This window comes from Mycobacterium montefiorense, from assembly GCF_025823255.1.
In the GTDB taxonomy this organism is placed as follows: Bacteria; Actinomycetota; Actinomycetes; order Mycobacteriales; family Mycobacteriaceae; genus Mycobacterium; species Mycobacterium montefiorense.
This window is the reverse complement of the sequence record NZ_JACKVL010000017.1, coordinates 1147997-1205667: the sequence shown is the minus strand read 5'-3', so window position 1 is coordinate 1205667 and position 57671 is coordinate 1147997. Positions and strand designations below refer to the sequence as shown.

Sequence of the window (57671 nt, the reverse complement as noted above, 5' to 3'; positions counted from 1 at the left end):
GCAAGTGCCAGATCAAGATTCCACCGCCATTCATCCCCGGCAACGAGATTGCCGGAGAGGTGATCTCCGTCGGTATTGACGCGGCGTTTCGCCCGGGCCAGCGGGTAGCCGGAACCACCTTCGGGGCATTCGCCGAACAGGCGCTACTCGACACGACTCAGGCCTCGCTGATCCCCGACGACGCCGACTTCGCGTCGGCTGCGGCCTTCGGCGTGACCTACCGCACCGCATACCACGCGTTGCGGTCGACCGCCGCTGTCACAGAAGGGGATTGGGTCGTGGTGCTGGGCGCGGCAGGCGGAGTGGGTCTGGCCGCCGTTGAACTGGCCGTAGCGATGGGAGCTCGCGTGCTGGCCGCGGCGTCGAGCCCGGACAAGCTTGAGCTGTGTCGGCAACGCGGTGCCGAGGCCGTTGTGGATTACGACCGCGAGAACCTCAAGCTGCGGATCCGTGAACTCACCGGAGATGCCGCCCGAGTGGTGCTGGATCCGGTCGGCGGCTCGTATTCGGAGCCGGCGCTGCGCGGTCTGGCGCGCGGCGGTATCTTCGTCACCCTGGGCTATGCGGCGGGCACGATCCCCGCGATTCCGCTCAATCTCGTAATGCTCAAAGACATCTGCGTGCGCGGTATGGAGATCCGCACTTTCATGAGCGACTACCCCGATGAGGCCGTACGCGACATTGAAGAGTTGACACAGATGTTCGCCGCGGGCACGGTCCGGCCCTACATCGGCGCGCGATTCCCGCTGTCCGAGGCTCCCGCGGCACTGCGGTATGTCGCCGATCGCAAAGTCCTGGGCAAGGTCGTCATCGACGTCGCGTGACCCGACGGTTACGGCGTGACGATGTTGAAGCTCGGGTTGGGCTCGTCCAGGACGCCCAGAAATGCCTGCAGCGCATTGCGGTCGCCGGAGATTTCCAGGCCCGGCGACGTGAAGTCCCCCATCGCTGTCCTCAGCAGACGAATCTTGGTGTCCAGCTTGACCGTAACGGTTGCCGATGCGGGGTCGGCGCCGACTTTGCGATATACGAGCACCCCGTTGCGCAGCGCGAGCCGGTAGTTCACGGCCAGGTCCGCGAAGGTCAGGTCGATGGCGATATCGAGGTCCCAGCTCCGGGGCCCGTTGACCCGAATGGCAAGGCTGTCGAAGATTTGCTCAGGCGTCAGTTGCGACACCATTGACGGCGATGTGGCCTGTGTCGCGGTACCGAAGTTTCCGTCGCGCAGTTCGCTGGTCCCGCTCATGAAGAAGTTGCGCCACGTCGCGTTCTCGGCGCCGTAGCCCAGTTGCTCCAAGGTGTCCGCGTACAGCGCGCGAGCGGCGGCGTGATCATCGTTGGTGAAAATTGCATGATCGAGCAGCGTTGCAGCCCAACGGAAATCGCTGGCATCGAAGGCCGCTTGGGCAAGCTCGACGACGCGGTCGATCCCGCCCATCGCGTCGACATAGCGGGGCGCAAGGGCCTCGGGGGGATGCGGCCACAGCCGGCCCGGGTTGCCGTCGAACCAGCCCATATAACGTTGGTAGACGGCCTTGACATTGTGGCTGACCGATCCGTAGTACCCCCGGGTGTGCCATACCCGGTCCAAAGCCGGTGGCATCTCGAATGTTTCGGCGATTTCGACCCCCGTGTAGCCTTGGTTAAGCAGCCGCAATGTCTGGTCGTGCAGATAGGCGTACAGGTCGCGCTGAAGCGACAGGAACTCGACGATGCTCTGGTGTCCCCAGGTTGGCCAGTGGTGGGACGCGAACACGACATCGGAACGTCCGGAAAAAGTGTCGATGGCCTCGGTGAGATAGCCCGACCAGGCGTGCGGGTCGCGGACCAGCGCACCACGCAAAGTGAGCAGGTTATGCAGGTTGTGGGTGGCATTCTCGGCCATGCACAACGCGCGGAAACGTGGGAAGTAGAAATGCATTTCGGCGGGAGCCTCGGTGCCGGGCGCCATCTGGAATTCGATCTCCACACCATCGATCGTGTGCTTCTCGCCGGTCTCCCGGATATCGCTGGTCGGAACGATGATGGCCACCTCACCGCTGGAGGCGGCCTGACCAAGACCGCAGCCCACCTGCTCCTGAGGTCCGCGCGCCAGCAGACTGCCGTACATATACGTGGCTCGGCGAGTCATTGCCGGACCGGCGTAGACGTTCTCCTGAACGGCGTGCGCGGTGAACCCCTCCGGCGCCAGTACGGCAACCGCGCCCGCATCCACGTCCGCCTGCGATGTCACGCCCAGCACTCCGCCGAAATGGTCGACATGGCTATGGGTGTAGATCACCGCGACTACGGGACGGTCGCTGCCGCGGTGGGTGCGATAGAGGTCCAGTGCCGCGGCGGCTACCTCGGTGGACACCAACGGGTCGATCACGATGATCCCGGTGTCGCCCTCGATGAAGCTGATGTTGGAGATGTCGAAGCCGCGGACCTGATAGATGCCCGGCACCACCTCGTACAGGCCCTGTTTGGCGTTCAGCCCCGATTGGCGCCACAAGCTGGGGTGCACCGAGCTTGGCGCGGGACCGTCAAGGAAGGCGTAGACATCGTTGTCCCACACCACACGCCCGTCGGCCGCCTTGATGACGCAGGGAGACAGGGACGCGATGAATCCACGGTCGGCATTGTCGAAATCCGTTGTGTCGTCCCAGGGCAGCGAATGTTCGCGATGCGCCGACTCGATGACCGCGGCGGGAGGTTTGTGGTCCACCGGCAATACATTGCCATCAACGCACCCTTGCCGGAAAGCACAGGCTGAGAGCGACCGGGTTAACCGGGACGAAACAATTTGGCCCAACCCCTTGGTTGCAGCCAGGCAAACCCGCATACTGCGTTGACGGCCCTCATTGTTGAGGGCCGCAACGATCGGGCAAAGGAGAACAGGTGAAGCGTGAACTGACGGTCGCGGTAGCCGGAGCAGCCATTCTGGTCGCCGGTATTTCCGGCTGTTCGAGCGACAAGAAAAGTTCGAGTGGGTCCTCTTCGGGCGCAAGCACTTCCGCTAGTGCCGGCGGAGGTGGTGGCACCAAGGTGATCATCGACGGCAAGGACCAGAACGTAAGCGGCTCAGTCGTGTGCACAACGGCAGGCGGCAACGTCAACATCGCGATCGGTGGGGCCGCGACCGGCATCGCCGCCGTGCTGACCGACGCCAACCCGCCCGTAGTGACGTCCGTCGGGCTGGGCAACGTCAACGGCGTGACACTCGCATACGCCGCGGCTGGCGGCGGCGGCAACGCCTCGGCCACGAAGAGTGGCAACACCTACAAAATCACCGGGAATGCCACCGGCGTTGACATGGCCAACCCCATGCAGCCGGTGAACAAGCCCTTCGAGATCGACGTCACTTGCAATAGCTAAGCGAGGCCGCGGGCGGTTGCCACCCGTTGAGTGGCAGCCGCACCGTGAACTCGGTATGACCCGGCGAGCTGTTGACGGTGATAGTCCCGTTGTGCGCCTTGACGACGGCGGAGACGATCGCCAATCCCAGCCCGGTGCTGCCCCCTTTACGGGAGCGCGAGGTATCGCCGCGGGCGAACCGCTCGAACACCTCGGACTGCAATGCCACCGGAATGCCGGGGCCGTTGTCGATCACCTGCAGCAAACTGTGCGTGGGTTCGGTGCTCAGCCGGGTTGTCACGACCGTCCCCGCGGCGGTGTGGATGCGGGCATTGGCAAGCAGATTCGTCAACACCTGATGGAGCCGCGCCGCATCACCGACCACGACCACGGGTTCCTCGGGCAGGTCGAGCTCCCACTGATGATCCGGTCCCGCGACGTGCGCGTCACTGACCGCGTCGACCGCCACCCGTGACAAGTCGACCGCTTCGCGTTCCAATGGCCGGCCCGAGTCCAGACGGGCCAATAGCAGCAGATCCTCGACGAGGCGGGTGATCCGCTCGGTCTCGGACGCGACGCGGCTCATCGCGTGGGCTACCGCTTCGCGGTCATCGCCCATGCGCTGGGTGAGTTCGGTGTAGCCGCGGATCGCGGCCAGGGGTGTGCGCAGTTCGTGACTCGCGTCGGCGACGAACTGACGGACCCGGGTCTCGCTGGCCTGGCGCGCCGACAGCGCGGCCGCGATGTGGTCGAGCATCCGGTTGAGCGCCGAGCCGAGCTGGCCCACCTCAGTGGATGGGTTGGCGTCGGATTCGGGAACCCGCACCGGCAGTTCGACTTCGCCGCGGTCCAACGGCAGGTTCGACACCCGTCGCGCGGTCTGCGCGACGCGGCGCAGCGGCGCGAGCGCTCGCCTGATGATCACCATCCCGGCGATCGTGGCCGCGGCCAATGCGATTACGGTGACCACCCCAAAAATGACCAGCATCTGCAGCAGCGTGGCGTCGACGTCGGACATGGACAGTCCGGTGACGATCAAGTCGCCCCCGCGCCGGCTGGGTGCGGCGACGACACGGTACCGGCCGAGGCCGTCGAGATCCAGGGTCACCGGCTCGCGGCTGCCGGCGATCGCCGCCAATTGGTCCTGGGCCCTGTCGCTCAACGCGGCCCGGGAACCGATGCTGGTCAGGTAGCCGGCGTCGACCGTCTTACCATCGCTGACCACCGCCGCGACCATGCCCGCCGGCTGGCCGGGAGCATCGAGGAACCGCGGGCCCGGGCCCGGGCGCGGGTAATACGAGTGTTGTTGGTGGTGCCATCCCGGGCGGTTCGGTTCGGGATACATCAACGCCGAGCGGTGCGAGGTCCCGCTGAGTTGCCCGTCGAGCTGGCGGACCAAGTGATGATTCAGCGATAGTTCGGTTGCCGCGGTGATCCCGACGCAGACCAAGGCGAGCACGACGACTTGGCCGACCAGAAGCCGCAGCCGAAGCGACCAGACTCGCCGTGTCCTAACGGGCTGGCTTGAGGACATAACCCGCACCGCGCAACGTGTGGATCATCGGATCGTGACCGTTGTCGATCTTCTTGCGCAGGTACGAGATATACAGCTCGACGATGTTGGAACGGCCGCCGAAATCGTAGCTCCACACCCGATCGAGAATCTGCGCCTTGCTCAGCACCCGCTTGGAGTTGCGCATCATGAACCGCAACAGCTCAAACTCGGTGGAGGTCAACGAAATCGGTTCACCGGCCCGAGTCACCTCGTGGCTGTCCTCGTCCAGCACCAGGTCGCCGACAACCAGCTGCGCGCCGCTGTCCACCGTCGTGACGCCGGTGCGCCGCAACAACGCTCGTAGCCGCAGCACCACCTCTTCGATGCTGAACGGTTTGGTGACATAGTCGTCACCACCCGCGGTCAACCCGGCGATGCGATCTTCCACCGCATCCTTGGCTGTCAACAGCAGCACCGGCAGCTGCGGATTCTCTTCGCGCAGTTTGTGTAATACGTCCAACCCGCTCATATCGGGCAACATCACGTCGAGCACGACCACATCGGGTCGCTGGGCCCGGGCCGTCGCGATTGCCGATGACCCGTCACCGGCGGTCGCGATGTTCCAGCCCTCGTACCGCAGCGCCATCGACACCATTTCGGCCAAAACCGATTCGTCGTCCACCACCAGCACGTTGATCGGATTGCCGTCCGCACGGCACATCACAACGCGCTCTACGGAGGTTCGAGGCTGCGTCACAGGTTCCAGTATCCGCGAGCGACTGGGCCGCCGCTATGACATTCCTTTGTGTGTCCTGTGAAACCGCAGGCGAACCTGCCTGGCGGTGGCTAGTACCAGTACCGCCTGCCGCCGACCGGGCGCCCGACCGAGCCGAGGACCCACAACACCGCGCCGATGACGACTAGGACAATGCCAATCGTCCACAGCAAAGGAATGGCGAAAACATATCCGAGAATGAGTAGGACGATGCCCAAGACAACCATGACAGTTTCCTTTACGCGAGGGACTCTAAGTTGTTGCTATGCATTGAACTGGGTTGCGGTACATGGCAATCCTTGACTTTCGGGTTGACGCCCCCGTAGTTCAAAGGCCCCGCGACCACTGTCAGCGCGATGTTTCCCGCTGTGACACAATCTGTTTGCCCGGTCTTGAAGTAATCGCGTTGCCATGCTGCGAAAACCCCAACGAGCAGCCACACCAAAACGATCGCGCCGATTATTCCGCGACCACGCATCGTGACCTCCGTTGTGTTCGAGAAGGATTTTCTCGTTGCGTAGCGATACCCGTTGAACGCGTGTCTAAACATCGCCGTGGCTAACCTATGCAGCCTGAAAATAACGACCTGAGCACTGCTAATGAGCCGCCACTGAGCGACCCACCCGGGCGGGTCGCTCGGCGACCCTAGCGCTCAAGCATTTTGGCCAATAGTGCCGTGAGCCGCTTCTGCTCAGCGGCGTTCAGCCCGCCAGTCATCGGCGCCATCAGCTCACCGATCTCGGCGATGACCCGAACCTCCAGTCGGCGCGCCTCCGTCGTGAGGCTGACCCGTACCGACCGGCCGTCGACGGGGTCAGTGGCCTTTCGAACCAGGCCGCGCTGGACCGCGCGGTCGATGAGCCCACTGACGGTCGAGCGCTCCAGCCCGAGGTAGGTCGCCAAGTCGGCCATCGCCGGCTCGCGATCACGCAGTATCCCCAACACCCGCAGCAACGTCAGGGACAGATCGTGTTCGGCGGCAACACGGTTCAGCACCGCGATCACCCCGAATGACACCTGCACAAGACTGTCCCTAAGCTCGTCGACCGCCTCCATGCGGAAAATCATACCTTGAAACAGTTCGTAATACCATTTAATCTAGTTCGTATTACCATCTAAATTTAGAGTCATCCTCAAGGAGGACCACCATGCACGCAGCCGTTGTCACCGCGTTCGACAAGCCTCCCGCCTACCGCGAGTTCCCCAGTCCCACTCCGCAAACCGGTGATGAGGTGGTAGTCGACGTGATCGCCGCCGGCCTGCATCCGCGCGTCCGGTCTCAGGCTGACGGCTCGCATTACACCAGCTCCGGGGAGCTACCCCTGGTCCCCGGCATCGACGGGGTGGGCCGCGCGCCCGACGGCACGCTTCGCTACTTCGTGCTGCCCGACACGACGATGGGCGCGATGGCTGAGCAGACCGTCATTGACCAACGCCGCAGTGTCGCTCTTCCGGACGGCACCGACCCCGTCCTGGTGGCCGCGGCGATGAACCCCGTCATGTCCTCGTGGCTGGCGCTGCGCCGGCGCATCGACTTCCAGCCCGGGCAAACGGTGCTGATTCTCGGCGCCACTGGCAACTCGGGCCGGATGGCAGTACGGGTCGCCAAACAACTGGGCGCCGCTGATGTCATCGGCGCCGGACGCGACGCGCGGCGGCTCGCCGCCCTGCCCGGGCTAGGAGCCGACGCCGTCGTTCAAATCGACAATGACGCTGCGATAGGCGATCTCGCTCGGGCAGCACGCGACGTCGATGTCGTGATCGACTATCTGTGGGGTCCGATCACGGCTCAGGTGATGGCGGGTATCGCCACCCACCGCGCCGATCGCGGAAAGCCGCTCACCTGGCTCGAAATCGGCTCGGTCGCGGGACCTTCGGCCGAGATCTTCTCCGCGGCACTGCGTGCCGTACGCCTGCAGATCGTGGGCAGCGGCCAGGGCTCGGTGCCCACCCGCGACATCCTGGCCGAACTGCCTGCCATTGCCGCCGAGATCAGCAGCGGCGGTTTCAAACTCGATGCCCGTGCGGTGCCGCTCGCCGAAGTCGAGGCCGCGTTCAACGACACCGATGCCGATCAGCGAATCGTCATTACGCCTTAATGGCGTCGCTGCGCGGACACGTACAGGGTGGGCGGCATGGCATCGTCGGCGCCTTCCGGCATGGTGCGGTGGTAGCGGGCCATCAACTCGTCGAAGCTTGCCGCCGACACATCCCAGCCATGTTCACGTAGCCAATCGTCGACCGGGGTGCGCTCCTCCGCGTACCAGAGGTCGTCGAAATCCGTGACCTCCGTGTCGACCAGCTTGGCAGCCGCAGCGCGCATGCGTTGCATGTCTTCACGCTGCCGTCGTACCCGATCGGGATCGGTAAAGCCTGGGCTGGGAACGTTGGACGCCAGCCAACTGCCCGGCGCGCTGAGCGAATGCATCCGCTCGAACAGCAAATCCTGGGCTTTCGACGGCAGGTAACGCACCAGCCCCTCGGCAGACCAGGCACTCGGCTTCGAAGCGTCAAACCCCGCATCCTGCAATGCCTTCGGCCAATCCTGACGCAGATCGATCGGTATGGTAACCAGCTGGGCCGTCGGGTGTGCACCGTGCGCTTTCAGCGTGCCCGTTTTGAAGTCCAGCACCTTGGGCTGATCGAGTTCGTACACCACGGTGCCGGCGGGCCACGGCAGGCGCCACGAGCGGGCGTCGAGACCCGACGCCAGGATGACTACCTGACGGACACCGGCGTCGGCCGCACCGAGAAAGAACTCGTCGAAAAACGCCGTCCGGGTCGCCATGAAGTCGATCATCACCTGGACCCGGCTACGCACAACGGGTTCGATTTCGGCTGCCTTGGCCAACAGGGCGGGATCGGCGGTGAGGCTCCACATCCCCTCCCCCGCGGCGTCCACGAAGACACGCGCGAAGGGGTCGTTGATGAGTGGATTCTCGCTCTCGGTCTCAGCGGCGCGGGCCGCCGCAACGCCGAGTGCGGTGGCTCCCACGCTCTGAGTGATGTCCCAGGAATCGTTGTCGGTGCGCGGCATCGCCGTTCCTCTCCACCTTGATAGTCGCTGGCGTTCACTATTCTTCCAGCCGCCGACACCTCCTGGCACCCGCGGAGGGTGAATTAGGCTTTTTCCCAGAGGGTCCACAGGTTGGAAAAGGAGCGCCGCGATGACACGTACGCCGCAGGAAGTCTTCGCTCATCACGGGAAGGCGCTGGTTGCGGGCGACCTCGACGAGATCGTCGCCGACTATGCCGATGACTCGGTGGTGATCGGCCCTTCCGGGCGTCGCGCGCGGCAAGAACGGCATCCGCAACGTCTTCGCCAACTTACTCGCCGATCTGCCCAACGCAGCCTGGGACCTGAAGACGCAGTTCTTCGACGACGACGTCTTGTTCCTCGAGTGGGCCGCCGATTCGGCGATCAACCGGGTCGACGACGGCGTCGACACCTTCGTGTTCCGCGGCGGCATGATCCGCGCCCAGACCGTCCGGTACACACCGAAACCGAAGGGCCCAGTGCCCGCAGAGTAGGTTCACACCACGTGGAGCAAGTGGACTTGGATGCCGTCGCGGAATGGATGTCCGAGCAGGGATTGGGCGAGGGCCCGCTGCACGACGTTTCCGCCGTCACCGGCGGAACGCAGAACGTGATGCTGCGGTTCGTCAGGTCTCACCGGCCCTACGTACTGCGGCGCGGACCACGACACCTGCGTCCGCGCAGCAACAGTGTCATCCTGCGAGAAACCAAAGTCCTTGCGGCGCTGGCCGGTTCCGATGTGCCGCATCCGCACCTGATCGCGGTGTGCGACGACACGAGTGTGCTCGGCGACGCCGTCTTCTACCTGATGGACCCGGTCGACGGATTCAACGCAGGCGAGGGCCTGGCGCCGCTCCACGCGGGCGATGCCGGCGTGCGGCACGGCATGGGCTTGTCGATGGCCGATGCACTGGCGAAGCTGGGCGCCATCGACCACGTCGCGGTGGGTCTCGCCGACTTCGGCAAGCCGGAGGGCTTCCTGGAACGCCAGGTGCCGCGCTGGCTTTCGGAGCTGGACTCTTACAGCGAGTACGACGGCTACCCCGGGCCGCAGATCCCGGGCATCGAGGAAGTGTCGACCTGGCTGGAACATCATCGTCCGGTGACCTGGACGCCGGGCATCATGCACGGCGACTACCACGCCGCCAACGTGATGTTCTCCCGCACCGGGCCGGACGTGGTCGCGATCGTCGACTGGGAGATGTGCACGATCGGCGACCCGCTGCTAGACCTGGGCTGGCTGCTGGCCACCTGGCGCCAGTCCGACGGATCCAGCGTGTTCAGCCATGCCCTGGGCGGGCAGGACGGATTGGCCAGCACCGACGAGCTGTTCGAGCGCTACGCCGCCAACACCACCCGCGACCTGTCGCAGATCACCTGGTACACCGTGCTGGCCTGTTTCAAGCTGGGCATCGTCATCGAGGGCACGCTGGCTCGTGCCTGCGCCGGCAAGGCCGAGAAAGAAGTCGGCGATCAACTCCACGCGGCCACGGTCCACCTGTTCGAGCGGGCGCTGACCCACATCGGCAACGAGTCCTGACGGCGCTAGCATCGGTTGACGTGCCTCCTTATCCAAAGGAACCCGACTACTACTCCGAGTACGAGCCGACGATGGCGGCTCGATACGGCGGGCGGATACGACCCCGCGCCCGAACCGGAGCCCCCAACACCCTGGTATCGCCGTCCGTTAGCGCTGGTCGCGGCGGGTGCCGTTGGGGTCATCGTGCTCGGGCTGGCGATCTACGCCGTCGTGACGCTGCTGAGCAGCTCGCCGGCCCCGAGTCCGACGACAACGACGACGCCCACGCCGTCGCCCACCACGACGGTGGCCACCACTACCGAGGCGCCGCCTCGGCATCAGCCGCCCGGTGGCGGAGGTGGTCCCGCCCCGACGCAGACGGTGACCGAAACGGCTCCGCCGCCCAGCACCGACACGCCCACGACGACTGTTCCGCCGAGCACCGTCACGGTGTCACCGAGCACCGAGACAAGCACGGTCACCCAGACGGTGACCGTGCCGACGCGCCGGCCGTTCGAACCACGTCCATGGCGGTCTCAGAAGCCGAGCAACTAGGGTCATGGCCATGAGTCGGCTCGAACGCGGACTGGCACGGTTACGGGACATGCGCTTCGACTTGTATGCGCAACCCATGCGGCAGGTGAGCCTGGAGCTGAAGATCGTTTTCTTCTCCGTCCACCTGCCGATCGCCGGCGGTAAGACGCTGAAGGTCCCCATGATCGCGACGGTGGGGCCGATGCCGGACAAGTCCAAGGAGAGCGACGCCGGCGACGGCGACGCGTAGCGCAAGCGCACCTCGCTCAGCGCACCATCGTCCGGTCGCCGATGACCGGAGCAAAGTCAAATTCCGCATCACCAAGCGCTCCCGCGTCGGAGCAAAGCAATCATTGACCTCTCCAAAGTGAGCACTTACATTTAGCAAGAGCTCACTGCACGCCGTGGACACTGCCCCGCGGCGCTAGGTCAGGCCGTCAGGCCCTCTGATCAAGTCTGTGTCGATTGTTGCCACCCTCGACTCGAAAAGAGATGGAGCTCATGGACTTTGGGTTGCTGCCGCCGGAAGTCAACTCGGCATTGATATACACCGGACCGGGGTCGGGGCCGATGTTGGCCGCCGCGGCGGGGTGGGACGCGTTGGCCGCTCAACTGGAAACCGCCGCCAGCGGCTACTCGTCGGAGATTTCTGGACTCACCGGCTGGTGGTTCGGTCCGTCGTCCATGCGAATGGCCACCGCGGCCGCGCCCTACATCGGATGGCTGCACGCCAGCGCCGCCCAAGCCGGACAAACCGCGGCCCAGGCATATGGAGCGGCGGCCGCCTATGAGGCGGCCTTGTCGATGACGGTGCCACCGCCGGCAATCGTGGCCAACCGCGCGCAGTTGATGGCGTTGATCGCAACCAATTTTCTCGGGCAGAACACCCCGGCGATCGCGGTCACCGAGGCCCAGTACATGGAGATGTGGGTCCAGGACGCCACCGCGATGTACGCCTATGCCGCGGACTCCGAGGTCGCCAGCACCCTGGCCCCGTATGACGAGCCGCCACAAACCACAAACCAATCCGGACAGGCTGACCAGACCGCGGCGGTCACCCGGGCAGCCAGCGACGCGACCAGCGCCCGCACCCAAGCGGCGGTCCAGCTAGCCTCGGCCGCCGAGGCCGGCGACACGACCCTGCCGGTGGGCAGCAGTGCTGGTGTCGCACCCGGCGGCGCCGTCCTGGAACCCGGCGTGACCGTCACCGTCACCGCCGACTACCCCGCCGTCACTACCGCTTTTGGTGTCCAGATCAAAACGATCACCGACGTCACCTGGAGCTACTTCGGATTTACGTACACAATCCCCGCCGGCATCGAAACAAACTTTGCCGGCGGCGGATTCTTCGAAGGCGGCACCTTCACCGTGCTGCCACCCCTAACCAGCGATGCCGCTGTCATGATGCCGGCCGGTGGCGTCACCGCTCTTGGCCCTGGCGTCACCGTCACCGTCGACGCCGGTGGCTTCGTTACCGCGGTCAATACCGGTGCCATCACATCCAGCGCTGCCATCACCCCCATCGCCCCGGTGGCGCCCATCGCGTCCAGCGCGTCTGGCGCGGCGGCGGTGGCACCCGCAGCGGCCGCACCGGGTCTGGCCGGAACCGCGGGAACCGCCGGAATCCAGGCTCCGGTCAATGTGGAGGGGATGTTGCAATGGGCTCAACCCGTAACTGAGGTAGCGATCGCGGCCGGCTAACGACGTAACCCGAATTGGCAGTAAGCGCGCCCGAAGGGATTCGAACCCCTAACCTTCTGATCCGTAGTCAGATGCTCTATCCGTTGAGCTACGGGCGCCGGTACTTCAGTTGTGTCCTTGGCGGAGGCGAGAGGATTTGAACCTCCGGTCCCCGTTAAGGGGGACAACTCATTAGCAGTGAGTCCCATTCGGCCGCTCTGGCACGCCTCCCTTGGACTTCCTGAGGGTACCCGACCCATTCTCGGGATCCCTGAACCGCCGGAGGCATAGCGTACACAGCGGGGACATATGCTGTCGAAATGACTGCCCGCCTACGGCCAGAGCTGGCCGGGCTGCCAGTTTATGTTCCTGGCAAGACGGTGCCGGGTTCGATGAAACTGGCCAGCAACGAGACGGTGTTCGGCCCGCTGCCCAGCGTCCGCGCCGCCATTGAGCAAGCGACCGACGTCATCAACCGCTATCCGGACAACGGCTGCGTGCAACTCAAGGCGGCACTGGCCAAGCATCTGGGTTCGGGTTTCGAACCCGAACACGTCGCTGTCGGCGCCGGCTCAGTCAGCCTGTGCCAGCAGCTGGTTCAGATCACCGCGGCGGCCGGTGACGAGGTGGTCTTTGGATGGCGCACCTTCGAGCTCTACCCGCCGCAGGTCCAGGTCGCGGGCGCGACGGCGATCAAAGTGCCGCTGATCGACCACACCTTCGACCTCTACGCGATGCTCGCCGCGATCACCGAACGCACCCGGCTGATCTTCGTCTGCAACCCCAACAATCCGACCTCCACGGTCGTCGACCCGGACGCGCTGACCCGCTTCGTCGAGGCCGTTCCGCCGCACATCGTGATCGCCATCGACGAGGCCTACGTCGAATACATCCGCGACGGCATGGCACCCGACAGCCTGGGCCTGGTCCGTTCTCGGCGCAACGTTGTTGTGCTGCGCACCTTTTCGAAGGCATACGGGCTGGCGGGCCTGCGCGTCGGCTACGCGATCGGCCACCCGGATCTGATCACCGCCCTGGACCAGGTGTACGTGCCGTTCTCCGTCACGAGCGTCTCGCAGGCCGCCGCCGTCGCCTCGCTGGACGCCGCCGACGAATTGCTGGCCCGCACCGACGCGTTGGTCGCCGACCGTGTTCGGGTCAGCGCGCAGTTGCGCGACGCCGGCTTCGCCTTGCCGCCGTCGCAGTCGAACTTCGTGTGGCTACCGTTGGGGTCCCGCACCCCGGATTTCGTCACGCGGGCGGCCGACGCGGGGATTGTCGTTCGCCAGTACGGCAGCGACGGAGTTCGCGTCTCCATCGGCGCGCCCGACGAAAACGATGCGCTGCTGGCATTTGCCGGCGATTGGATTACCCACCCGGAGGTCTGACGAATGAGCCTTGCCCGCAAGAAGTTCGATGAGTTCAAGGAACGCGGCGACAAGATCGACGACGCCGAGCTCGACGATTTCTGGGCCAGCCTCGCGCCGGCAACGATCGACGGCATGCTGGGCGAGTGGAAGGGCGGCGACTTTTTCACCGGCCACATGATGAACGCGCTGCTGGAGAAGGCCCGCTGGTACGGCAAGACCTTCAAATCCGCCCGCGACGTTCAGCCGCTGGTCTGCCTGGACGCCGACGGAAACAAGTTCTCCAACAAGGAGATGGGCAAGGGTGAGGCCAGCCTGTGGCTCGAGGACTTCCGCGGCGAGGTCACCGCGACGATGGTCTACGACGGCCAGCCCGTGCACGATCACTTCAAGACGGTCGACGACGACACCGTGATGGGCATCATGAACGGCAAGGGCGTCCGGGATAACGGCCGGTATTACTATTTCTACCTCGAGCGGGTGTAGCTGCGAGCCTGCTGCGCCTCGCCGTGTTTCCGGCGGGGTTGCGGCCGGTGAACGCGACGAGCTGGTCCGGGTCGCAAATCACGAGGCACATTCGCCACGCTACGGTCTCGATATGGGCGATACATACGAATCCGTCACCGTCGAGATCAAAGATCACGTTGCGCAAGTGACGCTGATCGGACCCGGTAAGGGCAACGCGATGGGGCCTGCATTCTGGTCGGAGATGCCGCAGGTGTTCACGGCGCTGGACGCCGACCGCGACGTGCGCGCCATCGTCATCACCGGGTCGGGGAAGAATTTCAGCTACGGCCTGGATCTGCCCGCGATGGGCGGCACGTTCGCGCCGTTGATGGCCGACGGCGCGCTGGCCCGGCCGCGCACGGATTTCCACACCGAGCTGCGGCGCATGCAGGGTGCGATCACCGCCATCGCCGACTGCCGCACCCCCACCATCGCCTCGGTGCACGGCTGGTGCATCGGCGGTGGCGTCGACCTGGTGTCCGCGGTGGACATCCGCTACGCCAGCGCCGACGCCAAGTTCTCGGTGCGTGAGGTCAAGCTGGCCATCGTCGCCGACGTCGGCAGCCTCGCCCGCCTGCCCCTGATCCTCAACGATGGACACCTGCGTGAACTCGCACTGACGGGCAAGGACATCGACGCGGCCCGCGCCGAGAAAATCGGCCTGGTCAACGACGTGTACGACGATGCCGAGGCCTCGTTGGCCGCGGCCCACGGCACCGCAGCCGAGATCGCCGCCAACCCGCCGCTGGCCGTGTACGGCGTCAAGGATGTGCTCGACCAGCAGCGCATTGCGGCGGTGTCGGAGAGCTTGCGCTACGTCGCGGCCTGGAATTCGGCGTTCCTGCCGTCCAAGGACCTGACCGAGGGCATCCAGGCGACGTTCGCCAAGCGTCCGCCGCAGTTCACCGGCGAGTAGCCGGGCGGCACGTACCCTCGCGGGGGTGGCGAACACGACCGCGAATATGACCCCGGACGGCAAGATCCGTGTCCCGGCCGACTTGGACTCAGTCACCGCGGTAGGTGAAGAGGATCACTCGGAAATCGACGGCGCCGCCGTCGAACGCATCTGGCAGGTCGCCCGCCACTGGTATCAGGCGGGCATGCACCCGGCGATCCAGTTGTGTATTCGGCACCGCGGCCGGGTCGTGCTCAACCGGGCGATCGGCCACGGCTGGGGCAACGCGCCCACCGACGATCCCGATGCCGAGAAGATCCCCGTCACGACCGACACACCGTTTTGCGTGTACTCGGCGGCCAAGGGCATCACCGCGACCGTGGTGCACATGCTCGCCGAACGCGGGGTGTTCTCACTCGACGACCGCGTCTGCGACTACATGCCCGGCTTCACCAGCCACGGCAAGGACCGCATCACGATCCGGCACGTGATGACCCACAGCGCCGGCCTCCCGTTTCCGTCCGGGCCGCTGCCCGACCTCAAACGCGCCGACGATCACGAGTACGCGCAGGAGATGCTCAGCAATTTACGGCCGCTCTACCGGCCGGGGTTGATGCACCTGTACCACGCGCTGACCTGGGGGCCACTGATGCGCGAGACCGTCTACGCGGCCACGGGCAAGGACATTCGCGAAATCCTGGCCACCGAAATCCTCGACCCGCTGGGCTTTCGGTGGACCAACTTCGGCGTCGCCAAGCAAGACCTCGACCGGGTCGCACCCAGCCATGCCACCGGTCGGCCATTGCCACCGGTGATCGCGCAGATATTCCGCAAGGCGATCGGCGGGACGATGCACGAGATGATCCCGGTGACCAACACCCCATTCTTCTTGACCACAGTGATCCCGTCGTCGAATACCGTGTCGACCGCCAACGAGATGTCGCGTTTCGCTGAAATCTGGCGCCGCGGAGGCGAACTCGACGACGTGCAAGTAATGCGGCCGGAGACGCTGCGCGGCGCGGTGGCCGAATGCCGCAGGTTGCGACCCGACTTCGCGATGGGACTGATGCCGGCTCGCTGGGGTACCGGATTCGCCCTCGGAACCACCAAATTCGGGCCGTTCGGACGTAACGCGCCGGCCGCGTTCGGCCATCTCGGCCTGGTCAACGTCGCGCACTGGGCCGACCCCGAGCGCAATCTGGCCGCCGGTCTGATCAGCAGCGGCAAACCCGGCCGGGATCCCGAATCCCGCCGCCACGTGGCGCTGATGAACACCATCGCCGCACAGATCCCGACCGGTTGAACCCGCCGGCAGTGGCGACACTGCGGCGACGGCGACTGATCGTTCTTCGACGACACCGAGGACGACCCACGGCTGACCGTGTTTTGCATTTCGGCCCCATGGGCAACCTAAGCGCAATGAATACTGGCCGCTTCCGTCTACTGCTCGATACGCCGGGGCCGTTCGCCTCGGTGTATTTCGCGGAGTCAGATGAACAGGACGGGTCCGCGCAGCCGATTCGTGGTACGTGGCCGCAGTTGCACGAACAACTAGTCGAGCAGGGCGCGGACGAATCGGTCATCGGCAAGATCGAGCACGCCGTGATGGAACTGACCCCGCCGATATGCCGCGGCGGGCGCGCGGTGGTCGCGGGAGCCACCGGCGTCGTGCTCAACGAATAGCTGCTCCGTGCGGCCGCGAAGCCGGTCGTCCGGGTATCCGAGCTGCCCTACATCGTCCCGATCCTGCAACACGGGCTCGAGCACGCGCACTATCTGCTCGTCGTGGTTGACCCCGAGGGAGCGTTGATTACCCGGCACAATGCCACTCGGCATTCGGAGACGGTCCGGGCCAGCAGTCTCGCCGAGCGGGAAGCCGCAGCCCAAGCTAACGACCCGCGGCCGTGCGCCGTTGCCGATCGAGTCAGCGAACTGGTGCACGATACGTCCTACCAAGCGATGTTCGTCGTGGGCGACGAGGGCTTACGTTCGGGGCTGCTCGCGAGGTTGCCGGCAGAAGTCCGTGAGCGGACGACGTCGCTATCGATCGGCGTCCGGCGCGGCGGCTACGACTTCGAGGAGATTCAGCGTGCCGTCGACCTCACTTTGCTACGCCAGCGGCTGAATCTGGTGGACAGCGCCACGGAGCGATTCAACACAGAGATCGGCCGGCGATCCGGCCTGGCCGCCGAGGGACTCGGGGCCGTTTGCTCGGCGCTGCGTGAGGGAACCGTCGACACGATGATCATCGGCGAGATCGACGACGCCACCGTGGTCGCCGACGAGGGCATGACCACTGTCGCGCCGAGCGCCGACCTGCTCTCTGAGCAGGGCGCCGCTGCGGCCAAGACGCTGCGGGCCGATGAAGCCTTGCCGCTGTTGGCGATATCCGTCGGGGCAGCACTGGTCCGCACGGACGAACGGATCGCGCCCGCCGACGGAATCGGCGCCGTCCTTCGCTATACGCCGACACTGCACTAGTCGGGGCCGTCGCAACCCGTGAACATGCTTTGTGACTCAGCCTTTCAAGCAACAATGGTGCATGGATTCGGGCCGTTTTCGCGAGTTGCTGGGTGTGCCCGGTCCGTTCGCGTCGGTCTACTTCGAGGACTCGGGCGACGACGACGACCCCAATGCTCGACTGGAACTGAAATGGCGCGTACTGCGCGACGAACTTGCGCAGCACGGAGCGGACGCATCGATCATCGCCGCAATCGAGCACGCCGTGCTGCAACTGCGTTTGCCGATCGGCCGGGGCGGACGCGCGGTGATCGCAGCCGCGCCGGGGGTGCTGGTCAACGAGTATCTACTCCGGCCCACTGCCCGGCCGGTCGTCCGAGTGTCCGAACTGCCCTACATCGTTCCCATCCTCGAATACGGCGTCACCCAATCGGACTATTTGCTGGTCGTGGCCGACCCGGCCGGCGCGTTCATCACCAGCCACTTCGATGCCACGCGGCTCTCCGAAACCATCGAAGCCGAACTGCACACCGTCGCGGACCGGATCGGTGAACTCGTGCACGACACGTCGTGGCGCTCACTGTTCTTGGTTGGCGACGAGGGATCCCGCTCAAGCCTGGCCGCAGCACTGCCAGACCGGATTCGCGAACGGGTGACACCGCTGCCGATCGCGGTCCGGCGCGGCGGATATGACTTCGAGGAGATTCAACGGGCCATCGACTCCACGCTGCTGATGCAACGGCGCAGTGCCATGGATACCGCGGCAGCACGCTTCACCGAGGAGCTTGACCGGCGATCCGGACTGGCTGTCGAGGGACTCGGTGCGGTCTGCTCGGCGCTGAGTCAGGGTGCGGTCGACACGATGATCATCGGCGAGATCGACGACGCCACCGTGGTTTCCGACGAAGGCCTGACCGCTGTCGCGCCGAGCGCCGACATGCTCGGTACGCAAGGCGCCGCGCCCGCCAAGACGCGGCGGGCCGACGAGGCGCTGCCGCTGCTGGCGATATCCGGTGGTGCGTCGGTGGTCCGCACCGACGAACGGATTGTTCCCGCCGACGGAATCGGCGCGGTTCTTAACTACTCAGCGGCGCCGAATCAGACCCGCCGCTGAACACGGCGGTGGCGGAGGGATTTGAACCCCCGGACGGTTTTAGCCGTCTCTCGCTTTCAAGGCGAGTGCATTAGGCCGCTCTGCCACGCCACCGCTGACAAGGGTAACGGGACTAGTACCGTGGCCGGCATGCGCGCCATTGTCGCCGAATCCTCCGATCAGCTCGTCTGGCAAGAGGTACCCGACGTTTCCGCCGGGCCCGGCGAGGTGCTGATCAAAGTCACAGCGGCCGGCGTCAACCGCGCCGACGTGCTGCAGGCTGCCGGTAAGTATCCGCCCCCGCCGGGAGCCAGCGACATCATCGGCATGGAAGTATCCGGCGTCGTCGCCGAATTGGGCACCGGTGTCACGCAATGGACTGTCGGACAAGATATTTGCGCGCTGTTGGCCGGTGGGGGTTACGCCGAATACGTCGCGGTTCCTGCTCCGCAGGTGTTGCCGATTCCGGACGGCGTCGACCTCGAGGATGCCGCGGGACTGCCCGAGGTGGCATGCACGGTGTGGTCGAATCTGGTGCTCACCGCCCACCTGCACGAGGGCCAGCTGCTGCTGATGCACGGCGGGGCCAGCGGCATCGGCACCCACGCGATTCAGGTTGCGCGCGCGTTGGGCGCCCGGGTGGCCGTCACCGCCGGGTCCGAGGAAAAGCTGCAGACCTGCCGCGACCTGGGCGCCGAGATCACCATCAACTATCGCGAAGAGGATTTCGTCGCGCGGCTGCAAGAGTCCGGCGGCGCCGACGTGATCTTCGACATCATGGGCGCCTCCTATCTGGACCGCAATCTCGACGCCCTGGCCACCGACGGACAGCTGGTCATCATCGGCATGCAGGGCGGCCTCAAGGGCGAACTCAATATCGGCAAGCTGCTGCCCAAGCGCTTACGGGTCATCGGCACCACACTGCGGGGCCGGCCGGCAAGCGGCCCGAACAGCAAGGGCGAGATCGTTGCCGCGGTGACGGCGTCGGTGTGGCCGATGGTTGCCGACGGCCGGGTCCGGCCGTTCATCGGCGCGCGCCTGCCGATTCAGCAGGCGGGCGAAGCGCATAAGAAACTGGTGTCGGGCGAAGTGCACGGAAAGATCGTCTTGGCCATTTAGCGGCGTGCTCGGCCGAATTCGTTCAGCCCAACGACGCCAGCGCGCGCACCAGCTGATCGACTTCGGCCGTCGTCGAGTAATGCGCCAGCCCGACGGTCACCGCGCCGCCGACCTCGTTGGCGCCCAGCGCATCGAGCACGCGTGAACTCTCGTTGGAGACGGCCAGGATCCCGTTGTCCGCCAACCGCTGAACGACCCGCTCGGCGGGCACGCCCTGCAGCGCGAAGCTGACCACCGGTATCCGGACCTCCGGGCGACCGATGAGCATCATCAACGGCAACGACCGCAACGAGACCATCAGGTAGTCGAAGATCCGGTTCAGATACGAGCCTGCGGACTGCATCGACACCGAGAGCCGCTCGCGTCGGCTGCCGCGCGCCGACTCGTCCAATGCCGCAAGGTATTCGATGCTGGCGACCACGCCGGCCAGCAAACCGAACTGATGCGCGCCCACCTCCAGGCGCGCCGGGCCGGTGGCATGGGGATCGGCGGCGACCGAACCGAACGTGTTGATCAGCGCCGGATCGCGGAACACGATCGCGCCGATCGGTGGGCCGCCCCACGCGAGGGCGTTCACCGCGACCACGTCGACCTCGGTTTCTTTGATGTCGAGCAGTCGGTATGGCGCGGCCGCGGAATGGTCGACGACCACCAGGCCGCCGACGTCGTGGACCAGCTTGGTCATCGCCCGCAGATCGGTGACCGTGCCCAGCGTTCCCGACGCCGAGGTGACCGCCACCAGCCGCGTCGACTTCCCAATCAGGCTTTCCCACTGCCACGTCGGCAGCTCACCGTTCTCGATGTCGACTTCGGCCCACTTCACCTTCGCGCCGTAGCGATGGGCGGCCCGCAGCCACGGGGCGATGTTCGCTTCGTCGTCCAGGCGGCTGACGATCACCTCGTACCCCAGGCCGGCGCGCGAAGACGACGCTTCGGCCAACGACGACAGCAGGATCGCGCGATCGGCCCCCAGCACGACGCCCGCCGGGTCGGCATTGAACAGATCCGCCACGGCCCCTCGGGCCGCATCCAGCACGGCGGCGCTGCGCTGCGCCGCCGGGTGCGCACCCGAGGTGCTGTTGCCGGACCGGCGGAACGCAGTGGAGACGGTGGTCGCGACGGAATCCGGTATCAGCATTCCGGCCGGCGCGTCGAAGTGCGCCCATCCGTCACCCAAAGACGGATGCAGTCCGCGCACCCGGGCGACGTCATAAGCCATGCCAGCCACCTTAAAGCTTCCGCAATTCCGCGAAATTGTGACGGTAGCGGGTGCCACGGCCGTTGGAGCCAACCGGTGGCTTCCCGAGCCAGGTCACCCGGCCAGCCATACTAGTCGAGTGGGGCTCTGGTTCGGAACGCTGATCGCACTGTTTTTGCTGATCGCCCCGGGGACAATCGTTGCGCGTATCGCCCAGCTAACGTGGCCGATCGCGGTCGCAGTTGGCCCGGCGCTGACCTACGGTGTCGTCGCGCTGGCGATCATTCCCTACGGTGCGTTCGGAATCCCCTGGAACGGTTGGACGGCCCTCGCGGCGCTGGCCGTCGTGTGCGTGGCGGTGACGTGTTTGCAGGTGCTGCTCACCCGCTATCGCGACACCGACGCCGAGGCCCACGGAATCCGTGGCTGGCCCGCGCTGGCGGTGGCCGCCGGGGTGCTGCTGGGCACGCTGCTGATCATGTGGGCGGCCTATCGCGGCATCACTCATTGGCAGTCCGTCCCCAGCACCTGGGATGCGGTGTGGCATGCCAACGAGGTGCGCTTCATGCTCGACACCGGGCAGGCGTCCTCCACGCACATGGGCGAGCTGCGCAACGTCGAGACCCACCAGGCGCTGTACTACCCATCGGTGTTCCACGCCCTGATCGCGGTGCTCTGCCAACTCACCGGTGCGGCGCCGACCACCGGCTACACCCTGAGCTCGGTGGCGGCCTCGGTGTGGCTGTTTCCGACCAGCGCAGCGATCCTGTCGTGGCATCTGCTGCGCCCGGTGGCGACCGCGTGGCGGGCGGCCGCGGTTGCGGCCACCGCGGCAGCGCTGTCCGCGTCGTTCACCTCGGTGCCTTACGTCGAGTTCGGTGTGGCCGCGATGCCCAACCTGGCGGCCTACGGCGTCGCGATCCCGACCTTCGTGTTGATCACCTCGACGTTGCGGCATCGCGACCGCATACCGCTGGCCGTGCTGGCGCTGGTCGGTGCGCTGTCGGTGCACCTGACCGGCGGGTTCATCGTCATCTTGTTCCTGATGGGCTGGTGGCTGCTGGATGTGCTGTGGCACCCGGTCCGCGGTCGACTCGCCGACATCGCAGTCCTGGCTGCCACGGCGGTGCCGACCGGGCTGATCCTGGCGCCGCAGTTCATCGGTGTGCTCAAGCAGGCCGACATCATCGCCGGGCACGCCTTCCCCAGCTTCAAGAGCGCCAAGCAGGGCGTTATCGATGCGCTGCTGCTGCACACCCGCCACCTCAACGACTTCCCGACCCAATACGGCCTTATCGTGCTGGTCTACCTCGGCATGGCGTATCTGCTGTACAAGCGCATCTGGTGGCCGGCGGCGATCTGGCTGGTGCTGACCGTGGCAACCATCTACTCGGGGGCGCCGTTTCACAATGCGGCCGGCGCCGTGATCGAACAGTTCAGCCAGTTCTTCTACAACGATCCGCGCCGGCTGACGTCGGTGGTGACGATGCTGGTGACACCGATGGCAGCCGTCGCGCTGTTCGGCGCGGTCATGCTCGCGGTTGCGATCGCCAGACGAATCACCGGCCGGTTCAAAGAATTCCCCACGCCGATCTGGGTCGCGGCTACCGCGATCCTGCTGGTGCTGACGACGGTGTTCACCGCGCGGCATTACTTCTATCGACACCTGGTGCTGTTCGGCGACAAATACGACTCGGTGATGATCGATCAGCGTGACCTGATGGCGATGGCGTATTTGTCGAAACTGCCCGGCGCCCGCGACACCTTGATCGGCAACGCCAACACCGACGGCACCGCCTGGATGTACGCGGTGGCGGATCTGCATCCGCTGTGGACCCACTACGACTACCCGCAACAGACCGGCCCGGGGCCGCAGCGCTACATCATCTGGGCTTACGCCCGCCGCGGCACTTCCGATCCGAAGGTCGTCGAGGCGATTACGGCGCTCAATATCCGGTACATCTACACCAGCACACCCACGGTTCGCGGGTTCGCGGTACCCGACGGACTAGTGTCGCTGGAAAAATCGAAGTCGTGGGCGCTGATCTACGACAACGGTGGAGCAAAGATTTACGAGTGGCGCGGAAATCCCACACCGCCCCGCCCATAGAAGCACAAGAGGATGGTGACCGTATTGACTAACGGCAACGACGATGACGACGGCATCGAGATCATCGGTGGCGTCGATCCGCGGATCATGGCGATTCGCGAGGCAGCCGACGACGAGGATTCCGACGAGCGCTCCCTGACCGACCTTGTCGAGCAGCCCGCCAAGGTGATGCGCATCGGCACCATGATCAAGCAACTGCTCGAAGAGGTGCGTGCGGCACCGCTCGACGAGGCCAGCCGCAAGCGGCTACGCGATATCCACGCCACCAGCATCCGGGAGCTCGAAGACGGTCTGGCGCCGGAACTTCGCGAGGAACTCGACCGGCTCACCCTGCCGTTCAACGAGGACGATGATCCGTCGGACGCCGAGTTGCGCATCGCCCAGGCCCAGTTGGTCGGCTGGCTTGAGGGACTGTTCCACGGCATCCAGACCGCTTTGTTCGCTCAGCAGATGGCCGCCCGTGCGCAGCTCGAGCAGATGCGCCAAGGAGCCCTGCCCCCCGGAATCGGGCGACCGAGCCACGGTCCGGGCTCGGGCACCGGGCAATACCTGTAAGAGCAGGCATCAGTGTCCGGTCCTAGCGGTCCGCATATCGAGACCAGCAATGCGTGGGTGGAATTTCCCATCTTTGACGCAAAGTCGCGATCGTTGAAGAAGGCCTTCCTGGGCAAGGCTGGCGGCACGATCGGTCGCAACAACTCCAACGTCGTCGTCGTCGAGGCGTTGCGGGACATCACCATGTCGCTGCAGATGGGCGACCGGGTCGGTTTGGTCGGCCACAACGGCGCCGGGAAATCGACTCTGCTGCGCCTACTTTCGGGCATCTACGAACCCACCCGGGGCTGGGCGAGGGTCACCGGCCGGGTCGCGCCGGTGTTCGACCTCGGCGTCGGGATGGACCCGGAGATCTCCGGCTACGAGAACATCATCATCCGCGGCTTGTTCCTGGGGCAGAGTCGAAAGCAGATGCTGAGCAAGGTCGACGAGATCGCCGAGTTCACCGAGCTCGGGGACTACCTGTCGATGCCGCTGCGCACGTATTCCACCGGTATGCGGGTCCGGCTGGCGATGGGCGTGGTCACCAGCATCGACCCCGAGATTCTGCTGCTCGACGAGGGTATCGGCGCCGTGGACGCCGACTTCCTGAAGAAGGCCCAGTCCCGATTGCAGGGCTTGGTGGAGCGGTCCGGAATCCTGGTATTCGCAAGCCATTCCAACGAATTCCTGGCTCGGCTGTGTAAGACCGCGATGTGGATCGACCACGGAGTCATTCGCCAGACCGGCGATATCGAAGACGTGGTACGCGGCTACGAGGGCGAGGACGCGGCACGGCATGTCCGCGAGGTACTCGAAGAGACCCGCCTGCAGGGTCGGGCCGGAAAACCGCTGGCGCAAAGCGCTTCCGGGGATGAGTGAATCCATCTTCGCCGTCGTGGTCACCCACCGGCGCGCGCAAGAACTCGCCAACTCGCTGGGCATGCTCAGCGCGCAGACCCGGTTGCCCGATCACCTGATCGTCGTCGACAACGATGGCGGTGCCGATAGCCGGATCCGCGACCTGGTTGCCGCCCAGCCGATCTCGACCACCTACCTGGCGTCGCGCCGAAACCTCGGCGGCGCGGGTGGCTTCGCACTGGGCATACTGCACGCGCTGGCCCAGGGTGCCGACTGGGTGTGGCTGGCCGACGACGACGGCCGTCCGCAGGACTCCCGGGTGCTGGCCACGCTGCTGGCCTGCGCCCAAACACACGGCCTGGCCGAGGTGTCGCCGATGGTGTGCAACTCCGACGACCCGGAGCGGCTGGCGTTCCCGTTGCGACGCGGTCTGGTATGGCGCAGGCGCGCAAGCGAATTGCGTACCGAAGCGGGGCAGGATTTACTGCCGGGAATCGCGTCACTGTTCAACGGCGCGTTGTTCCGGGCGTCCACCCTGGACGCGGTCGGCGTCCCGGACATGCGGCTGTTCATCCGCGGCGACGAGGTGGAATTGCACCGCCGGCTGGTTCGGTCCGGCCTGCCCTTCGGGACCTGCCTGGACACGATTTACCTGCATCCCTGCGGATCCGACGAATTCCGGCCGATCCTGGGCGGCCGCATGCACACCCAGTATCCGGACAACCCCACCAAGCGGTTCTACACCTACCGCAACCGCGGCTACCTGTTGTCGCAGCCGGGTCTGCGCAAACTGCTGGTGCAGGAGTGGGTTCGGTTCGGTTGGTTCTTCCTGATCTCCCGCCGCGACCCCAAAGGCCTGCTGGATTGGATTCGGTTGCGCCGCTTGGGACGTCGTGAGCAATTCGGCAAGCCTGGAGGACCCGTATGACATTCATCGACGCCGCCGCGCAGTCGCGGACCTTTACCCGGGCCCGCGGCGACCTGGTCGACGGGTTCCGCCGTCGCGAGCTCTGGCTGCACTTGGGCTGGCAGGACATCAAGCAGCGGTATCGCCGCTCGGTGCTGGGCCCGTTCTGGATCACCATCGCGACCGGAACCACTGCGGTCGCGATGGGCGGGCTGTATTCGAAGCTGTTTCACCTCGACCTGGCCGTACACCTGCCGTATGTCACCCTCGGCCTGATCATCTGGAACCTGATCAACGCCGCCATCCTGGAGGGCGCCGACGTCTTCGTCGCCAACGAGGGACTGATCAAACAATTGCCGACGCCGTTGAGCGTGCACGTCTACCGGCTGGTGTGGCGGCAGATGATCCTGTTCGGCCACAACATCGTGATCTATCTCGTCGTCGCCATCATCTTCCCCAAACCGTGGTCGTGGGCCGACCTGTCGGTGATTCCGGCGTTAGGCCTGATCGTGCTCAATTGCATCTGGGTGTCCCTGTGCTTCGGCATCCTGGCGACTCGCTACCGCGACATCGGTCCCCTGCTGTTTTCGATTGTGCAGTTGCTGTTCTTCATGACGCCGATCATCTGGAACGACGACACACTGCGACAGCAGGGCGCCGGGCGCTGGTCGAGCATTGTCGAACTCAACCCGCTGCTGCACTACCTCGACATCGTGCGTGCCCCCCTGCTCGGCTCCCACCAGGAGCTGCGGCACTGGGCGGTGGTGCTGGCGCTGACCGTTGTCGGCTGGATTCTGGCGGCGTTCGCGATGCGGCAATACCGCGCCCGGGTGCCTTACTGGGTCTAGCGCGTTCGAGCGTGCCGCCAAGGATCCTTTGAGAATCCGCCAAGGCGCCTCCCAGACGCTGTGTTGACGGGAAACACCCTGGATAACAGGCGATTTGGCAGGCGCCGGTGCGCAGCGAAAGGTTCCACATGCATCACGTCCGACAGCGAACGGATCGCGGTGCCGGCGTTTTTCTTTGCGGGCAAACCTGCCGAAACTCGACGCGTAAACCCGTCGTGGGGGAATATGCGATCGTGAGCGACGCCTCAGCAATCGGATGTGTCGGGAAGCTGGTCGTTGCCACCCGCGGCGACCGCGGCCCCGGCGAGGTGGTGGTGACCGTCCGGGGATCGAAGGAGACCCTGCTGGCATGGTCCGACGACCCATTACCGAAGGGCAGCAAGGTCCTGGTGGTGGAAGAACGGGGCGGGCGGACCGTGGTGGTCGAGCCCTGGAACGCCACTGAGCAGGACCTAGCCTGATCGAACGTGACGAGCGAAATCCCCTGCTAGGCAACACTGAATCGTAAGGAGTCCAAGAATGCTCGGTTATAGGGTGCCCTCCCCGGACGAGGCGTTACTGATCTCCGGCGGCCGGGCAAAAGGCAACGCCCCGTTCCGCGTCGTCACCGGCCACGGCGCCTTCGTCCTCCCGTTCTTCCGCAAAGCGCGCTTTCTCACCCTGGCCATGTGCGAATCCGAGGTAGGCGAAAAGTGCGTCACCCAACAAGGAATCACGCTCAACGTCCGGGCGGTGATCGCGTTCAAGGTCGGCAACGACACCGAAAGCATCATCAGCGCCGCACAGCGATTTCTGTCCGAGCAAGACCAGATGTCCGTGCTCACCGGACGGATCTTCGCCGGCCACCTGCGCTCGATCATCGGCTCGATGACCGTCGAGCAGATCATCCGGGAACGCCAGAAGCTGGCCACCGAGGTGCTCGACGGCTCCAAGGAGGAGATGGCTCGCATCGGCCTCAGCGTTGACGCGCTGCAGATCCAGTCCATCGACGACGACGGCCTCGGCTACATCAATGCGATGTCGGCGCCACACAACGCCGCTATCCAGCAGCAGGCGCAGATCGCTCAGGCCCAGGCCAACCAGGCGGCGGCCGAAGCCGAGCAGGAGTCCCAGCGCAAACAAGCGGAATTCGCTCGCGAGACCGCGATCGTCAAGGCGCAGTACAAGGCCGAGGTCGACAAGGCTCAGGCCGAAGCCGCGCAAGCGGGCCCGCTGGCCGAAGCCGAGGCGCAGCGCGAGGTGCTACAGATGAGGACCGAGCTGGCCCAGCGCGCCGCCGAGCTGCGCCAGCAGGAGCTGGTCGCGGAGGTGGTCAAGCCCGCCGAGGCCGAGGCCGAACGGGTCCGCATCATGGCCGTGGCCGACGCCGAGAAGATGAAAATCCAGGCCGAGGCGGCGGCATCGCACAACCGCGTCGCGCTGGACAAGGCACTCATCGACCAGCTGCCTCAGATCGTCGAGAAGGCCGCGATCGGCCTGTCGAACTCCAACCTGACGGTGCTCAATGGCGCCGAGGGCCTCGGTCAGGTGGCCGCCGGGCTGGTTTCGCAGGGCATGGCGATCTTCGACGCGCTGCGCGGCGACATCGTGCAGTACGACGACGAAAGCCTGGTTCCGAACGGCGAATCACACCAGTAATACGCACCCTCGCGGCGCAAAAAACGCCTCCGCGCAGCTACGGCTGTAGCACTAAGGCGTGCAATTGCCGCGGAAACTAATCACGTGACCGTAAATGTCATTCCGCTTTTGTTCGGCGTAATCAATGCTGGCCCACGTGCTGTCGTTCGGCGTAAAAAGGTAAGGCCCTTGCCTGTGACTTGTAATGAGTGCCTGCACAGCGCTATTCATATTTTGGGAGGCGCGCTCCAACTTGTCGAGCAAGGGAGCCAGTCCTGGAATAGGGCTATCTGCGTTGAGGTCTTTGATGTAATGAATACCTTGATCGACCCTGGCGAGTTCAACCTTGGCATCTCTCACCTGTCGCCTATCATCAGAAGTGTAAAACCATCCAGTGTCTCGGGCGATCACAATTCGTACCGCGCCAATACCGTCACTCACTTCATTGTCGATATGCTCAATCATGCGATCGCGTTTTCCGCAGGGAACCTGCGATGGCGTCTCGGCATTGGCCTGCGGCACGGTGCTTACCATCAAAAAGGCGAACACCGCAGCAATTTTCAGCACCATATTTCCCCTTACTCCAACCAACGGATCTATCCCTCCGATGAAGCTCGCGCGCATTTGCTGAATACCGTTCCCGACGCAGCTGCGCATGAGATACACGCCACACCTTCAGGATCGGGTATTTGTCGGCACGCCTTCGCGCGTATAGCAAATCGAATGGTGTAATCCCGCTCACTTGGCATGGCTACGGACGTGAAAGCCGTTGCAGAAGTGAATAGTTGGAGAAGCGAATAGTTGCGCAACTCACAGCAGGGTTTAGTATGCAGCCCACAACCACACGCCCGCGGTCATCGAAACCAGGTACGCTGGGTGGTGTTCGTTACACTGAGACCACAGATGTCGCAGCAATCGCGGTTTCGAAGGAAATTTGTGAGTAGTCCAGCCCGCTTGAATGGGAGTTACCCGGAGAAGGTCGAAGACGGCGCGAATCCTGTTCGTGAGCAATAAAATCCCAATGCGCAAATCAAATCAAGATCTAATCAACTTTGGCCCATTACCCAGCAAATCCATCGTATGGCGGCGGGCGATACACCAGTCGCCACGGACAAACGGGGATGAAATCGGCGAACGATGAAATACATTAAAGAACCGACTGCAAGAGCTTATCGGATACCGGTGGCGGCCGCGCCTAATTGGTGTAAAATCTAGTGCCACGAATCTGATCTAGGGCGAATAGGCAATTGGCACACACCGTGAAAGGTCGACGGACGTGACTAAAAAAGTCCAATCAGTGGCGGACGCGGCGCGCGAAAGCCTCGCCGCGGAGCTGGACCGGCTGCGGCAGCGGCGCGCGCTCCTCGAGGCCGAGGTCAAAGACGACCGCGGCATGACCGGTGATCATGGGGACGCGGCGGAGGCAATCCAGCGAGCCGAGGAGCTGGTTGGCCTCGGCGACCGGATCAATGAACTGGACCGCCGGCTGCGGACCGGGCCGTCGCGCTCCGACAAGGACGCGACGCTGCCCGGTGGCACCGAGGTGACCTTGAAATTCGCCGACGGCGAAGTCGTCAAGATGCACGTGATCTCCATCGTCGAGGAGACCCCGGTCGGTCGCGAGGCCGAGACACTGACCTCCCACAGCCCGTTGGCGCTGGCCCTGGTGGGACACAAAGCGGGCGACAAGGTCACCTACTCGACACCGCAGGGCGAAAGCCAGGTTGAGCTGATCTCGGTGAAGCTGCCAAAGTAGCCGACGCTGGGGCGCGCACGCCCTAGTTAAACTCCCCGAATGCTTCCCCCAGAGTCCGATACCGCGCCGGCGGGCCTGAGTCTGTCCACGCAGATCATGCGCTTCGTCGTGACCGGCGGGCTGGCGGCCGTGGTCGACTTCAGCATCTACGCGGCGCTATACAGGGGGGCGGGCCTGCAGGTCGACGTGTCCAAGGCCCTGAGTTTCATCGTCGGCACCGTTACCGCCTACCTGATCAACCGACGATGGACATTCCAGGCCTCACCGAGCACCGCGCGGTTTGTCGCGGTCATGGTTCTGTATGCCGTCACCTTCGCGGTGCAGGTCGGTCTCAACCACCTGTGCCTGGTGTTGTTGCACTACACGGGGTGGGCGATGCCCGTCGCGTTCGTGATCGCACAGGGCACCGCCACGGTGATCAACTTCATCGTGCAGCGAGTCGTAATCTTCCGCATCCACTGACCCGTCTCGCGCAAGCGGTACCCTCTTTGACGATGTTGAGCGCCGACTTTCCAACCACCCCCACCCGGCTGACGGGCTTTGGGCGCACCGCGCCGTCGGTGGCCCAGGTGCTCTCGACACCCGATCCCGAAGTGATTGCCAAGGCAGTTGCCCGGGTGGCCGATTCCGGCGGCCGGGGCGTCATCGCGCGCGGGCTGGGCCGGTCCTACGGGGACAACGCGCAAAACGGCGGCGGCCTGGTGATCGACATGACGGTGCTCAACCGCATTCACTCGATCAGCGCCGACACCCAGTTGGTCGACGTCGACGCCGGCGTCAGCCTGGACCACCTGATGAAAGCGGCGCTGCCATTCGGGTTGTGGGTTCCCGTGTTACCGGGAACCCGCCAAGTGACCATCGGCGGTGCGATCGCGTCCGACATCCACGGCAAGAACCATCACAGCGCGGGCAGCTTTGGCAGCCATGTGCGGTCGATGGACCTGTTGATGGCCGACGGCTCGGTGCGCGCCATCACCCCCGACGGCCCGACGAGTGAAGACGCCGAGCTGTTCTGGGCGACCGTCGGCGGCAACGGACTGACCGGAATCGTTTTGCGCGCCACCATCGCGATGACGCCGACCGAGACCGCGTACTTCATCGCCGACGGCGTGGCCACCAAGGACCTCGACGAGACGGTCGCCGCGCACATCGACGGCAGCGAAAATAGGTACACCTACTCCAGCGCCTGGTTCGACTTGATCAACCCACCACCGAAACTCGGCCGCGCCGCCATCAGCCGGGGCAGCCTGGCAAAGCTGGACCAGCTGCCGGCAAAGCTCGCCAAGAACCCGCTGAAATTCGATGCGCCACAACTGTTGACAGTGCCCGACCTATTTCCGGTCAGCGCCATGAACAAGTTGTCGTTCATGGCGATCGGCGAGGTGTACTACCGGCTGGGCGGAACCTACGTCGGCAAGATCCAGAATCTGTCGAAGTTCTACCACATGCTCGACCTCGTCAGCGGCTGGAATAATGCTTACGGGCCAACAGGTTTCGCGCAGCATCAGTTCCTGGTTCCACCGGACGCGATGGACGAATTCAAAGCCATAATCGGATGGATCCAGACCCAGGGCCACTATTCGGCGCTGAACGTGTTCAAGCTGTTCGGCCCGGGCAACCGCGCGCCGCTGAGTTTCCCGATGGCTGGCTGGAACGTCGCGATGGACTTCCCCAACAAGCCCGGTATCAACGAATTCCTCAACGAACTCGACCGCCGGGTACTCGAATTTGGCGGGCGGGTCTACACGGCCAAGGATTCACGCACCACCGCCGAAACCTTTCACGCCATGTATCCGCGCATCGACGAGTGGATCGCCGTGCGCCGCAAGGCCGACCCGACGCGGGTCTTCGCCTCCGACATGGCCCGACGTTTGGAGCTGCTCTAAATGGTGCTCGATGCCGTAGGAAACCCGCAGACCATCCTGCTGCTGGGCGGTACCTCCGAGATCGGGCTGGCGATTTGTGAGCACTATCTACAGAACGCGCACGCGCGAATCCTGTTGGCCGCCATGCCCGGTGACCCCGGTCGCGACGACGCCGTCGCGCAGATGAAGGCTGCCGGTGCGCGCTCGGTCGAGCTGATCGACTTCGAAGCCACCGCCCCCGAGAGTCACCCCAAGATGATCGATGCGGCCTTCGCGGGCGGCGACGTCGACGTGGCCATCGTGGCCTTCGGCATCCTCGGGGATGCCGAAGAGCTTTGGCAGAACCAGCACAAGGCCGTGCTGGCAGCCGAGATCAATTACACGGCCGCTGTCTCCGTGGGCGTGCTACTGGGCGAGAAAATGCGTGCCCAGGGCTTTGGCCAGATCATCGCGATGAGCTCGGCGGCCGGAGAGCGAGTGCGGCGGTCCAACTTCGTCTACGGCTCCACTAAGGCCGGTCTGGATGGCTTCTACCTCGGACTGACAGAGGCGTTGCGCGAGTACGGAGTTCGGGTTCTGGTGATTCGCCCCGGCCAGGTTCGCACCAGGATGAGCGCGCATGTCAAAGAAGCGCCACTTACCGTCGACAAGGAGTACGTCGCCAACCTCGCGGTGACCGCGTCCGCAAAAGGTAAGGAATTGGTTTGGGCGCCAGGAGCATTCAGGTACGTGATGATGGTGTTGCGACACATCCCGCGGCCCATCTTCCGCAAGCTGCCCATCTGATCATGCGTAACGCACTGGCCACCCTCGGCCAGATGTTCGCCGCGGTGACGGTGGCCGTCGTCGTCTCGGTGATCTCGCTGATCGCCATCGCGCGGGTCCAGTGGCCCGCGTTTCCGTCGTCGAATCAACTGCACGCGCTGACCACCGTCGGTCAGGTCGGTTGCCTGATCGGGTTGGTGGGCGTCGGCTGGCTGTGGCGGCGTTCCGGCCGGTGGCGGTTGGTCGCCCAGCTGGGCGGGCTGGTGTTCGTGTCGGCGTTGTCCATCGTGACGCTGGGCATGCCGCTGGGGGCGACCAAGCTGTATCTGTTCGGCATCTCGGTTGACCAGCAATTCCGCACCGAGTACCTGACGCGCCTGACCGACAGCCCGGCATTGCACGACATGACCTACCTGGGGCTGCCGTCCTTCTACCCCCCGGGCTGGTTCTGGATCGGCGGGCGCGCCGCCGCATTGACCGGGATGCCGGCGTGGGAGATGTACAAGCCGTGGGCGATCACCTCGATCACGATCGCGATCGCGGTCGCGCTGGTGCTGTGGTGGCGGATGGTCCGGTTCGAGCACGCGCTGATCGTCACGACCGCGACCGCCGCGGTGGCGCTGGCTTACAGCTCGCCGGAGCCCTACGCGGCGATGATCACCGTGCTGCTGCCGCCGGTGCTGGTGCTGACGTGGTCGGGTCTGCGCGCCGGCGAATGTGACGCCACAGTCACGTTGGAGGCCGAGCGTGACGGCAGCGCCACGCTCGAGCCACGGGCCCAAGGCTGGGCGGCCGTGATCGGCGCCGGGTTGTTCCTGGGCTTTACCGCCACCTGGTACACGCTGCTGTTCGGCTTCACCGCGTTCACGATGGCGCTGATGGCACTGGTGCTGGTGGCGTCCCGCTGGCGACGATCCGGGTTCAGCGCCGCGCTCGACCCGATGCGCCGGGTCGCCGTCATCGCCGTCATCGCCGCCGCCGTCGCGGCCACCTCCTGGCTGCCGTTCTTGGTGCGCACGCTGCACGACCCGGTCAGCGATAGCGGCAGCGCGTTCCACTACCTGCCGGCCGACGGGGCCGAGCTGACCTTCCCGATGCTGCAGTTCTCGCTGCTGGGAGCGATCTGCATGATCGGCACGCTGTGGCTGGTGGTGCGCACCCGTCCCTCGCAAGCGGGAGGTGCCCCCACGTCGGTCCGCGCCAGCGCCCTGACCGTCGGCGTGCTGGCCGTCTACCTGTGGTCGCTGCTGTCTATGCTGACCACGCTGGCGCGCACCACGCTGCTGTCGTTCCGGCTGCAGCCGACCTTGAGCGTGCTGCTGGTCGCAGCCGGAGTGTTCGGGTGCATCGAGGCGACGCATGCGCTACGCAGGCGAAGCCGCGCGATCGTTGCGGTGGCCGGCGCGATCGGGTTGACCACCGCTATCGCGTTCAGCCAAGACATTCCCGACGTGCTGCGGCCGGATCTGACCATCGCCTACACCGACACCGACGGCCACGGCCAGCGCGGCGACCAGCGACCCGCGGGCTCGGAGAAGTTCTACTCCGCGATCGACGCCGCGATCGTGGGCGTCACCGGGCGGCCGCGGGATCAAACGGTGGTGTTGACCGCCGACTACAGCTTCCTGTCCTACTACCCGTACTGGGGCTTCCAGGGGTTGACGTCGCACTACGCAAACCCGCTGGCGCAGTTCGACTTGCGGGCCGCGCAGATCAAGAAGTGGTCCGAGCTCAAGAGCCCCGACGAATTCATCCACGCGCTGGACACGTCCCCCTGGGCGCCGCCGACGGTGTTCCTGATGCGCCGGGGCGCGAACAACAACTACTCGCTGCGGTTGGCCGAGGACGTTTATCCCAACCAGCCCAACGTTCGTCGCTATGCCGTCGAGCTACGCGCCGCGCTGTTCGACGACCCACGGTTTGCCGTGCAAAGCGTCGGCCCGTTTGTGCTGGCCATCCGCCGGCCCGCGGCCCAACCGGCGGCCGGTCGCTGATGGCTACCGAGACCTCGCGCGACTTGGCCGAAGAACTACCATCTACGTCCGTGAAGGGCACGGGAGCAAGTCACCGGATCGCTCGCATCGTGGCCGTCGTCGCCGGCCTGCTCGGAGCCTTGCTGGCGATCGCCACCCCCCTGCTCCCGGTCAACCAAACCACCGCCCAGCTCAACTGGCCGCAGAACGGCAACTTCGAAAGCATCGAGGCGCCGCTGATCGGATATGTGGCCACCGACCTGAACGTCGCGGTGCCGTGCCAGGCAGCCGCGGGACTGGCCGGACCGCAGAACACCGGTAAGACGATTCTGTTGTCGACGGTGCCAAAGCAAGCCCCGAAAGCCATCGACCGCGGGCTGCTGATCCAGCGCTCCAACGACGAACTGGTACTCGTGGTGCGCAACGTCCCGGTGGTCACCGCGCCACTTAGCCAGGTCCTCAGGCCGGCCTGCCAGCGACTGACTTTCACCGCCCACGCCGATCGCATTACCGCCGAATTCGTCGGGCTGACACAGGGACCCAACGCCGAGCACCCCGGCTCGCCGCTGCGCGGTGAGAAGAGCGGTTACGACTTCCGGCCGCAGATCGTCGGCGTCTTCACCGACCTGTCCGGGCCCGTGCCGCCGGGCCTGAGTTTCTCGGCGACCGTCGACACCCGCTACAGCAGCAGCCCCACGCCGCTGAAGATGGCCGCGATGATCCTCGGTGTGGTGCTGACCGCCGTGGCACTGATCGCGCTGCACGTCCTTGACACCGCCGACGGCACCCGGCACCGCCGCTTCCTGCCGTCGCGATGGTGGTCGATCGGCGGTCTCGACGCCCTCGTCATCGGCGTGCTGGTGTGGTGGCAGTTCGTCGGGGCCAACACCTCCGACGACGGCTACATCCTGACCATGGCCCGGGTGTCTGAGCACGCCGGCTACATGGCCAACTACTACCGCTGGCTGGGCACCCCGGAGGCGCCGTTCGGCTGGTACTACGACCTGTTGGCCCTGTGGGCGCACATCAGCACCAACAGCGTCTGGATGCGGCTACCTACCCTGGCGATGGCGTTGACATGCTGGTGGGCGATCAGCCGCGAGGTAATCCCCCGGCTGGGCCATGCCGTGAAGACCAACCGCGCGGCGGCGTGGACGGCGGCGGGACTGTTTCTGGCGACCTGGTTGCCGCTCGACAACGGGCTACGCCCCGAGCCGATCATTGCCCTGGGCATCCTGCTCACCTGGTGCTCGGTGGAGCGCGCGGTGGCCACCAATCGGCTGCTGCCGGTGGCGATCGCCTGCATCATCGGCGCGCTGACCCTGTTCTCCGGGCCGACTGGCATCGCGTCGATCGGCGCCCTGCTGGTCGCGGTCGGGCCGCTGCGCACGATCGTGCACCGGCGATCCAGACAGTTCGGCGTGCTGCCGCTGCTGGCGCCCATTGTGGCCGCGGTGACCGTCACCGTGATCCTGATCTTCCGCGATCAGACGCTGGCCGGCGAGATGCGGGCGACCGCGCTCAAGCGGGCGCTTGGTCCCAGCCTGAGCTGGTTCGACGAGCACATCCGCTACGAGCGGTTGTTCATGGCCAGCCCCGATGGATCCGTCGCCCGGCGCTTCGCGGTGCTGGCGGTGCTGCTCGCGCTGGGCATCACCGTGGCAATGTCGTTGCGCAAGGGCCGAATTCCGGGTACCGCCGCCGGACCGAGCCGTCGCATCGTCGGCATCACGATCATCTCGTTCCTCGCAATGATGTTCACGCCGACGAAATGGACACACCACTTCGGGGTGTTCGCCGGTTTAGCGGGCTCGCTCGGTGCGCTGGCCGCGGTAGCGGTAACAAGTGTGGCGATGCGCTCACGCCGCAACCGCACCGTGTTCGCCGCGACGGTGCTGTTCCTGGTGGCCTTGTCGTTCGCCAGCGTCAACGGCTGGTGGTATGTCTCCAATTTCGGTGTGCCATGGTCGAATTCATTCCCAGCATGGCACTATGCGTTTGCCACCGCGCTGCTCGGGTTGACAGTACTGGTGCTACTGCTGTCGGCGTGGTTCCACTTCATGTCACCGGGCGGGCCCTTCAGTGGTCCCCTGAAAACCCGCACCGGGACACGAATGGCCGGAATCATTCAGTCCCCGTTGGCAATTGCGGCGTGGGCTCTGGTGACGTTCGAAGTCGTCTCGCTGACGCTGGCGATGATCGGGCAGTACCCCGCCTGGTCGGTGGGCCGGTCCAACCTGGAGGCACTGACCGGCAAGTCCTGCGGGCTGGCCGAGGATGTCATGGTGGAGCAGGATCCCAATGCCGGCATGCTGTGGCCGGTGTCCGGTTCGGTGGGCGACGCGCTCGGTGCCGGGCTGTCGGAAGCCTTCACGCCCAACGGCATTCCTTCCGACGTCTCGGCCGACCCGGTAATGGAGCGTCCGGGCGATCGCAGCTTCATCAACGAAGACGGAAAGACAACCACCAGCGAGGCCGGCACCGAGGGCGGCACCAGCGCCGCACCGGGCGTCAACGGCTCGCGAGCCCAGCTGCCTTACAACCTCGATCCGGCGCACACTCCGGTGCTGGGCAGCTGGCGATCCGGCATCCAGGTTCCCGCGATGCTGCGCTCGGGCTGGTATCGATTGCCGCCGCGCGACAAGGCGAAACCGTTGCTGGTGGTGTCGGCGGCCGGCCGGTTCGATCCCCGCGAGGTGCAGGTGCAGTGGGCCACCGATGACGAGGCGGCCGCCGGAAAGCCGGGCGGGTCGTTCCAGTTCTTCGACGTCGGCGCGTCCCCGGCCTGGCGCAATCTGCGGCTGCCGTTGTCCTGGATTCCCGACACCGCCACCCAGATCCGCTTGGTCGCCAATGATGAAGACCTGGCACCGCAGCACTGGATCGCGGTCACGGCCCCGCGGATTCCAGAGCTGCACACGCTGCAGCAAGTGGTGGGTTCGGCGGACCCGGTGTTCCTGGACTGGCTGGTGGGTCTGGCGTTCCCGTGCCAGCGACCGTTCGGCCACGAAAACGGTGTCGACGAGACACCCAAGTGGCGCATCCTGCCGGACCGGTTCGGCGCCGAGGCCAACTCGCCGGTGATGGACAACAACGGCGGTGGGCCGCTGGGTGTCACCGAGCTGCTGGTGAAAGCGACCACAATCTCGACCTATCTCAAGGACGATTGGTCGCGCGATTGGGGCTCGCTGCAACGGCTTACGCCTTACTACCCCAACGCGCAACCCGCCCGTCTGCAGTTGGGCACGGCCACGCGCAGCGGCCTGTGGGACCCGGCACCGCTGCGCCGCGGCTAGCTATTACAGTCCCGGCAGGCAGTTGATGAATGGGATGCACGGCGGCGACGGCGGCCGCGGCGGTGGAAAGCCCTCGATGATGGTGGAGTTCGTCACCGGGCTGTTCTGGTCGAAATACCAAGGGTGACAGGTATTCCTGTCCCAATCCGGCATGTTCTTCATGATCGGCGAACCCGGGCACCACTGGTAGGTGCAGCTGTTCGTCGGCGTGGGTACCGTGCCGCCGTCCTGGCAGACCATCGGTGCGGGCTGCGCCTGGCCGATTCCCGCGGCCAAACCCAGTCCGACGACGGCGAAGCCGCCGGACAGCACCGCACCAGCGAGGATTCGCTTCATAGTGTGAGTGTTGTTCATGGCGCCACTGCACACGGCCGAAATTGCTACCGATCCCAAACACTCAGCGATTCCCGGGCAGCGGCCCTTCGGCATATTGCTGGTCGGTAAGCCGGTGATACTGGTGGCAGACGTTCATGTCCCAGGTCAACGGCGGGTTCGAAGCAGGCATGTTCTGCCCGGGGCACCAGTAGGTCGGCCCATCGCCTAAGGCGAACGCACCCAAGCCCCAACCGGCCGCCGCGATGCCACCCGAAACCAGCATCCCGGCGATGATCCGCATCCAGTTCCCAGAGGTGTTCATGGTCGGTTCCTTTGCGCTTTCGTCGCTGTCGGCCCGCGACGTTTGCTCGGTTTGGGTTGCCGACAGCGGTAGTTTCACGCAGACCACTTGCTGGGACTATGCGAGATTCTTGCGAAATTCATGCGTCCAATTCTCAGTCGGAGAGGCATGTTGCCCGTCATTGGTAAGCGTAAGCTTACGGTTCGTGATGGCTTACCAATCCGAAGGTGATGCGTGGCTGGCGCTGGCGGACCGGACGCGGCGGGCCATCATGGAGCGGCTTGCGCATGGTCCGACGGCCGTCGGTGAACTGGCCCGGGATCTACCCGTCAGCAGGCCGGCCGTTTCACAGCACCTCAAGGTGCTCCAGTGCGCGGGGCTGGTGCGCGACCACGCGGCCGGCACCCGGCGGGTCTATCAACTCGACCCGGCCGGCCTCGAGGCGTTGCGCTCCGAGCTGGACCGGTTCTGGACGCGAGCCCTGGGCAACTACGCAGCCAAGTTCAACGCGATCGAAGGAGACGCGTCATGACGCAGCCGGGAATCCCGGAGATTCAGCATCAGGTGATCGTCAACGCCTCGATCGAGCGCGCGTTCGCCGTCTTCACCGAGCAGTTCGGCGACTTCAAGCCGCGCGAACACAACCTGCTGGCGGTCCCGATCGCCGAGACCGTGTTCGAAACGCATGCGGGAGGCCACATTTACGACCGCGGCACCGACGGCAGCGAGTGCCGATGGGCGCGGGTGCTGGTTTACGACCCCCCACACCGATTGGTGTTCAGCTGGGACATCAGCCCGGCCTGGCAAGTAGAACCCGACCCCTCGCGGACCAGCGAGGTCGAGGTGCGCTTCACCGCGGAGTCCGAAGAGCGCACGCGCGTCGAGCTCGAACACCGCCACCTGGAGCGGCACGGCCCGGGTTGGCGCTCGGTTGCCGACGGAGTCGACGGCGACGCCGGATGGCCGCTGTACCTGCACCACTACGTCGGCCTCGTCACCGCCGGAGCAGGGCAGTGATTGCGGAGGAGTCCACGATGAGCATGGCCCGCGCCGAGCGGGCCGACCTCGCGGATTTTCTGTCCACCGTTGCGCCACAGGACTGGCAGACGCCCAGCCTCTGTTCTGAGTGGACCGTCAAAGATGTTGTCGCACATGTGATCAGCTACGAAGAGCTCGGTACCCTGGGCCTTCTTAAGCGTTTCGCCAAGGGCTGGGTGGTACGAGCGAACCGGGTGGGCGTCGACGAGTTCGCGACGCTGAGCCCACAACAGCTGCTGGCATTTCTGCGCAACCACCTCCAGCCACGCGGATTGACAGCGGGTTTCGGCGGCATGATCGCCCTTGTCGACGGAACGATCCATCACCAGGACATCCGCCGCTCGCTGGGTCGGCCGCGCCGCATTCCCGTCGAGCGGCTCGAGCGGGTGCTGGGCGCGGTGCCCGGCAACCCACGGCTGGGCGCCGGCCGCCGGATCCGGGGACTGCAACTGCGCGCCACCGATGTCGACTGGGTACACGGTCGAAGGCCCGAGGTGACGGGGCCGGGCGAAGCTCTGCTGATGGCGATGACCGGCCGCCGCGCAGCGCTGACAGAACTCAGCGGCCCCGGTCGCGACACCCTGGCCACACGAATTCACGAATAGCATTCAGCCCGAACGTATTTCGACGGTGAACTCGCGGCCGCCAATTCGGATGTGATCACCGTCGGCGAGACTGGCGCTGCCGCGAATGCGATTGCCCTGTACCTCGACACCGTTGGTGGAGCGTAGATCGGTGATCACGAACCCGGTGCCGCTGTCGGTGATCGCGGCGTGGTAGCGGCTGACGTCGTTGTCGTCGAGCACGATGTCGTTGTCGGGGAAACGCCCGATCCGGGTGGTGGCGTCGTTGAGCCGATACTGCCGACCGGCGTTGTCGCGCAACAACACAACGGCGGACGCGCGGATCGCAACGGCCGCATCGTCGGGCGCGTCGACGCTGACTTTCAGCGTGGTCACGGCTGCCCGGGTGGTAGCCGGTGGTTCCTGACGCAGGATCCGCTCGTGTAACTCGGTAACCGTGGGCCCTGGATCGATGCCGAGCCCATCGGCCAGGGCGGTCTTGAGTCGCCGATATGCACCGAGAGCGTCGGACTGGCGCTCGGTCACGTAGTAGGCGGTCATCAGCTGCGCCCAAAGTCGTTCCCGGTAAGGATGTTCGGCGGTAAGCGCCTCGAGTTCACCGATGACGGCTTCCGCGCGCCCGCAGGCGATCTCCGCCTCGGCGCGCGCAGTGTGGACCGCGACCTTGTCTTCGGTCAACGCGGTGGCGAACGCATCGACAAAGGCGAAGTCGCGCAGATCGTCGAGGACCGGCCCGCGCCATTCGCGCAACGCCGCGGACAGGTGGCTGCTGGCCTCCTCGAAGCGTCCCACCGCGGCAGCCTGCGCGCCCGCGGCCTTCTCGGCGCCGAAACGGCCGATGTCGCAGTCGGCGTCTGCGGCGCTGAGTTGATAGCCGGGCGGGACGCTGGCCAGCACCTGGTTGGATTCGGCCGCCGCGGTGCGTAGCAACCGCCGCAAGTTGGACACGTGGGACTGGATGCTGATCCGCGCGGCGGGCACCGGATCCTCGTCCCAGACCGCGCTGATCAACGAGTCGACGGATACCGGCCGGTTGCGGTTGATCAGCAGCATCGCGAACACGGCTCGCTGCTTCGGGGCGCCCAACGACATCCTGGTGCCGTTGGCTGTCAGCAGCAACGGCCCCAGCACGCCGAACCCGAGACCTGAGTCCGTCATCGCATTGAATGGTTTCAGACCTGACCGCAGAAATGTATGAATCTTCGAAGGTGTCCGGCAGGTCTGCGCGCGCTCACCCACCCGTTGCGCGGCCCCGCGTCCTCACCCGACAAAGCACCGTCGCTTACCATCGGACCCCGTGCCCCAAGACGGTAATGAGCGATCGCAGCGGATCCTCCGCTTGGTCGCCGTCGTCGCCGGGCTTGCGGGCCTGCTGTTGTGCCTCACCGTTCCGTTGCTCCCCGTCAAGCAGACCACCGCGACCATCGCCTGGCCGCAGGGCACGGTGAACGGGCACGTCCCCCAGATCACCGCGCCCCTGGTGTCCGGGGCACCGCGCGCGCTCGACATCTCCGTCCCCTGCCCCGCGATAGCCACCCTGCCGCCCAGCGGCGGATTGGTGGTCTCGACCCTGCCGATCGGCGGCGTGGACTCGGGCAAGGACGGGCTGTTCGTTCGTGCCGACAAGGATGTGGTCGTCGTCGCGTTCCGGGACACGGTCGCCGCGGTGGCCAAGCGCTCGGCCATCGCCGCCGGCGCCTGCAGCGTGCTGCACGTCTGGGCCGACGCGGGCGCCGCGGGTGCCGATTTCGTCGGCCTGCCGGGCGCCGCCGGGGTGCTGCCCGCCGAGAAGAAGCCGCAGGTCGGGGGCATCTTCACCGATCTGAAAGTGGCCGCGGAACCGGGGTTGTCGGCCCGGGTCGACATCGACACCCGGTTCATCACGACGCCGACAGCGCTCAAGAAGCTGGTGATGGCGGCGGGTGCGCTGGCGGTGCTGATCGCCATCTTCGCGCTGGCCGTGCTGGATCGCCACAGCCGCGGCGGGACGCTGGTCAACTGGCGATCCCCGATCGCCTGGCTGTCGCGCTACCGTCCGCGCGAGCAGCGGGCCACGTGGTGGCGGATCGGCTGGGCCAACTGGCTGACCGATGCGGGTGTGATCGCGACGCTGCTGGTCTGGCATGTCATCGGCGCCACCTCGTCCGACGACGGCTACAACCTGACCATCGCGCGGATAGCGCCGAAAGCCGGGTATGTGGCGAACTACTACCGCTACTTCGGGACCACCGATGCGCCATTCGACTGGTACCTCTCGGTGCTCGCCAAGCTGGCCTCGGTCAGCACCGCGGGCGTGTGGATGCGGCTACCGGCCACGCTGGCCGGGATCGCCTGCTGGCTGATCATCAGCCACTGGGTGCTGCGCCGGCTCGGACCCGGCAAGGGCGGCCTGGGATCCAACACGGTGGCGGTGCTGACCGGTGGCGTGGTTTTCCTGGCGGCGTGGCTGCCGTTCAACAACGGCCTGCGCCCCGAGCCGCTGATCGCCCTCGGCGTGATCGTCACCTGGATGCTCGTCGAGCGCGCGATCGCGTTGCAGCGGCTGGCTCCGGCCGCGGTTGCGATCGCGGTGGCGATGCTGACCGTGACGCTGGCGCCGCAGGGGTTGATTGCCGTCGCCGCCCTGCTGACCGGGGCGCGCGCGATCGCGTCGATCGTCCGGCGCCGCCGGGCCACCGACGGGTCGGTCGCGCCGCTGGCCGTGCTAGCCGCGTCGCTGTCGCTGATCCTGGTGGTGGTGCTCCGCAGCCAGACGCTGGCGACGGTCGCCGAGTCGGCTCGCATCAAATACAAGGTCGGGCCGACGATCGCGTGGTACCAGGATTGGCTGCGCTACTACTTCCTCACGGTCGAGTCGAACCCCGACGGATCGATGGCGCGGCGCTTCGCGGTGCTGGTGCTGTTTCTGTGCCTGTTCGGGATGCTGGTGGTGATGCTGCGCCGCGGCCGGGTGCAGGGGCTGGCCAGCGGTCCGGCCTGGCGGCTGATCGGCACCACCGCGCTCGGCCTGCTGCTGCTGACGTTCACGCCGACGAAGTGGGCCGTGCAGTTCGGGGCGTTCGCCAGCCTGGCCGGCGCGCTCGGCGCGGTCACCGCGTTCGCGTTCGCCCGCATCGGCCTGCACAGTCGCCGCAATCTGACGCTCTACGTGACCGCGCTGCTGTTCGTGCTGGCGTGGGCGACCTCGGGCATCAACGGCTGGTTCTACGTCGGCAACTACGGAGTGCCGTGGTTCGACATCCAGCCCGTCGTCGCGAGCCACCCGGTGACGTCGATGTTTTTGGCGCTGTCGATAGCGACCGGGCTGCTGGGTGCTTGGCAGCATTTCCGGATGGACTACGCCGGACACACCGAGATCAAGGAGAACCGGCGCAACCGCGTGCTGGCGTCCACCCCGCTGCTGGTGGTCGCGACGATCATGGTGCTGGGCGAAGTCGGCTCGCTGGCCAAGGGGGCGGTGTTCCGGTACCCGCTCTACACCACCGGCAAGGCGAACCTCGCGGCTATCACGTCCGAACTGTCGCCCACCAGCTGCGCGATGGCCGACGAAGTGCTAACCGAACCTGATCCCAATGTCGGCCTGCTGCAGCCAGTTCCGGGCCAGAAGTTCGGCCCCGGCGGCCCGCTCGGCGGTGCTAACCCGGTCGGGTTCAAACCGGACGGGGTGGGCGATGACTTGAGGTCGTACCCGGTGGTGACCAAACCAGGGGTGGTGAATTCCGACGCGTCGCCCAACAAGCCCAACGCCGCGATGAGTGACTCCGCGGGCACCGCCGGCGGGAAAGGCCCGGTCGGGGTGAACGGGTCGAACGTGGCACTACCGTTCGGCCTCGACCCGGCCCGCACGCCGGTGATGGGCAGCTACGGCGAGAATTCGCTGGCGGCTACCGCCACCTCTTCCTGGTACCAATTGCCTGCGCGCACACCGGACCGCCCGCTGGTAGTGGTCTCCGCGGCGGGAGCCATCTGGTCGTACAAGGAGGACGGCACCTTCACCTACGGGCAGTCGCTGAAACTGCAGTGGGGTGTCGCCCGCCCCGATGGGACCACTGCGCCACTCACCGAGGTGCAGCCCATAGACATCGGGCCGGAGCCGGCCTGGCGCAATCTGCGGTTCCCGCTGAGCTGGGCGCCGCCGGAGGCAAACGTGGCACGCATCGTCGCCTACGACCCGAACCTGAGTGAGGGTCAGTGGTTCGCATTCACACCGCCGCGGGTCCCGGTGCTGCAAACTCTGCAGCAGCTGATCGGTTCGCAGAACCCGGTGCTGATGGACATCGCGACTGCCGCGAACTTCCCATGTCAGCGGCCGTTCTCCGAACATCTTGGCGTGGCCGAGCTTCCCGGCTACCGCATCCTGCCCGATCACAAGCAGACGGCGGCGTCGTCGAACGGGTGGCAGGCGGGCGAGGCCGGCGGTCCGTTCCTGTTCGCCCAGACGTTGTTGCGGACCTCGACGGTCTCGACCTACCTGCGCGGCGACTGGTATCGCGATTGGGGATCGGTCGAGCAGTACCTCCCACTGGTGCCGAGTGATCAAGCGCCGAACGCCGTCGTCGAACAGGGTGTGATGACCGTGAACGGCTGGAGCCGGCAAGGACCGATTCGGGCACTACCGTGAGCGTCATCGACCACGAAGAAAAGTCAGCCACCGGCGGGCGCCGTACCCGCGACGACGTCCGGGTCACCCGGTGGGTCGCCACGATCGCCGGGCTTGTCGGCTTCGTGTTGTCTGTCGCGACACCCCTGTTGCCGGTGGTGCAGACAACCGCGATGCTGAACTGGCCTCAGAACGGCCAATTGAATAACGTTACGGCGCCGCTTATTTCACTGAGCCCAGTCGACGTGACGGCCAGCGTGCCATGTGCTGTGGTCCGCGACCTGCCAGCCGACGGCGGTGTGGTGCTGAGCACCGCACCCAAGAAGGGCAAGGACGCCGCCCTCAATGCGTTGTTCGTCGTCGTCAACGGCAAGCGCGTCGACGTCACCGACCGCAACGTCGTGATCGCCAGCGTGTCACGCGAGCAGGCAGAGTCTCCGCAGTGCCAGCGCATCGAGATAACCTCCACGCACGCCGGCACTTTCGCCACCTTCGTCGGTTTGACCGATCCGGCGGGTAAGCCGCAGGCCGGCGGCTTCGCCGATCCCAACCTGCGGCCGCAGATCGTCGGGGTGTTTACCGATCTGACCCGTCCCGCGCCACCCGGGCTCAAGTTCTCGGCGACCATCGACACCCGATTCTCCACCACCCCAACGACACTCAAGCTGCTGACGATGATCGGCGCCATCCTGTCCACCATCGTCTCGCTGGTCGCGCTGTGGCGGCTGGACCAGCTGGACGGTCGCAGGATGCACCGCCTGATCCCGACTCGCTGGAAAAAGTTCACCCTCGCCGACGCCACGGTGCTTTTCGGGTTCGTGCTGTGGCATGTGATCGGGGCGAACTCCTCTGACGACGGTTACATCCTGGGCATGGCCCGGGTCGCCGACCACGCCGGCTACATGTCCAACTACTTCCGTTGGTTCGGCAGCCCGGAGGACCCCTTCGGTTGGTACTACAACCTGCTGGCGGTGATGACCCACGTCAGCGACGACAGTCTGTGGATACGACTGCCCGACCTGATCGCCGGGCTGGTGTGCTGGCTGCTGCTGTCGCGTGAGGTGCTGCCGCGGTTGGGGCCCGCCGTAACGTCGAGTAAGGCAGCGAATTGGGCGGCGGGCATGGTCCTGCTGACCGCGTGGATGCCGTTCGACAACGGTCTGCGTCCCGAACCCATCATCGCGCTGGGTTCGTTGCTCACCTGGGTCCTGATCGAACGCACGATGTGCGCCTCACGGCTGACCCCGGCTGCCCTGGCGGTGGTGACCGCGGCATTCACCCTGGGTGTACAGCCGACGGGGCTGATCGCGGTGGCCGCGCTGGTTGCCGGTGGTCGTCCGATCCTGCGAATACTGGTGCGCCGCCATCGCCTGGTCGGAACCTGGCCGCTGGTGGCCCCGATGCTGGCCGCCGGTTTCGTCATCCTCACCGTGGTGTTTGCCGACCAGACGTTGTCAACGGTGTTGGAAGCCACCAGGATTCGCACCGCGATCGGGCCCAGTCAGGCTTGGTACACCGAGAACCTGCGTTACTACTACCTGATCCTGCCCACCGTCGACGGGTCGCTGTCGCGCCGATTCGGCTTTTTGCTGACCGCGCTGTGCTTGTTCACCGCGGTGTTCATCATGTTGCGGCGCAAGCGCGTTCCGGGAGTGGCCCGCGGGCCGGCATGGCGACTGATGGGTGTCATCTTCGGCACCATGTTCTTCCTGATGTTCACCCCGACCAAGTGGGTGCACCATTTCGGGCTGTTCGCCGCGGTGGGCGCGGCGATGGCCGCGCTGACGACCGTGCTGGTGTCGCCCAAGGTGCTGCGTTGGTCGCGCAACCGGATGGCGTTCCTGGCGGCGCTGTTGTTCGTGTTGGCGCTGTGCTTCGCCACCACCAACGGTTGGTGGTACGTCTCGAGCTATGGCGTGCCGTTCAACAGCTCCATGCCGAAAATCGGCGGAATCACAATCAGCGGAATCTTTTTCGCACTATTCGTGATTGTCGCCGTATACGCGGCCTGGTTGCACTTCGTGGACACCAGCCATGGCGAGGGCCGGCTGGCGCGCGCTCTGACAGTGGCTCCGATACCGCTCGCGGCCGGTTTCATGGCGCTGGTGTTCGTGGCGTCGATGGTGGCCGGCATCGTGCGCCAGTACCCCACCTACTCGAATGCCTGGGACAACCTGCGCGAATTCAGCGGCGGCTGCGGGCTTGCCGACGACGTGCTCGTCGAGCCGGACAGCAACGCCGGCTTCATGACGCCGTACCCCGGAAGCTACGGCCCGTTGGGTGCGCTGGGTGGTCTCGCCCCCATCGGATTCAGCCCCAACGGCATCCCGGAACGCACCCTGGCCGAAGCGGTTCGGGAGACGGCGGTGCCGCAGCCCGGTACCGACTACGACTGGTACGGGCCGACCAAACTCAAGGCGCCGGGTATCAACGGATCGACGGTACCGCTGCCGTACGGCCTGGACCCCGCTCGAGTTCCGATCGCGGGCAGCTACACCAGCGGCCCGCAACAGCAGAGCCGGCTCACCTCGGCGTGGTACCAGCTGCCGAAGCCGGACGACGGGCATCCGCTGGTGGTGGTCACCGCGGCGGGTTCGATCGCCGGCAACAGCATCCTGCACCACCACACGGCCGGCCAGACCGTAGAACTGGAATACGCCCGGCCCGGCCCCGACGGCGAACTGGTGCCGGCCGGTCGCCTGGTGCCCTACGACTTGTACGGGGAGCAGCCGAAGGTGTGGCGCAATCTGCGCTTCGCGCGCGCGCAGATGCCCACCGACGCGATCGCGGTACGGGTGGTCGCCGAGGACCCATCCCTGACGGCGGACGACTGGATCGCGGTGACCCCGCCCCGGGTACCGGAGCTGCGCTCGCTGCAGGAGTACGTCGGCTCGACGCAGCCAGTGCTGATGGACTGGGCGGTCGGGTTGGCCTTCCCCTGCCAGCAGCCGATGCTGCACGTCAACGGCGTCACCGAGATTCCGAAGTTCCGCATCACCCCCGACTACAACGCCAAGAAGCAGGACACCGACACCTGGCAGGACGGCGTCAACGGCGGCCTGCTGGGCATCACCGACTTACTGCTGCGGGCGCACGTGATGTCGACTTACCTGTCGCACGACTGGGGCCGCGACTGGGGATCGCTGCGCGAGTTCGAGACCATCGCCGACGCCCAGCCCGCACAACTCGACCTGGGCGCCGCGACCCGCACCGGCTGGTGGTCGCCCGGCCAGATCCGGATCAAGCCGTAATAACCGCGGCGAAAACACTTGCATTGCATAAGTTTTGCAATTTAATCGACGACAATTTGGCACCGGTAAAATAGCCGCAACAATTGACGCTTGAGTAATTCTTTCCAATTGGTTTAATTCCGGCGAACAAAGGTCAATATCTATTCTGCTGTGAAGCAGCAAACACGGGGGGAAAGGTTGGCCGATGCAAACATGGAAGGGCCTAGCCGCCTGCGGGGCGGCATTTACCGCGGCGATGGCCCCGGTGGCGACCGCGGGGATCGCTATAGCCGGGGCCGAAGCCGGGACGATTGTCGTGTTGGACAGCAAGCTCAGGCGTTGCGATTTCAGCCTGATAAGCACCGTGCCCATGGTGCCGCGGTCCGCCCTGGGCACCGGTGAAGTGATCATTCATTCCACCGGGGGGAAAGCGAGCGCGGAGGTGCATCTGTCGGATGCACCCCAGCCGGGAACCCACTTCGACGTCGGCCTGATTCAGGAACCTCGGCGGGCGGCGGGCGGCTGTGGCCCGGGAAGTACGGGCACCGCCTATTCCGGCCTTGACACCGACGGGGCCGGCGGCGGAACGACGACGGTGTCGGACACCATTCGGCAGGGCACGACTGGGGTCTGGGTGATTATCTCGCGGCCGAATCCGAATTCCCAGAACCCGGCCGAGTTCTACACCTCGGAGTTCGTCGCACCGGTATAACGTCGCGGCATGAGCGACTACGACGTAGAGGCCGTGGACCGGCTGCCTTTCTGCACTGAAGAAAAGTCGCAGCGCTACCGGACGGACAGCTACCACAGCGCCGCCGGCCTCAACTGGTACCTGACCGACCCCACGCTGCAGTTCACCATGGCCTACTACCTGCGGCCCGACGAATTGGCGGTCCTAGAACCCCATTTGACGAGCATCGGTGCGCTGATGGGCGGTCCGGTGACACGCTGGGCCGACGAGACGGATCGCAACCCGCCGCGGCTTCAGCGCTACGACCGGTGGGGACACGATGTCAGTCATGTCGTGATGCCGGACTCGTTCGCGCAGTCCAAGCGCGCGGTGCTAGCGGCTCAGCAGGCGCTGCGCACCGATGCGCGCGCGGCCAAAGTGAGCTCGGGGCTGGCGCTGTTCGCATCCAACTATCTGCTCAACCAAGCCGACATCGGGATGGGCTGCGCACTGGGCACCGGCGGCGGCATGGTCCAGTCTCTGGTCGCCGCGTACGCGCCGGCCGACGTCGCCGAGTATGTGCTGGCCAAGTTCTCCTCCGGCGAATGGGCGGGCGAGACGGCGCAGTTGCTGACCGAGCGCACCGGCGGCTCCGATCTCGGGGCACTGGAGACGACTGCCACCCGTAGCGGAGACGATGGCAGGTGGCTAATCAACGGCTTCAAGTGGTTCGCCTCCAACTGCGCCGGGGAGGCCTTCGTGGTGATGGCCAAACCCGAGGGTGCGCCCGATTCGACCCGCGGCATCGCTAACTTCCTGGTGCTGCGCACCCGCCGCGACGGTTCGCGCAACGGCGTGCGGGTGCGGCGATTGAAGGACAAGCTCGGCACCCGCTCGGTGGCCTCCGGCGAGGTCGAGTTCGTCGACGCCGAGGCGTTTCTATTGTCCGAGAAGCCGACCGGCGACACGGGCCCGTCCGATGGCAAGGGCCTGGGTCGGATGATGGAGTTGACCAACGCCGCGCGCCTCAGGATCGCGTTGTTCGGGTTGGGCAACGCGCGCCGCGCCCTGGTCGAGTCGCTGTGCTACGCGCGGCAGCGCCACGCGTTCGGCGGTGCGCTCATCGACAAGCCGCTGATGCGGCGCAAGCTGGCGGAACTGATCGTCGACGTCGAAGCCGCGCAGGCAATGGTTTTCGACGGAACCGGAGCCGCCAACCATCGCCAGCCGCGCAGCATGCGGCAGCGCATCGCGGTGCCGGTCACCAAGCTCAAGGTGTGCCGGCTGGGGATCACCGCGGCCTCGGATGCGATCGAGATTCACGGTGGCAATGGCTATATCGAAACTTGGCCGGTGGCAAGGCTTTTGCGCGATGCACAAGTGAACACGATCTGGGAGGGCCCGGACAACATCCTGTGCCTCGACGTGCGCCGCGGTATCCAACAGACCCAGGCGCACGAGACGTTATTGGCGCGTCTGCACGACGCGGTGTCGGTCTCCCACGACGGCGAAACCACTCCCCTGGTGGCCCGCCGCATCGAGGATCTCGACGCGGCGATCACGGCCTGGACCAAACTCGACAGCACCGTCGCCGAGGCGCGGCTGTTCCCGCTGGCCCAATTCATGGGCGACGTTTACGCGGGCGCGCTGCTGATCGAACAGGCCGCCTGGGAGCGCGATACCCGCGGCGGTGAGCGCAAGGCACTGGTCGCCGCGTTGTATGCGCAGCGCTACCTCGCCGATCGCGGACCGTTGCGCGGTATCGACGCCGATTCCGAGATGGCGCTGGACCGGTTCGAGGAACTGCTAGACGGGACGCTGCGGTTATGAGGAAACTCGGCGCCGTTTTCGTAATTGTGCTGTCGTTCTTAGCTTTTGCACCAGTCGGAGTCGCCGGTGCGGCACCGATCGTGGAACAGGACGTCGTCGCCAGCCTCAACATCGCTGACCCCGATGCCCCGGTGGGTGTGGCGTTCGGCCGACATGCCGCCATCTATCGGCTGGCGCGCGATGACCCGAATTTCGCCCCATGGCTTGCGCTCTTGCAACGCAGCCTGAAGAACGGAACTGCGGTCCGCTTCTCCTATGACGTGGTTGGCCCGCGACTGACCATCGTGGAGTCGGCCCAGTAGCGGGCTCCGACTACAACACCCATGGTCCCACTCGGCTTCGGCCAAGCACTCCCACCGAATTCGCCTTACAGTGCTTTACAAGCCGCCAACGGGGTCTAGGAAAGGCAACGACATGGTTGAGGAGCTGACGCCGCATTTCGAGGACGTCCAGGCGCACTACGACCTATCCGACGATTTCTTCCGCCTGTTCCTCGATCGCACCCAGATGTACACCTGCGCCTATTGGCTTGGCAGCGAGGACATGACTCTGGTAGAGGCGCAGATCGCCAAGATCGACCTCTCGCTGAGCAAGCTGGGCTTGCAGCCAGGCATGACACTGCTCGACCTCGGTTGCGGCTGGGGCGCCGCCATGCTGCGCGCCATCGAGAAATACGACGTCAACGTCGTTGGCCTGACGCTGTCCAAGAACCAAGTTGCCCACGTCGAACAGCTGTTCGCGGAATCGGCTAGCCCGCGTTCCAAGCGGGTGCTGCTCGAGGGCTGGGAGCGCTTTCACGACCCGGTGGACAGGATCGTGGCGATCGGCCCGCTCGAGCATGTCGGTTACGACCGCTACGCCGCATTCTTCGAGAGGGCGTACGAGCTGTTGCCGGCCGGTGGCACGTTCTTGCTGCACACGATCACCGTCTTATCGGAGAAGGAAATCATCACGTCGGGATTGCCGCTGACTCCAGCGATAGTCGAGTTCAGCGACTTCATGAAAACGGAGATCTTCCCCGGTGGTTACCTGCCGACCATCGATATGGTCAAGGAGTTCTCGGCGAAAGCCGGCTTCAAGCTGAAGCGTCGCCAATCGCTGCAGCGGCATTACGCAAAGACCCTGGATGTATGGGCCGCGGGCCTGCAAGCACGCAAAGACGAGGCCATCGCGATTCAGTCCGAAGAGGTCTACGAGATGTACATGAGGTACCTCACCGGCTGCGCGAACCTCTTTCGCAAGGGCTACACCGACCTCAATCAGTTCACCCTGCGGAAGTAGCGGCCAGCCACACCAGCACCAAAAAGGCTGGGCTAGACCGGGATCAGCCCGTGCTTGCGTGCCGTGCGGAACCATAACTGCTTGTCGCGCAACAGCTTCATGGACTTGCGGATCAACAGCCGCGTCTCGTGTGGGTCGACGACCGAGTCGATGAACCCGCGTTCGGCGGCGGTCCACGGTATCGCCATGTTGAGGTTGTAGCCCTCGATGAAGTCCTTCTTGATCTGCTGCGCCTCGGGCGTGGTCGGATCCGGGAATCGCTTCATCAGCAGCTGCGCGGCCCCCTCGGCGCCGATCACCGCGATGCGTGCGGTCGGCCACGCGAAGTTGAAATCGGCGGTCAGCTGCCGGGACCCCATCACGGCGTAGGCGCCGCCGTAGGACTTGCGGATGGTGATCGTCACCTTGGGCACGTCGGCTTCCACGACGGAGTAAAGGAAGCGGCCGCCGCGCTTGATGATGCCGTTGCGCTCCTGCTCAGCCCCGGGCAGGAAGCCGGGGGTATCCACCACGAAGACCAGGGGGATCTCGAACGCGTCGCAGAAGCGGATGAAACGTGCGGCCTTGTCGGAGGCCTCATTATCGATCGACCCGGCCAAGTACATGGGCTGGTTGGCGATCACGCCGACCGGACGCCCGTCGACCCGGGCGTACCCGGTGATGATTGCCGGCCCGTGCTGCGCGGCGACGTCGAGGAAGTCGCCGTCGTCGAAGATCCGCAGCAGGATTTCGTGCATGTCGTAGGCCGCATTGTCGGAGTCCGGCACGATCGTGTCGAGCTCGAGGTCACTCGGCGTGATCTGGGGCTCCAACCCGGGATTGATGATCGGCGGCTTGTCGAAGGCGTTCGACGGCAGAAACGACAGGAAGTCGCGGACGTACTGGAACCCCTCGGCTTCGGAGTCCACCACCTGGTGGATGTTGCCGTAGCGCGCCTGCGTGTCGGAGCCACCAAGTTCGTCGAGGCTGACGTCTTCGCCGGTGACCTCCCGGATCACGTCCGGCCCGGTCACGAAGAAGTAGCCCTGGTCGCGCACCGAGACCAGCAGATCGTCCTGAATCGGCGAATAGACCGCCCCCCCAGCGCATTTACCGAAAATGAGGGAGATCTGCGGCACCAGCCCGGACAGTGCCTCGTGGCGCCGGCCCAGCTCGGCGTACCAGGCCAGCGACGTGACCGCGTCCTGAATCCGGGCGCCACCCGAGTCCTGGATCCCGACGATCGGGCACCCGACCATCGCGCACCACTCCATCAGCCGGGCCACCTTGCGGCCGAACATCTCGCCGACGGTGCCCTGGAACACGGTCTGGTCGTGGGAGAACACCCCGACCGGCCGGCCGTCGATCAGGCCGTGGCCGGTGATGCAGCCGTCGCCGTAGAGCGCATTCGGGTCGTTCGGGGTCTTGGCCAGCGCCCCGACTTCGAAGAACGTGCCCGGGTCCAGCAGCGCATGGATGCGGGACCGGGCGCTCGGGATGCCCTTCGCGTCGCGCTTGGCGGCGGCCTTCTCGCCGCCGGGCTCCTTGGCCAATTCGAGACGGGCGTTGAGATCGACCAGCTTCTCGGCCGTGGTGTGGGGAGAGGGAGCTGGTGCGGCTTCCGTCACGACTTGCCTACCTCACTTGTCTGACTGGTTTGCGCCTCCACCTTATTCAGCACGTCGGCCAGGTGCGCACCGACCTTGCCGATGATGGGTTCGTCGATGGCCTGGATGTGCTCGCCACCGATCGGCACCACCTCGAGGTCGGCCACATACTCGCCCCAACCGCCGTCCGGCTTACGCACGGCGTATCGCGGCTCGAACTCGATGACGTCATCGTGGTAGCGATCGGCCATGTAGAGGGTCACGTGGCCGTCGTAAGGCTCGATCTCGACGGTTTCGAGCGCCCGGTTGTCCAGATAGGACGTCCGTTGGTGCTCGACGATGCCACCCGGAACCTGCACGCCGCTTTGCGCGACGATGTCCAACACGAACTTGACCTGCCCCTCGTCGTCGAGCTCTTCGAGCTGCTCGTAGGGGATCCCGGGAATCTCGACGTTGAAGGTTCGCTCGGCGAACTTCGCGTAACGGTCCCAGCGCTTGCGGGTTTCCTCCTTGGTCTGCGGGATCTCCTCGCCGGCGCGCACCGTGTCGATCATCCCGACAAAACGCACGTCGGCGCCGGCCTGCTTCAACCCGATCGCGCACGCGTAGGCCAGCGCACCGCCAAGCGACCACCCGGCCAGGATGAACGGCTTTCCCTCGTTCATTTCCAACAGCTTGGGCACATACTGGGCAGCCCGCTCCTGAACAGTGCCCTCCACCCGCTCGAACCCGTACATCGGAGTGTCCGCCGGCAACCGGTTGAGCAGCGGCTCGTACACCACGGTCGAGCCACCGGCGGGGTGGAACACGAACACCGGCACCTTGGAGTCGTCGTCGGGACGGGCGCGCAGGGTGCGGACGAAGCCGTCGATCTGGCCGGCCTCGAAGTAGGCGCGCACCTTCTCTGCCAACGCTTCGATGGTCTGCGAGGTCAGCACATCCTCGGCGCTGATCGGCCCCTCGGCGCGCTCGGCCAGTCGTTGCGCCATCTTGGCGGCGGTGGCGTCGTCGAGCTTGGGCAACGGGTTGAAGATGCCGCCCGGGGACTTACCCGTGACGATCGCCCAGGTGGCGAAGGTGACCCGCTCGGCGGCATCGCGCGGCGGGACGTCGGAGTTCAGCGCCTTGGCGACCGTCTCCTGACTGAGTGCCTCGGCCGCCCCAGCCAGATTCGGCTTGGCGCCGTTGGTCGAAGGGCCGGACGGATCCGTCGGCGGCGGCGGGATCGGTGCGTCCGAGGCATCCGGCCCAGGCGTCGGTGCAGCACCGCTGAGTAACTGGGCCTGCTCCTTGGCGATCTCGTCGGCCGTCAGGGTCTTCTGGTGCTCGTGCAGCTCCTGGACCTCGTCGCGGTGCTCGATCGCATACTCAATCAGCTGCTCGACGGCGTAGAGATTGGCGTCGCGCACCGCCGTCAACTGAATGGGCGGCAGGTCGAAGTCGTACTCGACGCGGTTCTTGATCCGCACCGCCATCAGCGAGTCCAGGCCCAGCTCGATCAGCGGCACTTCCCAGGGCAGGTCCTCGGGTTCGTAACCCATGGCCGCCGAGACGATGGTGCCGAGCCGAACCGCGATGGTCTCGCCGGAATCCGGCGACCATCTGCCTATGTCGCTCGATAAGTAGCGGTTGGTCAGGCTGTCCGTCAGCGTTTCGGCGTCGTCATCCTCGGCGAGACCCTCCGCAACGGGCGCGGCGGTCGTGTCGGCGACGGAAGTCCCCGCTGTGAGCGCGGTGCCGGCACCGACCGCGGTCGGCAGCACCGAAGCCGCATCACCCCGGGCGACCAGCGCGTCGTAGACCAGAGTGAACGACTCGTCGATGCGGGCGTGCACCTGAACCGACGCGCCACCGGGGTGCCGCGTCAACGTCGTCACCAGCCGGGCACCCGGGCCGGGCACCGCACGCTGCTCCGAGGCGGTCAGCTTCGCGTCCGGCAGCACCGCCGTCGCAGCGGATCGCACCAGCGCGGCGAGGTCGGCAATGTCGCGCGGCGCGTACTCCCACACGTGCCGGCCGTCCGGCAGCGCGACGTGGTTGCCCGGCATCATTACCGAGCCGTCGCCCGCGAAGTGCGCGTCCAGCCAGTGCTCTTTGCGCTTGAACCGGGTCGGCGGAATGTTGGCGTAGTCCTGCGGCTCTTTAGCGCGGCTGAACATCGTCCGGATGTCCAGGTCGTGGCCGAACACGTAGAGCTGCGCCAGAGTCGTCGTGATCGACTCGACCTCGTCCTGCTTGCGGGCCAGCGTCGGGATCAGCTGGGCGTCATGCAGGCCGGCGTCCGCGGTGGTCAGGCCCACCTGCGTCAGCGCCACCGGATTAGGGGCAAGCTCCAGGAACGTGGTGTGCCCGCTGTCTACGGCGTTGCGGATCCCGTGGGTGAAGTACACGCTGTGGCGCAGGCCCTTTTTCCAGTAGTCCACGTCGTGGATCGGCTCGCTGCCCGGCTTGATGTAGCTGCCTTCGTGCACCGTCAAGAAGATGCCTGCGGTGGGGCTCAGCGGCTTGATCCCCTGCAGCTCGGCGGTGAGCTCGCCGAGCAGCGGATCCATCTGTTGGGTGTGGCTGGCGCCCTTGGTCTGGAACTTTCGGGCGAACTTGCCCTCGGATTCGGCGCGCGCGATGATCGCGTCGACCTGGTCGGGCGGGCCGCCGATCACGGTCTGGGTTGGCGCGGCGTAGACGCACACCTCGAGATCGGGGAAGTCGGAGAACACCGTCTTGACTTCGTCGGCGGAGTACTCCACCAGCGCCATCAGCCGGATGTATTCGCCGAACAGCATCGCCTCGCCCTCACCCATTAGGTGCGAGCGCGAGCAGATCGCGCGGGTGGCGTCGCGCAGCGACAGGCCACCGGCGAAGTAGGCCGACGCGGCCTCACCCAGCGACTGGCCCACCACAGCGGCGGGTTTGGCGCCGTGATGCTTGAGCAGCTCACCCAGTGCGATCTGGATCGTGAAGATGGTGACCTGGGTGGTTTCGATGCCGTAGTCCTGCGAGTCGTCGAGGATCAACTCGAGCACCGAGTAGCCCAGCTCGTCTTGGACCAGTGCGTCGACCTTTTCGATCCACTCGGCGAAAACCGCGTCCCGCAAATACAGGCTCTTGCCCATCTTGCGGTGCTGCGCACCGAATCCGGCGAGCACCCACACCGGGCCGTTGGTCACCGGGCCGTCGACGCTGAACACTCCTGGTCGTTGCTTACCATCGGCCACCGCGCGCAAGCCCTTGACGGCTTCCTCGTGGTCGTGGGCTAGCACCACCGCGCGCGAGCGGCCATGGTTGCGCCGCGACAGCGACCGGCCGATCGATTCCAGCGACGCCGCCTGGCCTTCGGGGCTTTGGATCCAGTCCGCCAGTTCGGCCGCCGCGGTTTTCTTGCGCGAGGTCAAAAATGCCGACACCGCCAACGGGATCAGCGGCTTGGTTGGCTCTGAATCTTCCTGTGCCGCAAGCTCTTCCAATGCGGCCTCTTTGAGGGCCCGCGCCTCTTCGGTCACGCCCGGCAGCTCGGGCTCGGCGTCGTCGCCGACAAAGTCGTCGGTGATGATGTTGCCGAAGTCGTCGAAATTCAGCGAGTGGGCTTCGAGTGCGGGCGCCTGCGCCTGCTCGGCTTCGGCGGCCACGGCCACCGCGGGCTCGGGCTCACGTTCGGCGACGTCGCCTGGCAACACCTCACGCACCACCAAGTGCGCGTTGGCTCCTCCGAAGCCGAAGCTCGACACCCCCGCCACTGCGAAACCACCGTAGCGCGGCCAATCTGTAGCAGTATCAACGACTTTCAAGTGCATGCCGTCGAAGTCGATGTAGGGGCTGGGCCCGGCGAAGTTGATCGACGGCGGCAGCTTGTCGTGCTGCAGTGACAGCACCACCTTGGCCATGGCGGCCACGCCGGCCGCCGACTCCAGGTGCCCGATGTTGGTCTTGATCGCGCCCAGCAGCGCCGGCTGATCGGCCTGGCGTCCCCTGCCCACCACCCGCCCAAGTGCCTCGGCTTCGATCGGGTCACCGAGGATGGTGCCGGTGCCGTGCGCCTCGATGTAGTCGACGGTGCGCGGGTTGATGCCGGCGTCCTTGTACGCCCGGCGCAGCACCTCAGCCTGCGCGTCCTGGTTGGGGGCGATCAGGCCGTTGGAGCGGCCGTCGTGGTTGATGGCACTACCGGCAATGACGGCCAGGATCTGGTCGCCGTCGCGGCGCGCGTCGTCGACCCGCTTGAGCACCAGCATGCCGGCGCCCTCTGAGCGGGTGTAGCCGTCGGCGTCCGACGAGAACGACTTGATCCGGCCGTCGGGTGCCAGCACCGCGCCGATCTCGTCGAAACCGAGGGTCACCGCGGGAGTGATCAGCGCATTGACACCACCGGCAACCGCCACGTCGCACTCACCGTTGCGCAGCGCCTGCACCGCTTGATGGGTTGCCACCAGCGAACTCGAGCAGGCGGTATCGACGGCGACCGAAGGGCCGCGGAAGTCATAGAAATACGACACCCGGTTGGCGATGATCGCGGTCGAGTTACCGGTGATCGCGTAGGGATGCGCGACGGTCGGGTCCGAAATGGCCAGAAAGCCATAGTCGTTGTTGGTGAAGCCGACATAGACGCCGACGGCTTCACCGCGCAGGCTGGACGCCGGGATGCGGGCGTGCTCGAGCGCCTCCCAGGTCATCTCCAATGCCAGCCGCTGTTGC

At 65.6% G+C, this 57671-nt stretch carries 51 protein-coding genes, 3 tRNA genes and 1 pseudogene (2 of these 55 running past the window's edge); 37 read left to right on the top strand and 18 right to left on the bottom strand.

Features of this window, described 5'->3' with window-relative positions; translation table 11 throughout:
• Positions 1-824: the 3' portion of an NADPH:quinone oxidoreductase family protein gene (locus H7K34_RS25620; protein WP_264064762.1), read on the top strand. 145 nt of this gene lie to the left of the window's left edge; 824 of the gene's 969 nt are visible here — the last part of the coding sequence; its start codon lies beyond the left edge, outside the window; the stop codon is at positions 822-824.
• Between the two features lie 8 nt (positions 825-832).
• On the opposite strand, the gene H7K34_RS25615 is transcribed toward H7K34_RS25620, so the two are convergent.
• Entirely contained in the window at positions 833-2713 is a 1881-nt protein-coding gene (locus H7K34_RS25615; RefSeq protein ID WP_264064761.1) for an alkyl/aryl-sulfatase, read from the bottom strand.
• A 167-nt stretch (positions 2714-2880) separates the two neighbouring features.
• Between H7K34_RS25615 and H7K34_RS25610 the strand changes: the two genes are divergently transcribed.
• Positions 2881-3357 carry a lipoprotein LpqH gene (locus H7K34_RS25610; protein ID WP_264064760.1) on the top strand — a complete coding sequence of 159 codons (477 nt, stop codon included), beginning with the start codon at positions 2881-2883 and terminating at the stop codon, positions 3355-3357.
• Here H7K34_RS25610 and H7K34_RS25605 read toward each other — a convergent pair.
• The 5 genes from H7K34_RS25605 to H7K34_RS25585 all read right to left on the bottom strand — a co-directional run bounded on the left by H7K34_RS25605 (position 3341) and on the right by H7K34_RS25585 (position 6662).
• Positions 3341-4870, bottom strand: coding sequence for a sensor histidine kinase (locus H7K34_RS25605; protein ID WP_264064759.1), 1530 nt, complete (start codon positions 4868-4870; stop codon positions 3341-3343). The genes H7K34_RS25610 and H7K34_RS25605 overlap by 17 nt on opposite strands.
• Entirely contained in the window at positions 4848-5552 is a 705-nt protein-coding gene (locus tag H7K34_RS25600) for a response regulator transcription factor (protein WP_264064758.1), read from the bottom strand. The genes H7K34_RS25605 and H7K34_RS25600 overlap by 23 nt, the downstream gene beginning before the upstream one ends.
• A 125-nt stretch (positions 5553-5677) precedes the next feature.
• Positions 5678-5833 carry a DUF6131 family protein gene (locus H7K34_RS25595; protein WP_165839933.1) on the bottom strand — a complete coding sequence of 52 codons (156 nt, stop codon included), beginning with the start codon at positions 5831-5833 and terminating at the stop codon, positions 5678-5680.
• Between the two features lie 11 nt (positions 5834-5844).
• Positions 5845-6084 (bottom strand): hypothetical protein, encoded by a 240-nt coding sequence (locus H7K34_RS25590; protein WP_108926511.1) that lies wholly within the window; start codon positions 6082-6084, stop codon positions 5845-5847.
• A gap of 167 nt (positions 6085-6251) precedes the next feature.
• The gene (locus tag H7K34_RS25585) at positions 6252-6662 is read right to left on the bottom strand and encodes a MarR family winged helix-turn-helix transcriptional regulator (RefSeq protein ID WP_264064757.1); all 411 of its coding nucleotides are present in this window, start codon (positions 6660-6662) and stop codon (positions 6252-6254) included.
• Positions 6663-6754: 92 nt separating this feature from the next.
• Between H7K34_RS25585 and H7K34_RS25580 the strand changes: the two genes are divergently transcribed.
• Complete coding sequence (locus tag H7K34_RS25580) at positions 6755-7705, top strand: quinone oxidoreductase family protein (protein ID WP_264064756.1); 951 nt, start codon at positions 6755-6757, stop codon at positions 7703-7705.
• On the opposite strand, the gene H7K34_RS25575 is transcribed toward H7K34_RS25580, so the two are convergent.
• Positions 7702-8643, bottom strand: coding sequence for a class I SAM-dependent methyltransferase (locus H7K34_RS25575; RefSeq protein ID WP_264064755.1), 942 nt, complete (start codon positions 8641-8643; stop codon positions 7702-7704). The two genes, H7K34_RS25580 and H7K34_RS25575, sit on opposite strands and share 4 nt — an antisense overlap.
• A gap of 130 nt (positions 8644-8773) precedes the next feature.
• Here H7K34_RS25575 and H7K34_RS25570 point away from each other — a divergent pair.
• Together H7K34_RS25570 and H7K34_RS25565 are read left to right on the top strand one after the other, a co-directional pair.
• Positions 8774-9137 (top strand): annotated as a pseudogene (locus H7K34_RS25570) (nuclear transport factor 2 family protein).
• Positions 9138-9184: 47 nt separating this feature from the next.
• On the top strand, positions 9185-10183 hold the full coding sequence (locus H7K34_RS25565; protein WP_264064877.1) for a phosphotransferase family protein: 999 nt from the start codon (positions 9185-9187) through the stop codon (positions 10181-10183).
• 317 nt (positions 10184-10500) lie between these two features.
• On the opposite strand, the gene H7K34_RS25560 is transcribed toward H7K34_RS25565, so the two are convergent.
• On the bottom strand, positions 10501-10644 hold the full coding sequence (locus H7K34_RS25560; protein ID WP_264064754.1) for a hypothetical protein: 144 nt from the start codon (positions 10642-10644) through the stop codon (positions 10501-10503).
• Between the two features lie 83 nt (positions 10645-10727).
• On the opposite strand from H7K34_RS25560, the gene H7K34_RS25555 reads away from it, so the two are divergent.
• Positions 10728-10946, top strand: a complete 219-nt coding sequence (locus tag H7K34_RS25555) for a hypothetical protein (RefSeq protein WP_108926512.1) — start codon at positions 10728-10730, stop codon at positions 10944-10946.
• Between the two features lie 251 nt (positions 10947-11197).
• Positions 11198-12397, top strand: coding sequence for a PPE family protein (locus tag H7K34_RS26700; RefSeq protein WP_272896335.1), 1200 nt, complete (start codon positions 11198-11200; stop codon positions 12395-12397).
• A gap of 25 nt (positions 12398-12422) precedes the next feature.
• Here the strand turns inward: H7K34_RS26700 and H7K34_RS25545 are convergent.
• Both H7K34_RS25545 and H7K34_RS25540 read right to left on the bottom strand, forming a co-directional pair.
• Positions 12423-12495 (bottom strand) — tRNA-Arg (locus tag H7K34_RS25545).
• A 20-nt stretch (positions 12496-12515) separates the two neighbouring features.
• Positions 12516-12607 (bottom strand) — tRNA-Ser (locus H7K34_RS25540).
• An 89-nt stretch (positions 12608-12696) separates the two neighbouring features.
• Here H7K34_RS25540 and H7K34_RS25535 point away from each other — a divergent pair.
• The 7 genes from H7K34_RS25535 (at position 12697) to H7K34_RS25505 (ending at position 18719) form a co-directional block, all read left to right on the top strand.
• Positions 12697-13764: a pyridoxal phosphate-dependent aminotransferase gene (locus H7K34_RS25535; protein WP_264064753.1), complete on the top strand. Its 1068-nt coding sequence runs from the start codon at positions 12697-12699 to the stop codon at positions 13762-13764.
• A 3-nt stretch (positions 13765-13767) separates the two neighbouring features.
• Entirely contained in the window at positions 13768-14229 is a 462-nt protein-coding gene (locus tag H7K34_RS25530; protein ID WP_264064752.1) for a DUF4334 domain-containing protein, read from the top strand.
• Between the two features lie 112 nt (positions 14230-14341).
• Entirely contained in the window at positions 14342-15166 is an 825-nt protein-coding gene (locus tag H7K34_RS25525) for a crotonase/enoyl-CoA hydratase family protein (RefSeq protein WP_264064751.1), read from the top strand.
• A gap of 46 nt (positions 15167-15212) precedes the next feature.
• Entirely contained in the window at positions 15213-16448 is a 1236-nt protein-coding gene (gene lipE / locus H7K34_RS25520; protein WP_264064876.1) for a lipase LipE, read from the top strand.
• Positions 16449-16564: 116 nt separating this feature from the next.
• Positions 16565-16828 carry a hypothetical protein gene (locus H7K34_RS25515; protein ID WP_264064750.1) on the top strand — a complete coding sequence of 88 codons (264 nt, stop codon included), beginning with the start codon at positions 16565-16567 and terminating at the stop codon, positions 16826-16828.
• Between the two features lie 102 nt (positions 16829-16930).
• Positions 16931-17626, top strand: coding sequence for a baeRF2 domain-containing protein (locus H7K34_RS25510; protein WP_264064749.1), 696 nt, complete (start codon positions 16931-16933; stop codon positions 17624-17626).
• 61 nt (positions 17627-17687) lie between these two features.
• Entirely contained in the window at positions 17688-18719 is a 1032-nt protein-coding gene (locus H7K34_RS25505) for a baeRF2 domain-containing protein (RefSeq protein ID WP_264064748.1), read from the top strand.
• Between the two features lie 6 nt (positions 18720-18725).
• Here H7K34_RS25505 and H7K34_RS25500 read toward each other — a convergent pair.
• A tRNA-Ser gene (locus H7K34_RS25500) sits at positions 18726-18812 on the bottom strand.
• Positions 18813-18848: 36 nt separating this feature from the next.
• On the opposite strand from H7K34_RS25500, the gene H7K34_RS25495 reads away from it, so the two are divergent.
• Positions 18849-19817 (top strand): NAD(P)H-quinone oxidoreductase, encoded by a 969-nt coding sequence (locus tag H7K34_RS25495; RefSeq protein WP_264064747.1) that lies wholly within the window; start codon positions 18849-18851, stop codon positions 19815-19817.
• Positions 19818-19839: 22 nt separating this feature from the next.
• Here H7K34_RS25495 and H7K34_RS25490 read toward each other — a convergent pair whose 3' ends face one another.
• On the bottom strand, positions 19840-21036 hold the full coding sequence (locus tag H7K34_RS25490) for a cysteine desulfurase-like protein (protein WP_264064746.1): 1197 nt from the start codon (positions 21034-21036) through the stop codon (positions 19840-19842).
• A 118-nt stretch (positions 21037-21154) separates the two neighbouring features.
• Here H7K34_RS25490 and H7K34_RS25485 point away from each other — a divergent pair, with 118 nt between their 5' ends.
• From H7K34_RS25485 to H7K34_RS25455, 7 genes are all read left to right on the top strand, one after another.
• Positions 21155-23125, top strand: a complete 1971-nt coding sequence (locus H7K34_RS25485; protein ID WP_264064745.1) for a DUF6541 family protein — start codon at positions 21155-21157, stop codon at positions 23123-23125.
• Positions 23126-23137: 12 nt separating this feature from the next.
• On the top strand, positions 23138-23680 hold the full coding sequence (locus H7K34_RS25480) for a bacterial proteasome activator family protein (RefSeq protein WP_264064744.1): 543 nt from the start codon (positions 23138-23140) through the stop codon (positions 23678-23680).
• A gap of 12 nt (positions 23681-23692) precedes the next feature.
• On the top strand, positions 23693-24541 hold the full coding sequence (wzt, locus tag H7K34_RS25475) for a galactan export ABC transporter ATP-binding subunit Wzt/RfbE (protein WP_264064743.1): 849 nt from the start codon (positions 23693-23695) through the stop codon (positions 24539-24541).
• The gene (gene glfT1, locus H7K34_RS25470) at positions 24534-25448 is read left to right on the top strand and encodes a galactofuranosyltransferase GlfT1 (protein WP_264064742.1); all 915 of its coding nucleotides are present in this window, start codon (positions 24534-24536) and stop codon (positions 25446-25448) included. The genes wzt and glfT1 overlap by 8 nt, the downstream gene beginning before the upstream one ends.
• Positions 25445-26275 carry a galactan export ABC transporter permease subunit Wzm/RfbD gene (gene wzm / locus H7K34_RS25465; protein ID WP_108926379.1) on the top strand — a complete coding sequence of 277 codons (831 nt, stop codon included), beginning with the start codon at positions 25445-25447 and terminating at the stop codon, positions 26273-26275. Before glfT1 ends, wzm begins: the two co-directional genes overlap by 4 nt.
• Before the next feature lie 233 nt (positions 26276-26508).
• Positions 26509-26736, top strand: coding sequence for a hypothetical protein (locus H7K34_RS25460; protein ID WP_108926514.1), 228 nt, complete (start codon positions 26509-26511; stop codon positions 26734-26736).
• A 58-nt stretch (positions 26737-26794) separates the two neighbouring features.
• Positions 26795-27913, top strand: a complete 1119-nt coding sequence (locus H7K34_RS25455) for an SPFH domain-containing protein (RefSeq protein WP_264064741.1) — start codon at positions 26795-26797, stop codon at positions 27911-27913.
• A gap of 51 nt (positions 27914-27964) precedes the next feature.
• Here the strand turns inward: H7K34_RS25455 and H7K34_RS25450 are convergent, their stop codons facing one another.
• Positions 27965-28558 carry a hypothetical protein gene (locus tag H7K34_RS25450; protein WP_264064739.1) on the bottom strand — a complete coding sequence of 198 codons (594 nt, stop codon included), beginning with the start codon at positions 28556-28558 and terminating at the stop codon, positions 27965-27967.
• 610 nt (positions 28559-29168) lie between these two features.
• Between H7K34_RS25450 and H7K34_RS25445 the strand changes: the two genes are divergently transcribed.
• The 6 genes from H7K34_RS25445 to H7K34_RS25420 all read left to right on the top strand — a co-directional run bounded on the left by H7K34_RS25445 (position 29169) and on the right by H7K34_RS25420 (position 37547).
• A complete protein-coding gene (locus H7K34_RS25445; protein ID WP_264064737.1) occupies positions 29169-29648 on the top strand; it encodes a GreA/GreB family elongation factor in 480 nt (159 codons plus the stop codon).
• A 96-nt stretch (positions 29649-29744) separates the two neighbouring features.
• Positions 29745-30110 carry a GtrA family protein gene (locus H7K34_RS25440; protein WP_264064875.1) on the top strand — a complete coding sequence of 122 codons (366 nt, stop codon included), beginning with the start codon at positions 29745-29747 and terminating at the stop codon, positions 30108-30110.
• 32 nt (positions 30111-30142) lie between these two features.
• Positions 30143-31534 carry an FAD-binding oxidoreductase gene (locus H7K34_RS25435; protein ID WP_165839935.1) on the top strand — a complete coding sequence of 464 codons (1392 nt, stop codon included), beginning with the start codon at positions 30143-30145 and terminating at the stop codon, positions 31532-31534.
• Positions 31535-32299, top strand: a complete 765-nt coding sequence (locus H7K34_RS25430) for a decaprenylphospho-beta-D-erythro-pentofuranosid-2-ulose 2-reductase (protein WP_264064735.1) — start codon at positions 31535-31537, stop codon at positions 32297-32299. It abuts the gene before it with no gap.
• Positions 32300-32301: 2 nt separating this feature from the next.
• Positions 32302-34272, top strand: coding sequence for a galactan 5-O-arabinofuranosyltransferase (locus tag H7K34_RS25425; RefSeq protein WP_264064733.1), 1971 nt, complete (start codon positions 32302-32304; stop codon positions 34270-34272).
• Positions 34272-37547 carry an arabinosyltransferase domain-containing protein gene (locus tag H7K34_RS25420; protein ID WP_264064731.1) on the top strand — a complete coding sequence of 1092 codons (3276 nt, stop codon included), beginning with the start codon at positions 34272-34274 and terminating at the stop codon, positions 37545-37547. Before H7K34_RS25425 ends, H7K34_RS25420 begins: the two co-directional genes overlap by 1 nt.
• Before the next feature lie 3 nt (positions 37548-37550).
• Here H7K34_RS25420 and H7K34_RS25415 read toward each other — a convergent pair whose 3' ends face one another.
• The gene (locus tag H7K34_RS25415; RefSeq protein WP_264064730.1) at positions 37551-37901 is read right to left on the bottom strand and encodes a hypothetical protein; all 351 of its coding nucleotides are present in this window, start codon (positions 37899-37901) and stop codon (positions 37551-37553) included.
• 43 nt (positions 37902-37944) lie between these two features.
• Positions 37945-38184, bottom strand: a complete 240-nt coding sequence (locus H7K34_RS25410) for a hypothetical protein (protein WP_264064728.1) — start codon at positions 38182-38184, stop codon at positions 37945-37947.
• Positions 38185-38368: 184 nt separating this feature from the next.
• Between H7K34_RS25410 and H7K34_RS25405 the strand changes: the two genes are divergently transcribed.
• Genes H7K34_RS25405 through H7K34_RS25395 form a run of 3 tightly spaced genes read left to right on the top strand, consistent with a single transcriptional unit; the run spans position 38369 to position 39806 of the window.
• Complete coding sequence (locus H7K34_RS25405; protein WP_372510859.1) at positions 38369-38695, top strand: ArsR/SmtB family transcription factor; 327 nt, start codon at positions 38369-38371, stop codon at positions 38693-38695.
• Positions 38692-39180, top strand: a complete 489-nt coding sequence (locus H7K34_RS25400; protein WP_264064727.1) for an SRPBCC family protein — start codon at positions 38692-38694, stop codon at positions 39178-39180. Before H7K34_RS25405 ends, H7K34_RS25400 begins: the two co-directional genes overlap by 4 nt.
• A 17-nt stretch (positions 39181-39197) precedes the next feature.
• Positions 39198-39806, top strand: coding sequence for a maleylpyruvate isomerase family mycothiol-dependent enzyme (locus H7K34_RS25395; protein ID WP_264064726.1), 609 nt, complete (start codon positions 39198-39200; stop codon positions 39804-39806).
• A 3-nt stretch (positions 39807-39809) separates the two neighbouring features.
• Here H7K34_RS25395 and H7K34_RS25390 read toward each other — a convergent pair whose 3' ends face one another.
• Positions 39810-40943 carry a BTAD domain-containing putative transcriptional regulator gene (locus H7K34_RS25390; protein WP_264064725.1) on the bottom strand — a complete coding sequence of 378 codons (1134 nt, stop codon included), beginning with the start codon at positions 40941-40943 and terminating at the stop codon, positions 39810-39812.
• Between the two features lie 139 nt (positions 40944-41082).
• On the opposite strand from H7K34_RS25390, the gene H7K34_RS25385 reads away from it, so the two are divergent.
• The 6 genes from H7K34_RS25385 (at position 41083) to H7K34_RS25360 (ending at position 51396) form a co-directional block, all read left to right on the top strand.
• Entirely contained in the window at positions 41083-44406 is a 3324-nt protein-coding gene (locus H7K34_RS25385; RefSeq protein ID WP_264064724.1) for an arabinosyltransferase domain-containing protein, read from the top strand.
• 5 nt (positions 44407-44411) lie between these two features.
• On the top strand, positions 44412-47636 hold the full coding sequence (locus tag H7K34_RS25380; protein ID WP_264064873.1) for an arabinosyltransferase domain-containing protein: 3225 nt from the start codon (positions 44412-44414) through the stop codon (positions 47634-47636).
• A 184-nt stretch (positions 47637-47820) separates the two neighbouring features.
• Positions 47821-48327 carry a hypothetical protein gene (locus H7K34_RS25375; RefSeq protein WP_264064723.1) on the top strand — a complete coding sequence of 169 codons (507 nt, stop codon included), beginning with the start codon at positions 47821-47823 and terminating at the stop codon, positions 48325-48327.
• A 9-nt stretch (positions 48328-48336) separates the two neighbouring features.
• Positions 48337-50115, top strand: a complete 1779-nt coding sequence (locus tag H7K34_RS25370; protein WP_264064722.1) for an acyl-CoA dehydrogenase family protein — start codon at positions 48337-48339, stop codon at positions 50113-50115.
• Positions 50112-50417, top strand: coding sequence for a hypothetical protein (locus H7K34_RS25365; protein ID WP_264064721.1), 306 nt, complete (start codon positions 50112-50114; stop codon positions 50415-50417). The genes H7K34_RS25370 and H7K34_RS25365 overlap by 4 nt, the downstream gene beginning before the upstream one ends.
• Before the next feature lie 112 nt (positions 50418-50529).
• Complete coding sequence (locus tag H7K34_RS25360; protein WP_264064720.1) at positions 50530-51396, top strand: cyclopropane mycolic acid synthase family methyltransferase; 867 nt, start codon at positions 50530-50532, stop codon at positions 51394-51396.
• Between the two features lie 32 nt (positions 51397-51428).
• On the opposite strand, the gene H7K34_RS25355 is transcribed toward H7K34_RS25360, so the two are convergent.
• Positions 51429-53003 carry an acyl-CoA carboxylase subunit beta gene (locus tag H7K34_RS25355; RefSeq protein WP_264064719.1) on the bottom strand — a complete coding sequence of 525 codons (1575 nt, stop codon included), beginning with the start codon at positions 53001-53003 and terminating at the stop codon, positions 51429-51431.
• Positions 53000-57671: the 3' portion of a polyketide synthase Pks13 gene (gene pks13, locus H7K34_RS25350; protein WP_264064872.1), read on the bottom strand. 557 nt of this gene lie beyond the right edge of the window; 4672 of the gene's 5229 nt are visible here — the last part of the coding sequence; its start codon lies off the right edge, out of view; it ends in the stop codon at positions 53000-53002. Before pks13 ends, H7K34_RS25355 begins: the two co-directional genes overlap by 4 nt.

What these genes read in the sequence shown, in the direction of transcription:
- H7K34_RS25605 (WP_264064759.1), bottom strand. Translation starts at nt 4,870, where the DNA reads ATGTCCTCAAGCCAGCCCGTTAGGACACGGCGAGTCTGGTCGCTTCGG.
- H7K34_RS25600 (WP_264064758.1), bottom strand. Translation starts at nt 5,552, where the DNA reads ATGTGCCGTGCGGACGGCAATCCGATCAACGTGCTGGTGGTGGACGAC.
- H7K34_RS25595 (WP_165839933.1), bottom strand. Translation starts at nt 5,833, where the DNA reads ATGGTTGTCTTGGGCATCGTCCTACTCATTCTCGGATATGTTTTCGCC.
- H7K34_RS25590 (WP_108926511.1), bottom strand. Translation starts at nt 6,084, where the DNA reads ATGCGTGGTCGCGGAATAATCGGCGCGATCGTTTTGGTGTGGCTGCTC.
- H7K34_RS25585 (WP_264064757.1), bottom strand. Translation starts at nt 6,662, where the DNA reads ATGGAGGCGGTCGACGAGCTTAGGGACAGTCTTGTGCAGGTGTCATTC.
- H7K34_RS25580 (WP_264064756.1), top strand. Translation starts at nt 6,755, where the DNA reads ATGCACGCAGCCGTTGTCACCGCGTTCGACAAGCCTCCCGCCTACCGC.
- H7K34_RS25575 (WP_264064755.1), bottom strand. Translation starts at nt 8,643, where the DNA reads ATGCCGCGCACCGACAACGATTCCTGGGACATCACTCAGAGCGTGGGA.
- H7K34_RS25565 (WP_264064877.1), top strand. Translation starts at nt 9,185, where the DNA reads ATGTCCGAGCAGGGATTGGGCGAGGGCCCGCTGCACGACGTTTCCGCC.
- H7K34_RS25555 (WP_108926512.1), top strand. Translation starts at nt 10,728, where the DNA reads ATGAGTCGGCTCGAACGCGGACTGGCACGGTTACGGGACATGCGCTTC.
- H7K34_RS26700 (WP_272896335.1), top strand. Translation starts at nt 11,198, where the DNA reads ATGGACTTTGGGTTGCTGCCGCCGGAAGTCAACTCGGCATTGATATAC.
- H7K34_RS25535 (WP_264064753.1), top strand. Translation starts at nt 12,697, where the DNA reads ATGACTGCCCGCCTACGGCCAGAGCTGGCCGGGCTGCCAGTTTATGTT.
- H7K34_RS25530 (WP_264064752.1), top strand. Translation starts at nt 13,768, where the DNA reads ATGAGCCTTGCCCGCAAGAAGTTCGATGAGTTCAAGGAACGCGGCGAC.
- H7K34_RS25525 (WP_264064751.1), top strand. Translation starts at nt 14,342, where the DNA reads ATGGGCGATACATACGAATCCGTCACCGTCGAGATCAAAGATCACGTT.
- lipE (WP_264064876.1), top strand. Translation starts at nt 15,213, where the DNA reads ATGACCCCGGACGGCAAGATCCGTGTCCCGGCCGACTTGGACTCAGTC.
- H7K34_RS25515 (WP_264064750.1), top strand. Translation starts at nt 16,565, where the DNA reads ATGAATACTGGCCGCTTCCGTCTACTGCTCGATACGCCGGGGCCGTTC.
- H7K34_RS25505 (WP_264064748.1), top strand. Translation starts at nt 17,688, where the DNA reads ATGGATTCGGGCCGTTTTCGCGAGTTGCTGGGTGTGCCCGGTCCGTTC.
- H7K34_RS25495 (WP_264064747.1), top strand. Translation starts at nt 18,849, where the DNA reads ATGCGCGCCATTGTCGCCGAATCCTCCGATCAGCTCGTCTGGCAAGAG.
- H7K34_RS25490 (WP_264064746.1), bottom strand. Translation starts at nt 21,036, where the DNA reads ATGGCTTATGACGTCGCCCGGGTGCGCGGACTGCATCCGTCTTTGGGT.
- H7K34_RS25480 (WP_264064744.1), top strand. Translation starts at nt 23,138, where the DNA reads ATGGTGACCGTATTGACTAACGGCAACGACGATGACGACGGCATCGAG.
- glfT1 (WP_264064742.1), top strand. Translation starts at nt 24,534, where the DNA reads ATGAGTGAATCCATCTTCGCCGTCGTGGTCACCCACCGGCGCGCGCAA.
- wzm (WP_108926379.1), top strand. Translation starts at nt 25,445, where the DNA reads ATGACATTCATCGACGCCGCCGCGCAGTCGCGGACCTTTACCCGGGCC.
- H7K34_RS25455 (WP_264064741.1), top strand. Translation starts at nt 26,795, where the DNA reads ATGCTCGGTTATAGGGTGCCCTCCCCGGACGAGGCGTTACTGATCTCC.
- H7K34_RS25440 (WP_264064875.1), top strand. Translation starts at nt 29,745, where the DNA reads ATGCGCTTCGTCGTGACCGGCGGGCTGGCGGCCGTGGTCGACTTCAGC.
- H7K34_RS25435 (WP_165839935.1), top strand. Translation starts at nt 30,143, where the DNA reads ATGTTGAGCGCCGACTTTCCAACCACCCCCACCCGGCTGACGGGCTTT.
- H7K34_RS25430 (WP_264064735.1), top strand. Translation starts at nt 31,535, where the DNA reads ATGGTGCTCGATGCCGTAGGAAACCCGCAGACCATCCTGCTGCTGGGC.
- H7K34_RS25425 (WP_264064733.1), top strand. Translation starts at nt 32,302, where the DNA reads ATGCGTAACGCACTGGCCACCCTCGGCCAGATGTTCGCCGCGGTGACG.
- H7K34_RS25420 (WP_264064731.1), top strand. Translation starts at nt 34,272, where the DNA reads ATGGCTACCGAGACCTCGCGCGACTTGGCCGAAGAACTACCATCTACG.
- H7K34_RS25415 (WP_264064730.1), bottom strand. Translation starts at nt 37,901, where the DNA reads ATGAACAACACTCACACTATGAAGCGAATCCTCGCTGGTGCGGTGCTG.
- H7K34_RS25410 (WP_264064728.1), bottom strand. Translation starts at nt 38,184, where the DNA reads ATGAACACCTCTGGGAACTGGATGCGGATCATCGCCGGGATGCTGGTT.
- H7K34_RS25400 (WP_264064727.1), top strand. Translation starts at nt 38,692, where the DNA reads ATGACGCAGCCGGGAATCCCGGAGATTCAGCATCAGGTGATCGTCAAC.
- H7K34_RS25395 (WP_264064726.1), top strand. Translation starts at nt 39,198, where the DNA reads ATGAGCATGGCCCGCGCCGAGCGGGCCGACCTCGCGGATTTTCTGTCC.
- H7K34_RS25390 (WP_264064725.1), bottom strand. Translation starts at nt 40,943, where the DNA reads ATGACGGACTCAGGTCTCGGGTTCGGCGTGCTGGGGCCGTTGCTGCTG.
- H7K34_RS25375 (WP_264064723.1), top strand. Translation starts at nt 47,821, where the DNA reads ATGCAAACATGGAAGGGCCTAGCCGCCTGCGGGGCGGCATTTACCGCG.
- H7K34_RS25370 (WP_264064722.1), top strand. Translation starts at nt 48,337, where the DNA reads ATGAGCGACTACGACGTAGAGGCCGTGGACCGGCTGCCTTTCTGCACT.
- H7K34_RS25365 (WP_264064721.1), top strand. Translation starts at nt 50,112, where the DNA reads ATGAGGAAACTCGGCGCCGTTTTCGTAATTGTGCTGTCGTTCTTAGCT.
- H7K34_RS25360 (WP_264064720.1), top strand. Translation starts at nt 50,530, where the DNA reads ATGGTTGAGGAGCTGACGCCGCATTTCGAGGACGTCCAGGCGCACTAC.